This window comes from Blautia sp. XA-2221, from assembly GCF_028767025.1.
Lineage (GTDB): Bacteria > Bacillota > Clostridia > Lachnospirales > Lachnospiraceae > Blautia_A.
In genome coordinates this window covers 230,686-274,787 of record NZ_JAJQXX010000003.1, presented here as the reverse complement: position 1 = coordinate 274,787, position 44,102 = coordinate 230,686, and the positions used below count along the sequence as shown (strand labels likewise).

Annotated in this window: 37 protein-coding genes and 2 tRNA genes (1 of these 39 running past the window's edge); 6 read left to right on the top strand and 33 right to left on the bottom strand. The window is 44.2% G+C overall.

Annotated elements, in window-relative coordinates; all coding sequences use genetic code 11:
- Window positions 1-173 precede the first annotated feature (173 nt).
- From LU279_RS04525 to LU279_RS04495, 7 genes are all read right to left on the bottom strand, one after another.
- Window positions 174-263 (bottom strand) — tRNA-Ser (locus tag LU279_RS04525).
- Window positions 264-382: 119 nt separating this feature from the next.
- A tRNA-Ser gene (locus tag LU279_RS04520) sits at window positions 383-468 on the bottom strand.
- A gap of 85 nt (window positions 469-553) precedes the next feature.
- Window positions 554-1,252, bottom strand: coding sequence for a 2-C-methyl-D-erythritol 4-phosphate cytidylyltransferase (gene ispD, locus LU279_RS04515; protein ID WP_274421374.1), 699 nt, complete (start codon window positions 1,250-1,252; stop codon window positions 554-556).
- Window positions 1,253-1,274: 22 nt separating this feature from the next.
- Window positions 1,275-2,294: a tRNA (adenosine(37)-N6)-threonylcarbamoyltransferase complex transferase subunit TsaD gene (gene tsaD / locus LU279_RS04510; protein ID WP_274421373.1), complete on the bottom strand. Its 1,020-nt coding sequence runs from the start codon at window positions 2,292-2,294 to the stop codon at window positions 1,275-1,277.
- 2 nt (window positions 2,295-2,296) lie between these two features.
- Entirely contained in the window at window positions 2,297-3,208 is a 912-nt protein-coding gene (locus LU279_RS04505) for a ribonuclease Z (RefSeq protein ID WP_274421372.1), read from the bottom strand.
- Window positions 3,209-3,331: 123 nt separating this feature from the next.
- Entirely contained in the window at window positions 3,332-4,663 is a 1,332-nt protein-coding gene (locus tag LU279_RS04500; protein WP_274421371.1) for a HAMP domain-containing sensor histidine kinase, read from the bottom strand.
- On the bottom strand, window positions 4,656-5,354 hold the full coding sequence (locus LU279_RS04495; protein ID WP_274421370.1) for a response regulator transcription factor: 699 nt from the start codon (window positions 5,352-5,354) through the stop codon (window positions 4,656-4,658). Before LU279_RS04495 ends, LU279_RS04500 begins: the two co-directional genes overlap by 8 nt.
- Before the next feature lie 274 nt (window positions 5,355-5,628).
- Between LU279_RS04495 and LU279_RS04490 the strand changes: the two genes are divergently transcribed.
- Window positions 5,629-8,271 (top strand): YfhO family protein, encoded by a 2,643-nt coding sequence (locus LU279_RS04490; protein WP_274421369.1) that lies wholly within the window; start codon window positions 5,629-5,631, stop codon window positions 8,269-8,271.
- On the opposite strand, the gene rimI is transcribed toward LU279_RS04490, so the two are convergent.
- Genes rimI through tsaE form a run of 3 tightly spaced genes read right to left on the bottom strand, consistent with a single transcriptional unit; the run spans window position 8,195 to window position 9,783 of the window.
- Window positions 8,195-8,629, bottom strand: coding sequence for a ribosomal protein S18-alanine N-acetyltransferase (gene rimI, locus LU279_RS04485; protein ID WP_274421368.1), 435 nt, complete (start codon window positions 8,627-8,629; stop codon window positions 8,195-8,197). The two genes, LU279_RS04490 and rimI, sit on opposite strands and share 77 nt — an antisense overlap.
- The gene (gene tsaB, locus LU279_RS04480) at window positions 8,626-9,351 is read right to left on the bottom strand and encodes a tRNA (adenosine(37)-N6)-threonylcarbamoyltransferase complex dimerization subunit type 1 TsaB (protein WP_274421367.1); all 726 of its coding nucleotides are present in this window, start codon (window positions 9,349-9,351) and stop codon (window positions 8,626-8,628) included. Before tsaB ends, rimI begins: the two co-directional genes overlap by 4 nt.
- Before the next feature lie 3 nt (window positions 9,352-9,354).
- Window positions 9,355-9,783, bottom strand: a complete 429-nt coding sequence (gene tsaE, locus LU279_RS04475) for a tRNA (adenosine(37)-N6)-threonylcarbamoyltransferase complex ATPase subunit type 1 TsaE (RefSeq protein WP_274421366.1) — start codon at window positions 9,781-9,783, stop codon at window positions 9,355-9,357.
- Between the two features lie 140 nt (window positions 9,784-9,923).
- Between tsaE and LU279_RS04470 the strand changes: the two genes are divergently transcribed.
- Window positions 9,924-10,442 carry a peptidylprolyl isomerase gene (locus tag LU279_RS04470; RefSeq protein ID WP_274421365.1) on the top strand — a complete coding sequence of 173 codons (519 nt, stop codon included), beginning with the start codon at window positions 9,924-9,926 and terminating at the stop codon, window positions 10,440-10,442.
- Window positions 10,443-10,623: 181 nt separating this feature from the next.
- Here the strand turns inward: LU279_RS04470 and LU279_RS04465 are convergent, their stop codons facing one another.
- Together LU279_RS04465 and LU279_RS04460 are read right to left on the bottom strand one after the other, a co-directional pair.
- Window positions 10,624-11,280, bottom strand: a complete 657-nt coding sequence (locus LU279_RS04465) for a YigZ family protein (protein WP_274421364.1) — start codon at window positions 11,278-11,280, stop codon at window positions 10,624-10,626.
- Window positions 11,281-11,396: 116 nt separating this feature from the next.
- Window positions 11,397-12,302: a C39 family peptidase gene (locus LU279_RS04460; protein WP_274421363.1), complete on the bottom strand. Its 906-nt coding sequence runs from the start codon at window positions 12,300-12,302 to the stop codon at window positions 11,397-11,399.
- 374 nt (window positions 12,303-12,676) lie between these two features.
- On the opposite strand from LU279_RS04460, the gene LU279_RS04455 reads away from it, so the two are divergent.
- Window positions 12,677-15,343 (top strand): transglycosylase domain-containing protein, encoded by a 2,667-nt coding sequence (locus LU279_RS04455; RefSeq protein WP_274421362.1) that lies wholly within the window; start codon window positions 12,677-12,679, stop codon window positions 15,341-15,343.
- 195 nt (window positions 15,344-15,538) lie between these two features.
- On the opposite strand, the gene LU279_RS04450 is transcribed toward LU279_RS04455, so the two are convergent.
- Genes LU279_RS04450 through ftsH form a run of 4 tightly spaced genes read right to left on the bottom strand, consistent with a single transcriptional unit; the run spans window position 15,539 to window position 21,448 of the window.
- Window positions 15,539-16,468, bottom strand: a complete 930-nt coding sequence (locus LU279_RS04450) for an ROK family glucokinase (protein ID WP_274421361.1) — start codon at window positions 16,466-16,468, stop codon at window positions 15,539-15,541.
- Between the two features lie 24 nt (window positions 16,469-16,492).
- The gene (gene hprK, locus LU279_RS04445) at window positions 16,493-17,425 is read right to left on the bottom strand and encodes an HPr(Ser) kinase/phosphatase (protein WP_274421360.1); all 933 of its coding nucleotides are present in this window, start codon (window positions 17,423-17,425) and stop codon (window positions 16,493-16,495) included.
- Window positions 17,426-17,442: 17 nt separating this feature from the next.
- Window positions 17,443-19,335 (bottom strand): excinuclease ABC subunit UvrC, encoded by a 1,893-nt coding sequence (gene uvrC / locus LU279_RS04440; RefSeq protein WP_274421359.1) that lies wholly within the window; start codon window positions 19,333-19,335, stop codon window positions 17,443-17,445.
- Window positions 19,322-21,448 carry an ATP-dependent zinc metalloprotease FtsH gene (gene ftsH, locus LU279_RS04435; protein ID WP_274421358.1) on the bottom strand — a complete coding sequence of 709 codons (2,127 nt, stop codon included), beginning with the start codon at window positions 21,446-21,448 and terminating at the stop codon, window positions 19,322-19,324. The genes uvrC and ftsH overlap by 14 nt, the downstream gene beginning before the upstream one ends.
- A gap of 350 nt (window positions 21,449-21,798) precedes the next feature.
- On the opposite strand from ftsH, the gene LU279_RS04430 reads away from it, so the two are divergent.
- Window positions 21,799-23,286, top strand: coding sequence for a DUF1846 domain-containing protein (locus LU279_RS04430; protein ID WP_274421357.1), 1,488 nt, complete (start codon window positions 21,799-21,801; stop codon window positions 23,284-23,286).
- A gap of 72 nt (window positions 23,287-23,358) precedes the next feature.
- Here LU279_RS04430 and galE read toward each other — a convergent pair whose 3' ends face one another.
- From galE to LU279_RS04375, 11 genes are all read right to left on the bottom strand, one after another.
- Window positions 23,359-24,375 (bottom strand): UDP-glucose 4-epimerase GalE, encoded by a 1,017-nt coding sequence (galE, locus tag LU279_RS04425; protein ID WP_274421356.1) that lies wholly within the window; start codon window positions 24,373-24,375, stop codon window positions 23,359-23,361.
- 97 nt (window positions 24,376-24,472) lie between these two features.
- Window positions 24,473-25,594, bottom strand: a complete 1,122-nt coding sequence (locus LU279_RS04420) for a phosphotransferase enzyme family protein (RefSeq protein ID WP_274421355.1) — start codon at window positions 25,592-25,594, stop codon at window positions 24,473-24,475.
- Window positions 25,576-26,508, bottom strand: a complete 933-nt coding sequence (locus LU279_RS04415; protein WP_274421354.1) for a sugar phosphate nucleotidyltransferase — start codon at window positions 26,506-26,508, stop codon at window positions 25,576-25,578. The genes LU279_RS04420 and LU279_RS04415 overlap by 19 nt, the downstream gene beginning before the upstream one ends.
- Before the next feature lie 23 nt (window positions 26,509-26,531).
- The gene (locus tag LU279_RS04410; protein ID WP_274421353.1) at window positions 26,532-27,416 is read right to left on the bottom strand and encodes a carbohydrate ABC transporter permease; all 885 of its coding nucleotides are present in this window, start codon (window positions 27,414-27,416) and stop codon (window positions 26,532-26,534) included.
- A gap of 12 nt (window positions 27,417-27,428) precedes the next feature.
- The gene (locus LU279_RS04405) at window positions 27,429-28,334 is read right to left on the bottom strand and encodes a carbohydrate ABC transporter permease (RefSeq protein ID WP_274421352.1); all 906 of its coding nucleotides are present in this window, start codon (window positions 28,332-28,334) and stop codon (window positions 27,429-27,431) included.
- A gap of 87 nt (window positions 28,335-28,421) precedes the next feature.
- A complete protein-coding gene (locus LU279_RS04400) occupies window positions 28,422-29,669 on the bottom strand; it encodes an ABC transporter substrate-binding protein (RefSeq protein WP_274421351.1) in 1,248 nt (415 codons plus the stop codon).
- 192 nt (window positions 29,670-29,861) lie between these two features.
- A complete protein-coding gene (locus LU279_RS04395) occupies window positions 29,862-32,048 on the bottom strand; it encodes a glycosyl hydrolase family 95 catalytic domain-containing protein (RefSeq protein ID WP_274421350.1) in 2,187 nt (728 codons plus the stop codon).
- An 11-nt stretch (window positions 32,049-32,059) separates the two neighbouring features.
- On the bottom strand, window positions 32,060-32,239 hold the full coding sequence (locus LU279_RS04390) for a DUF6903 family protein (RefSeq protein WP_274421349.1): 180 nt from the start codon (window positions 32,237-32,239) through the stop codon (window positions 32,060-32,062).
- 28 nt (window positions 32,240-32,267) lie between these two features.
- Window positions 32,268-33,158, bottom strand: coding sequence for a carbohydrate ABC transporter permease (locus LU279_RS04385; protein ID WP_330684558.1), 891 nt, complete (start codon window positions 33,156-33,158; stop codon window positions 32,268-32,270).
- Window positions 33,159-33,170: 12 nt separating this feature from the next.
- Complete coding sequence (locus LU279_RS04380; RefSeq protein WP_274421348.1) at window positions 33,171-34,070, bottom strand: carbohydrate ABC transporter permease; 900 nt, start codon at window positions 34,068-34,070, stop codon at window positions 33,171-33,173.
- 96 nt (window positions 34,071-34,166) lie between these two features.
- Window positions 34,167-35,489 (bottom strand): carbohydrate ABC transporter substrate-binding protein, encoded by a 1,323-nt coding sequence (locus LU279_RS04375; protein ID WP_274421347.1) that lies wholly within the window; start codon window positions 35,487-35,489, stop codon window positions 34,167-34,169.
- A 293-nt stretch (window positions 35,490-35,782) separates the two neighbouring features.
- On the opposite strand from LU279_RS04375, the gene LU279_RS04370 reads away from it, so the two are divergent.
- On the top strand, window positions 35,783-36,712 hold the full coding sequence (locus LU279_RS04370) for an AraC family transcriptional regulator (RefSeq protein WP_274421346.1): 930 nt from the start codon (window positions 35,783-35,785) through the stop codon (window positions 36,710-36,712).
- On the opposite strand, the gene LU279_RS04365 is transcribed toward LU279_RS04370, so the two are convergent.
- From LU279_RS04365 to LU279_RS04340, 6 genes are all read right to left on the bottom strand, one after another.
- Entirely contained in the window at window positions 36,709-38,040 is a 1,332-nt protein-coding gene (locus LU279_RS04365) for a sensor histidine kinase (protein ID WP_274421345.1), read from the bottom strand. The genes LU279_RS04370 and LU279_RS04365 overlap by 4 nt on opposite strands.
- A 1-nt stretch (window position 38,041) precedes the next feature.
- Window positions 38,042-38,710 (bottom strand): winged helix-turn-helix domain-containing protein, encoded by a 669-nt coding sequence (locus LU279_RS04360; RefSeq protein ID WP_274421344.1) that lies wholly within the window; start codon window positions 38,708-38,710, stop codon window positions 38,042-38,044.
- Window positions 38,711-38,821: 111 nt separating this feature from the next.
- Entirely contained in the window at window positions 38,822-40,591 is a 1,770-nt protein-coding gene (locus tag LU279_RS04355; protein ID WP_274421343.1) for a Na/Pi cotransporter family protein, read from the bottom strand.
- 93 nt (window positions 40,592-40,684) lie between these two features.
- Window positions 40,685-41,185, bottom strand: coding sequence for a transcription elongation factor GreA (gene greA / locus LU279_RS04350; RefSeq protein WP_274421342.1), 501 nt, complete (start codon window positions 41,183-41,185; stop codon window positions 40,685-40,687).
- A gap of 74 nt (window positions 41,186-41,259) precedes the next feature.
- A complete protein-coding gene (locus LU279_RS04345) occupies window positions 41,260-42,552 on the bottom strand; it encodes a sensor histidine kinase (protein ID WP_274421341.1) in 1,293 nt (430 codons plus the stop codon).
- Window positions 42,549-43,265 (bottom strand): LytR/AlgR family response regulator transcription factor, encoded by a 717-nt coding sequence (locus tag LU279_RS04340; RefSeq protein ID WP_274421340.1) that lies wholly within the window; start codon window positions 43,263-43,265, stop codon window positions 42,549-42,551. Before LU279_RS04340 ends, LU279_RS04345 begins: the two co-directional genes overlap by 4 nt.
- A 274-nt stretch (window positions 43,266-43,539) precedes the next feature.
- Between LU279_RS04340 and LU279_RS04335 the strand changes: the two genes are divergently transcribed.
- Window positions 43,540-44,102, top strand: partial view of an ABC transporter ATP-binding protein gene (locus tag LU279_RS04335; protein WP_274421339.1) — the 5' portion only. 184 nt of this gene lie beyond the right edge of the window; the window shows 563 of its 747 coding nt (coding positions 1-563); the start codon lies at window positions 43,540-43,542; its stop codon lies off the right edge, out of view.

Here is a 44,102-nt window from a genome sequence, read left to right as displayed (position 1 = left end):
TCTTAAAAATAAAATGTAAAGAATTTTCGAGAATCGTATGTGTCTCACTGTTTAGTTATCAAGGTTCTTTGTTTTCTATCTCTCAGACAGCTCGTTCATTTTATCACATTCGCCCGAGCTTGTCAAGAACTTTTTTCAAGTTTTTTCGACTTTCTCAAATCTCAAAACCCAAACGGAGAAGGAGGGATTTGAACCCTCGCGCCGCTGTTAACGACCTACTCCCTTTCCAGGGGAGCCCCTTCGGCCAGCTTGGGTACTTCTCCAAATCGTCCTAGATGCTTGCTTCTGTTTTCCAGAAGCGTTTTACATTATATAACATCTTTTTCCATTTTGTCAAGCACTTTTTTATCTTTTTATCAAAAAGTTTTTTTTGCTCAACAAACGGAGAGAGTGGGATTCGAACCCACGCGCCCTTGCGGACAAACGGTTTTCAAGACCGCCTCGTTATGACCACTTCGATATCTCTCCATATGCAACTCTGTGTTTTTGTGACACTCTGTGTCAGCACGAATTGCATTTTATCATTAAACATCCCTGCTGTCAAGACATAAATTCAAATATTTTTTAAAAATATTTCTGCAATGTCCAGATCCTCAGGCGTCGTTATTTTTAGATTCTTATAAGAACCCTCTACCAGCCTGATTTTTGTTCCGGACGCCCGTTCCACCACCATAGCGTCATCTGTAATTCCAGTCATGTTTTCACAGCGGATTTTTTCATGGGCATTCCGAATCAGAGAGTATTCAAAAATCTGAGGGGTCTGGACAGACCATACCAGATTTCGCTCCGGTGTTTCCTGCACAAATCCATTCTCATCTGATACTTTAACAGTATCTTTCGAGGGCATTCCTATCACACAGGCTCCCGTTTCCCTGACTCCGGTCATTCCCCGTTCCAGTATCTCCTGTGTAATAAATGGCCTTGCCCCATCATGGATCAGGACAAAATCACTGTTCTCACAGGAAAGAAGTCCCTCATAAACAGAATCATACCGTTCTTTTCCACCGGGAATCACCTTTTTTACCTTAGTAAACCCATACTTTTCCACAATTTCTTCTTTGCAGAAAGCGACAGACTCCGCCCCTGTTACCAAAATAATATCTGTAACCAACGGACTCTGCTGAAAACAGTTCAGCGAATAATAGAGAACCGGTTTTCCACCAAGTTCCAGAAACTGTTTCTGTACTTTGCTGTTCATTCTCTTTCCCCGACCTGCTGCCAGAACAATGGCTGTAATTTTTTCCCTTTTCATTAAAACCTCCAGCAATCCGGCTTTATCTCTCACCCAGTTTCAGGTTCGGCACCGCATTCAGATTCCATCCATGACGGGTTCCTTTTTTGTATTCATAATAAGCGGCTACTCCGATCATAGCTGCATTATCTGTACAGAAAATAGGTGACGGACGGCAAAAACTATATCCGTTCTCCTTACATGCCTGCTCCATTGCCTCCCGAAGCGTTCCGTTGGAAGCCACTCCGCCGGCAATAGCCACCTTTTTCATACCAAAATCTTTTGCAGCCATCATAGTATGCTCTACCAGAACATCCACAACTGCTTTCTGGAAAGAAGCTGCCAGATCTGCTCTGTTGACCTCCTCACCTTTCATCTGTGCCTGATTCAGATAATTCAGAACCGCAGACTTCACTCCACTGAAGCTGAAATCATAAGGGCAGTCTCCCACTTTGGCTCTGGGGAACTGAATAGCATCAGGATTTCCCTCTTTTGACAATTTATCAATTTTCGGGCCTCCCGGATAGCCCAGACCAATAGCCCTGGCAACTTTATCAAAGGCTTCTCCTGCCGCATCATCTCTGGTTCTTCCCAGAATCTCAAATTCTCCATAGTCTTTAACAATCACAAGATGTGTATGGCCGCCCGAAACGATCAGACACAGGAACGGCGGTTCCAGATCCGGATGTTCAATATAGTTAGCGGAAACATGTCCTTCTATATGGTGAACACCTACAAGAGGAAGTTTTTTTGCATAGGCAATGGCCTTGGCTTCTGCCACTCCTACCAGAAGCGCGCCAACAAGCCCCGGACCATAGGTAACGCCAATAGCGTCCAGGTCATCCAGAGTTACTCCTGCTTCCTCTAACGCCTCCTCGATCACCTGATTGATTTTTTCAATGTGTTTCCGTGATGCAATTTCCGGCACAACTCCACCATACAGTTTATGGAGCTCAATCTGAGAGGAAATCACATTAGATAAAATTGTTCTTCCGTTTTTTACAACAGATGCCGCTGTTTCGTCACAGGAGCTTTCTATTGCCAGAATCAGTGTATCTTCCACCTTTACTCCTCCTCAAAATTCAATTCCGTGCTTTTTCCGTCTCTGCCTGGATAAGCCTGCGGAAAAATTCCTCTTACCGTTTCCATGTACTCTTCCGGACGGATCAGGGACGGGCTGTAGTGCGTCAGCCACATTTCTTTTACCTGCGCATCCCGCGCCAGCTCCGCCGCTTCGCGGAAAGTCATATGCTTATATCCCTTTGCCTTATCCGCCTTGTCATCTTCTCCATACATTCCCTCGCAGATAAAAAGATCTGACTCTCTGGCGTTGCGAAGAATGGATTCTGTCGGTCTGGTATCGGTAGTATACGTCAGCTTGATCCCTTTTCGATCCGGCCCGAGAACCATATCCGGAGTATATACCACTCCATCTGCCTCTATGGTCTGACCTTTTTGCAGCGGATTCCAGAACTTCAACGGAATCTCCTGCTCTCTGGCACGTTCGGGAGAAAATTTCCCCTGTCTTAAAATCTCCAGCGTATATCCATAGCAGATCACATTATGATTTACTCTGAAAGCAGTAATTCGATACCCGTTCAGTTCAATAACCTCTTCCGGTTTCGTGATCTCTATAAATTTGATCTCAAAGGGCAGCTCCGGAGCAATCACCCGCAGAGCGTTCACCACCCTTTCCAGTCCTCTGGGACCGATCAGCGTCAGAGGCTCTGTACGGTCTGCATTTCCCATGGTCAGAAGCAGTCCGGGCAGCCCGCTGATGTGATCTCCATGATAATGAGTAAAGCATATCACATCAATCGGCTTAAAACTCCATCCCTTTTCTTTTACAGCAACCTGAGTTCCTTCTCCACAGTCGATCAGCAGGCTGCTTCCGTTATATCTGGTCATCAGAGCAGTCAGCCATCTTCTTGGAAGAGGCATCATACCTCCGGTTCCTACTAAACAAACATCTAACATAGCTTACCTCTTTTATTCTGAAAAGACTTATGCAGAATACATTCTGCTGTTATCTTCACGTTTTCTCTACTGGCAAAGTGTAACACAATCAGAACTTCAAAACAAGGCAAAAATCCCCTTCCGTCACAGTGGAAGGCTGAGCTTTGTAGCAAATTCCTCTCCTGCTTTCCCGTATGAAAGGCTTCCTCCGTGAAGTTCTGCAATCTTTGCCGCACTTTTCAGTCCTACGCCGCTGCCTGCCGCCCGGCCCTTGTTTTCTATGTAATTACGCACAGTTAATTTCAAAACGTTATTGTCTGCAGATACCTCCATATCTGCAGTTCTGGTCCTATCTCCATAACGCTGAATATTAGAACCCAGATTCCAGATCAGACGTCTGATAAGAAACGGATTAGCTTCCCATACCGTTTCCGGCAGCTCTCCCTGCCGAAAAGAAATCAGAATCCCCTGAACAGACAGTTCTTCTGCCATTTCCTTTACCGCTTCTGCAAACTGTGCCGGAGTCCAGGCCTGCATGGCAATTTCTCCGGTGTTCCCAAATACAAGAGCATACTCAAACATTTTATCTGACAAGCTCCTGATTTCTTCTGTTTTTTCCAGGCATTTCCGAATATAACCAGGATAATCTTCTTCTCTTCCTTTTTTTCTGTGAAGAATCTCCAGATATCCGTTAAGAGCAGTAAGAGGAGTTCTGAGATCATGAGAAACTGCCCTGATCAGTTCCTGCTTATCTCTGTAAACCTTCTGTTCATTTTCCATACTGTTCTTCAGCGTCATTCTCATATCGTCCAGCTCTGCAGCCAGGGCGGAAATTTCATCGTGTCCTTTTACTGTTACCCTGTGCTCCATGTCTCCCTGCCCGATCACTGTTATCTCAGCACGCACATTCCCCAGATATTTCATTCTCCTGTGAGCAAAAATAAGCACAGGTAAAAAAACTGCCGCTCCGTTTAAAACTGCAACCATCAGATAATACAGTGAAAAAAATTTAAGAGACTGATAACTCATAAGACGTATCCGGGCAATTCCATCCTGAAATTCGATTTCTGTTTTTACAGGCGTCTCCATTCCCTGAGCTGCTATATCACTATCCGACCAGATCCAGCTGCCCCAGAAAGGACTGTCTAAAATCTCCGGGAAAAAGCCTGCCTGATATTGTCCGCTCTCATCATAAATCCCAAGCCACGTATAAGCATCTGCTTTCTCTTTAAACACCGGCATATACTCTTCCGGCTGAGCCATTCTGTAGAAAGGCGCTGTTTTTTTCAGCCAGTCCGCATATTCTTCCCGGGTATCATCCAGTATTTCATGCTCCAGAGCCCAGGAATAAATTGTAAACCTTCTGTTTACAAAAAAAATCGTACACAAAACAGCAATGATAAAGCTTGCAAAAAAAAGCACCATAAGTTCCTGCGTCAGTTTCCATTCCCTTTCTGCTCTTTTTTTCTTAATCACACCTGTACCCCCTTCCCCATACAGTGCGGATGATTTTGGGATTTCCGGGCTCGTCCTCTATTTTTGACCGAAGATTTCGGATATGTACCATAACAATATTTGCCGCACCGTAATAATAAGTTTCTTCCCACACTGTTTCATACAGATGTTCCACAGAAAAAATCTGCTTTCTATGCTTCATAAGAGTACATAGAATGGAAAACTCCGTGTCTGTAAGAGAAATCTCTTTTCCGTTTTTCCATACGGTTCCTGCTTCCAGATACACTTCCAACGCTCCGCTGCACATTTTTTCTTCCCGGGTTCTCCGGCTGCTTCCCTGATACACATGATAGCGCCGCACAAGCGCCTTTACTCTGCTGATCAGCTCCTGATAGGAAAAAGGCTTTGGGAGATAGTCATCTCCGCCGCTGGAAAAGCCCATGATCTTATCTTCCACCTGAGTTCTTGCGCTTAGAAACAGAATTGGGACGTTTGATTTTTTTCTGATCTCCATACAGGTCTGGTATCCGTTCAATCCCGGCATCATTACATCCAGCAGGATCAGATCATAAGTTCCATGTTCTATTTTATCCAGAGCTTCTTTTCCGTCTCCGGCTTCATCCACAGTAAATCCTTCGCCCTGCAGAAGCACCATCGTCACCTCCCGGATCTCAGGGTTATCATCAACGATCAAAATTCCCGGTTCTTCCATGATTTCTCTCCTTTTTCCGCACATTCAGAACCGACAGCATCCCCTTTGCATAAATTGGAGGTATTTATCTTGTACCCTGGCAACTGCATATCAAACTGCTGTTTTTACCTGTTCTGAATTTGGTATTTTATTGATGAATTATACCATATTTTTTCAGCTTCCATATAATTCTTAATAAATCTTCAGATTTATCAAACAGGTTTCTTAAGATAAAAATTGTATATTTTTACTATTATTTCACATACTCTACTTCATTTGAAAGGAGAACCCCTTTATGGAGCATCTTATTGGCCGGGAATCCGTTTCCGTATCTCACACCCGTGAACAGGCTACCGTTCATTTTCCTGTTACTGCACTGCATTTTGTTTTGCTTACCGCTGCAGTGCTTATATTTGTGTATGTTTCTGTACCTCAGGGAAAACTTTTTGGCTCAGAAACAGACTGGTACTGTCAGCATATAACAATTGTGGATACTATGCGCAAACAGTTTTATGCAACAGGAAATCTGTTTCCTGACTGGACCGCTCTTGGAAGCGGAGCAAATTTTTATACCCTTTCCTATTACGGATTTTTGCGCCCGGATGTGCTGATCTGCTATCTTCTTCCTTCTGTCCCTGTAGAAACCATAATTCAGTTTTACGCAGTAACAGAAATGGCTGCAGGCGCCTGTCTTCTTTACTGGTGGCTCCTTCGTCATGGTATGGACAGGTCTTACTGTCTTACAGGAGGATTTCTTTATCTTACTGCCAACTGTATGTTCCAGGCTCACAGACAGATTATGTTTGTAAACTATCTTCCGTTTCTGATCCTTGCACTTTTATGCACAGACAGCATAAAAACACGCCCTTTCAGAACTGCGAAAAAATATTTTCCCCTTCATCCCGGACTTGCCGTCTGCTTTTTTATGATATCCGTTCACAGCTTTTATTTTCTGCCTTCCTGCCTGGTTTGCTGTACCCTGTATTTTCTCTGCACAGGAAAAAAAGAGCCTCATATGTGGAAAATTTATATAATTTCCACTTTTACCGGACTTTGTCTTGCCATGGTTCATCTTCTGCCTACCGCACTTGTGATTCTGGAAAACAAAAAAGATGCAAAGCCAGCTGCTCTGTGGCAGATTTTTACAGTAAATCCCTCCATGAACACTTTGCTTTACAGTCCCTACGGCTGTGGACTCACCCTTCTTGTGCTTTACTGTATGGTTCTGTCCCTGGGCTGCCGCAAAACAAAAAAGCTGGCTTTTGCGCTTCTTATCCTGTGTTCCAGTCAGCTCTGCTGCTGGATTCTGAACGGAACCCTTTATCTCCGCCCCAAAGCCCTGATTCCATTTCTGCCTCTGTTCCTGCTGCTTACAGCTCATACACTCAGCCTCCTGCAGAGTAAAAAGCTGAGGCACAGCTTTCCGCTGGCAGTTCTATGTACTCTGCCTGCACTGGTCCAGGTGTTTTTCTTTCATTCTTCACAGAAAAACCTGATCCTGGCAGATGTTCTGGTGCTACTTTTTTATTCTCTTTCACCGAAGGCTGTCATACTTTCAGAGAAAAATTTATTTTTCAGCCGGAAGATCAATACTCTGAAAACAGCTGTCCCTTTCCGTACTTTACAAAGCTTTTTTACAAAAAACAGTACATCCTATGTCCTGCTCTGCGTTATACCGGCTCTTTTGTTTCTCAGCACTGCAAAAACAGAAAATTTCGCTGATTCCTTCAGAAAATCCAGAGAAACCTTCACTTCGCAGGAACTGAATGACATCTGTACTGAACCGGGAAGCGCAATAGATATTTTTACCGCTCCTATGACCAACAGCAACTATATGCTTCCGGAAAACCACCGCCGCACAACTATGTATTCCTCTGTTTCCAATACCACCTACAATCATCTGTTTTATGACATTCTGAAAATGCCGGTCAGCGCCAGAAACCGCGTTTCCATGAATGCTGCGCCCAATCCGTTTCAGGAGTATCTGACAGGTGTCCGGTATATACAGACCTCTGAGGACCGGATTCCTGCAGGATATATCACCCGTCTTAAAAAGGAAAATCTTGTTCTGGCAGAAAATCCCGGTGTACTTCCTGTTGCTTACGGAACCTCAGCTCTTATGAGCGAAGCAGACTATGACCGGCTTGTCTATCCTTATAATCTGGACAGCCTGACCAATCGGACCATTGTACCGGAAACTGTTGTTTCCAGGAAATCAGCCTATACTTCTCAGATGAAAGAATATCCTCTTCCACAAGATTTTATGAGTCGTTCCTCTGGCAGCCAGGCAGAAACCGTATCCCGCAGTCTCCCATCTGTACTGAAAGATCAGGTTCTGCTTCTGTCTTTCGATGTGGACTATAACGGAAGCAGGGATGTTGACATAACTATCAACGGCATCCGCAACAGGCTTTCTGGCTCCTCTGCCCCGTATCCGAACCATAACCATACCTTCACCTATATGCTTTCCGCCAATACGCCTTTAAAAACCCTTGAGATTGCTTTTTCTAAGGGAAATTACAAAATAAAGAATCTCCGCGGATTCACTTTGCCGGTTTCTGCGATCAATCATCCGGATATTATACCTTTTACCTCCTGCCCGGAAAACAGAAAAGCTCTTCTCCAGGGAAATATTACCATGAAGGAGGATGGGTACTTTGTAACTTCTTTTGCCTATTCCAGAGGATATCAGATTCGGGTAGACGGACATCGTGCAGAACCGGTTATGGTGAACAAAGGATTTGTAGGTTTTCCCATAAAAAAAGGGACGCATGAAGTTCTTGTTACTTTTCATGCGCCCGGTAAACGGATCGGTATTCTGTTCAGCTGTGCTGCCGCAGTGCTTCTTCTGGCAAAGTTATCTACATCTCTTTTGTCATCAGCACTGCGTTTTCCACAGGATTCTCATAATAATCCCTGCGGAGTCCGTCCTCTTTGAATCCAAGTCTCTGATAAAGCCGTCTGGCGGTTCCGTTTCCCTGGCGAACCTCCAGATGGACAAGCTTTATCCCCTGCATTTCCGCCATGCGGAGCATACTGTCCACAAGAAACTGTCCGATTCCCTCTTTCTGACGGTCTGAACGTACTGCCACATTCAGGATATCTCCTTCATCCAGCACAGTCATCATACTGCAGTAGCCCAGAATACGCTCTTTTTCTTCCACCACAAAAAACATGGTATCTTTTTTCATCAGATAGGTAAGAAAGCCTTCTTTTGTCCACGGTACAGAAAACAGTTTCTGTTCGATATCCACAACCTGCTCCAGATCTTCCACAAGCATTTCACGAAATGTCATTGTGCAGCCTCCTGGTCTTTCGCTTTTTCCCGTTCTGCCCGCTCTCTTTCCGCCTGAGAAACACGAAGGTAATCCGGCACATGCTCCTCTGCGGTTCCGTATCGTCCTTCTTCGTAATATACAAGCCCCAGTGAAGCCACTGCTGCCGCTCTCTGTCTGTTTACATGAGCCGGAGCAAAACTAAAGGATACCTGAAGTTTTTCCCGGATCAGATCTCTGAATACAGGGACACCGTCCCCCAGGAAAGTCACTGTTTCCCCATACTGTTCAAGCTTTGTCAGAAGTTCCTCAATGGGAACTGCCATCTGATCCTCCACTGTCTGGAGTTTATGATCTTTAAAGCGATAAATTCCTGTATATACCTGGTTTCTTCTGGCATCCATAATCGGACAGATCAGACCCTGGGTATCATAAAGGTTATAAGCCAACGCTTCTACTGTAGGCACACTGATAAGCGGCTTTTTCAGCGCAAGTCCAAGCCCTTTGGCCGTAGCAGAGCCAATACGGAGCCCTGTAAACGATCCCGGGCCTCCGGCAACAGCAATAGCGTCAACCGTATCCAGATCAAGTTCTGTCATCTTTGCCACCTCATCCAGCATCGGAAGCAGAGTCTGAGAATGTGTTTTTTTATAATTCACTGTATATTCTGCGATCAGAACTTCATCTTCAACAACAGCTACGGAAGCTACGATCCCGGAACTGTCCAAGCCTAAAATTTTCATATTTTATTCAACCTCCTGTACAGTGATCCTGCGATAATCAAATCCCTGTGTCAGATCCTTTTCTATAGTAACCTCAATGCGTTTTTCCGGAAGGATATCCCCGATCAGCTCTGCCCACTCAATAAGACAGATCCCCTCTCCGAAAAAATAATCGTCATAGCCAATTTCTTCCATTTCTTCAATATCACCGATACGGTACACATCAAAATGATAAAAAGGCAGACGGCCTTCCTCATAGACCTGCACAATCGTAAAGGTAGGGCTGCTGACAGGTTCTGTGATGCCCAGCCCCGCTGCTACTCCCTGGGTAAAAACTGTTTTTCCTACACCAAGATCTCCGTTAAGAGTATATACCTGTCCCGGCTTTGCTGATTCACCGATTTTTTTTCCTAATTCAAATGTTTCCTCTGGACTTCTTGTTTCTATTACCATGTCTACGCCTTCCCAAACAAATTCCGGTACTGTTCACAGCAGCTCCGGTCTTTTACTTATTTCTTGCAGAATTGTTCTTTGCATATTATAATAGAGCAAACAGAGAAAAACAATACTTTTCGCAAAAGGAGAATAAAACTATGGCAAATCCAGTTGTAACGATCACCATGGAAAACGGTGATGTAATGAAAGCAGAGCTTTATCCGGAGGTTGCTCCCAATACGGTAAACAACTTTATCAGTCTTGTGAAAAAGGGCTTTTACGATGGTCTGATCTTCCATCGTGTCATTAACGGCTTCATGATCCAGGGCGGCTGCCCGGACGGAACCGGTATGGGCGGCCCGGGATACAGCATTAAAGGCGAGTTCGCTCAGAACGGTGTTGCAAATGACCTTGCACACACTCCCGGTGTTCTTTCCATGGCAAGAGCCATGCATCCAAACTCCGGCGGAAGCCAGTTCTTTATCATGCATAAAGCCGCTCCTCATCTTGACGGAAGCTATGCTGCCTTCGGCAAGGTCACAGAGGGTATGGATGTTGTAAACCGCATTGCGGAAGAAGATACAGACTACAGCGACAGACCACTTGATGATCAGGTAATGAAAACTGTAACTGTGGAAACCTTTGGTGTGGATTATCCGGAACCGGAGAAATGCTGATTTCCGTTTACGAATATAACTGAATAGCAGACATATAAATAAAGCGTGCAGTCTTCAGATGCAGGGGCGCTTTCCAGAATTTGGATTAAAAATCCCCTCTCATACAGACTGCACTCTTTTCATATCAGAGCTTCCATAAAGCCCGGTTAATCTCTGTTTTTATTATAGCAAATTACAGAAATCAGTCCTCAAAGGTCAGGACTTCCCCATCCAGGACTGCAAAATACAGTTCTCTGTCTTTTTCCATTTTTGCCCTTCCATTGGTACTTTCTGTAATGGCTTTCTGTACTTCCTCCACATTCTGAAACGGAATCAGAAGATCCAGGATCACCCGGTCTGTATATTCGCTGTTCAGAATGGGCAGATTCCTCTCTCCTGCAATATACTGAAGTTTTCCTACTCCCGTATAATCTGTGGTCACTCTGAGGCAGATTCCTTTTTTCTTTTCAATAATGCGGCTGGATGCAAGCCCTTCCTGTACTGCTTTGGAATAGGCGCGGACAAGTCCTCCGGTTCCCAGCAGAACTCCCCCGAAATATCTTGTTACAACCACGGCAACATTATAAATATCCTCTCCCAGAATCACATCCAGCATGGGACGTCCTGCAGTTCCGGACGGTTCCCCGTCATCGCTGCATCTGGTATATTCTCTGTTTAATCCCACAGAATACACAAAGCAGTTATGCCTTGCATCCCAATATTTTTTCTTCATTTCTTCCAGAAATGCCAACGCTTCCTCTTCCGTTTTTACCGGACGCACAGTTGCTATAAATCTGGACTTTTTCTCTGTGATCTCCCCACAGCCGCCCTCTAATATGGTTTTGTAGGTTTCCAGCATAAATCTTTTTCTCCTGTTTTATATTTACTTTTTGATATCTGATTTTCTCTGTATGAAATTTTTACTGCTCTCCCTGAAATCATTCAACATTTTCATCCCTGTTCCAGTAAGTGTTCCTACTGCGCTACATAAGTCCATACCTGCTGCACCTGAGGCGCCACCCTACTGTAATCCCACTTCTTTCTGCTGTTGGCTTTACTGAAAGGATCATTGATCGTCAACATTCCGTCAGAAAGCCCCCGGATCACAATAAAATGGCCTTCATCGGTAAAATCCCCCGGCCCCATAGCGCAGATCAGCAATCCTCCCTGTGCCAGAACCTCTTCTATCTTCTGAAGCTCCACAGAAGGAAACTGAGAAACTGTGATTCCGTATTCCACGGCGATATCGGTCATAAAAAGCCATGAAGTTCCCACTCCTTCCACATAATACCCGTTTTCCATAGCACGGGCTGCCAGCATATCAGGGGACAGATTTTTATCTCCTGTCAGACTGTAAAGTACCATGGAAAGACAGGTTGGCCCGCATCCGGAAATTCCCACATTGGACTGTCCGTAAGGCACATATCCCCAGCGTTTGTCCCACTGAATAAAAAGCGGGACTTTTTCCGGCCGCTCTGATTCCCTGATTCCTCCAAAGGCCTTCTGGGGCGTATCCGGATATGCGGCTACAAAATCCGCAATCTCAGGATTTCGCTTTAAAGCATCCAGAAAGCTTGCCGGATACTTTGACGGTTGAGCAAAAATCTTTTCCTCTACGCTAACAGAAGTCGTACTTCCCTGTTTTTTGGTTTTATCTTTATCCGGGGCTTTCCCCTCTACAATTACTGCTGTAGGAATAACGGTTGTTTCCCGAAGCTTCCATTTATCATTTTCTTTCATCAGTAAGTTTCCGGCCGCCAGAAACGCAAACAGAGAAACCGTCATGATCACTCTGCGGTTTTTCTCTTTTATTCTGGCCTCTGTAGCCGGACTTCTGGGACGGTCAGATGTGGGGTGACCTGCTGTTTTCTTTTGTTCCACAGTTTATCCTCCCTTATCCGGTTCCTCTCTTATTGTTCAGACCCAAAAACGGTATTTTTAATTTCTCTATGAGATTATATCATAAAAAAACTCTTACGGACAGAGGGCTTTGTTCTTATAAATTTTCCCTCTGTTTCCTCTTATTTTCACTTCCCCTGCTCCATTGCGGTACTTTCTCTTTCTCCCTGTCATCAGTCAGGACAGCTTTATGACAGAGTGCCATAAAATTTCCCGGGACTTTTTCTTTCTGTATGCATATGAATATTACAATATTTTTTCATTTTTCTGCTATACTAAATATGAAGTTTTGATTTTAGGGTTTATTTACTATTTTTTATTTGATATAATAGAACGGATTATAAAGGAGGAAAATCATGAATTACGGTAAAAAATCAGTCTCAAAAAAGCGAAATTCTCTGATTTCCCGTACAGCCATGATGGGAAAACGTGCACACGTTTCGTTTATCAGAGTTCTGTTCATATCTCTGATCGCACTTTGTGTGATTGTGGGCTGTTTAGGCATCGGAGCCTTTCGGGGAATTATAGATAATGCCCCTGACGTGGATGACGTGGATATTTCGCCTCTGGGATATGCAACCTTTTTGTATGACGGAGACGGAAACCAGCTGCGTAAGCTGACTGCGCCAAGCTCCAACCGTCTGCCTGTTTCCATCGAACAGATTCCGGTGGATCTGCAGCATGCGGTAGTTGCCATTGAGGATGAACGTTTTTACGAGCACAACGGAATCGACGTAAGAGGTATCCTCCGTGCTTTCGTAAAAAATATCACTTCCGGCGGTCTTTCCGAAGGTGCCAGTACCATTACCCAGCAGCTTCTGAAAAATAACGTATTTACCAACTGGACCAATGAATCCACCTGGCTGGAACGGTTCACGCGTAAATTCCAGGAACAGTATCTGGCTATTCAGATTGAAGAAAAGATCAATGACAAAAATGTGATCCTGGAAAACTATCTGAACACCATCAACCTGGGCGCAGGAGCCTACGGCGTTCAGGCAGCGGCAAGACAGTATTTTAATAAGGATGTATGGGATCTGAACCTTTCAGAATGTGCCACACTTGCAGGAATCACTCAGAATCCGACTCAGTTCAACCCTATCGAGCATCCTGAAGCCAATGCCAAAAGGCGTAAAGAGGTTCTGGATCATATGCTGGATCAGCAGTATATTACCCAGGAGCAATATGATCAGGTGATCAATGATGATATCTATACACAGATCCAGGCTGCACAGGCTCAGAATTCCCAGTCAGCTGACACGATCTACAGTTATTTTGAAGACGAGCTTATTGACCAGGTGATCAATGACCTTATGAACATCAAGGGCTATACAAGAACTCAGGCTCAGAACCTTGTTTACAGTGGCGGTCTTAAAATCTATACCACCCAGGACCAGCACATCCAGACAATTCTTGATGAAGAGTATTCCAATCCGGAAAACTATCCGGAAAACGTTCAGTATGCTCTTGATTATGCTCTGACAGTAACCAATCCTCAGGGCGAGGAAGTCAATTACAGTAAGGAAATGCTTTCCCTGTATTTCCAGAATGAGGATCCGGAATTTGACCTTCTGTTTGATTCTCAGGAAGAAGCACAGAGCTATGTTGACCGATACAAGCAGTCTGTTCTTGCAGACGGAAGCAAGGTTGTAGCAGAGCGTGTGAACTTTGCTCCGCAGCCTCAGTCATCCATGAGTATCATTGACCAGCATACAGGTTATGTAAAAGCGATCGTAGGAGGACGTGGTGAAAAAACCGCCAGCCTTACTCTGAACCGTGCAACCGACACTACAAGACAGCCCGGTTCTACATTTAAAATTGTTTCTACCTATGCTCCTGCTCTCAATGAAAAAGGCCTGACACTGGCCACCACTTTTGAGGACGAGCCCTATAACTATCCGGATGGCTCCCCTGTAGAAAACGCTACCAGAACCTACGGCGGAACAACTACCATCCGAAAAGCTATCCAGAACTCTGTAAACGTAGTTGCAGTGAAATGTCTGGAGGAAGTTACTCCCGAACTCGGTCTTCAGTATCTGGATAACTTTGGTTTCACAACACTTGCTCATGGAACAGAGGCAGACACAGATGCCAACGGGACTGTATGGACAGATGCCAATCTGCCGCTCGCACTTGGCGGTCTGACTCACGGTGTAACAAACGTAGAGCTTTGCGCAGCCTATGCTGCCATTGCCAACCAGGGAAATTACATCGAACCTCTTTATTACACAAAAATCCTTGATCACAACGGCAATGTACTGATTGAAAAAACTTCAGCAGAACGTTCTGTCATTAAGGAAAGCACTGCATGGCTTCTCACAAGCGCCATGGAGGACGTTGTAAAGAGCGGTACAGGAACTGCCTGCCAGCTGGACAATATGACTGTGGCCGGAAAAACAGGTACCACAGATGATTACAATGACCTGTGGTTTGTAGGCTACACTCCATATTACACCTGCGCAGTATGGTCCGGATTTGACAATAACGAAAAGCTCCCTGACGACTATTCCCGTGACTTCCACAAGGATATGTGGCGCAAGGTCATGACAAGAATCCATGAGGGACTTGAGTATAAAGATTTTGAAATGCCATCCACTATAGAAAAAATAAGTGTGTGCGCTGATACAGGTCTTCTCCCAAGACCCGGCTGTTCTGTGATCACAGAATTCTTTGATATAGGCGATATTCCTACTGATCAATGTGATGAACATTTCTATGAACCGGAACCGGTAATTCCGGAATATACCTATGAGGAAACTATTATTCCTGAGCCATCTCTTCCCCCGGAGAATCCGGATAACAACGGTGATGAGGGTAATGGCAATAACGAAAACGGCGGCGAAAATGGAAATGGCGAGAATGGTAACGGTGAAAACGGCGGCGGCGAAAATGGCGGCGGTGAGAACGGTAACGGTGAAAATGGCGGCGACAGTGAAAACGGCGGTGGCGATACCGGCGGCGGCGATACCGGCGGCGGTGATGTCGAAGGCGGCGAAAACGGCGGCGACGATCTCTTAGATTAAATCAATAAAAAGAAAATGGGGCGTCCCAAAACGCCCCCATAAAAAAAGAAGGTTTCCATATTGGGACAATGTCATTAAGTTAAAACATTGCCATATTGGGAACCTTCTTTTTTATATCTATATCTTTATAGTTTGCTTGCCACTCCGACTCAACTCATACATCTGTGCTGACAAGCGCCGTATAAACCGCTGGGATCACAGAACCATTTTTGCCGCTCCGTAAATACCGGCATCATTTCCAAGACTGGCGATTACAATAGGAGTGTCTTTGCAAAGAGAAAATGCATATTTTTTATAATGCTTTTCGATCAGGTCGATCAGAGGCTGACCGGCTTTTGATACGCCGCCACCGATAACAATGGCATCCGGATCTACTACTGCTGCAAAAATACCAAGTGCTCCGCCAAGCTTTTCTCCTACTTCATCCATAACACGGACAGCAAGAGCATCTCCTGCCTTAAATGCATCCAGTACGTCTTTTGCCTCTATATTCTCTTTATTTCTGAGGGCGCTTTCCTCGTTGCTTTCTGCCAGAGCTTTTTTTGCCAGACGTACAATTCCGGTTGCTGAAGCATACTGTTCCAGACAGCCGCTGTTTCCGCAGTTGCAGGCTTCTTCCTCATCATGGCAGATGTTTGCATGGCCGATCTCTCCGCCTGCTCCATGAGCTCCTGCTACGATTCTTCCATCGGAAATAATACCACCGCCTACTCCGGTTCCCAGAGTAACCATGATCACATTCTGAGAGCCTGCCGCAGCGCCTTTCCATGCCTCTCCAAGAGCAGCTACATTGGCATCATTTCCTGCTTTCGCAGGCAGTCCTGTAAGCTCGCTGAGCTCCCTGGCAACCGGCTTGAATCCCCAGTAAAGGTTTACTGCACAGGCAGCCTCTCCCTGAGCATTGATAGGTCCCGGAATACCAACTCCGACTCCGACTACCTGAGTCTTGTCAATTCCTTTTTCGCTGATCTTGTTCTGAATAGTTTCAGCTACATCCGGAAGGATATATTCGCCTTTATTTTCTTTTCTTGTAGGAATCTCCCATTTTTCTACCAGAGTTCCATCTGTCTGGAACAGGCCGCATTTTACAGTTGTTCCCCCTACGTCAATACCGAAACAATACATGTTGTTTCCCCTTTCCTGCTTTTTTTATTTATCGCGCTTACGGGCAATATTTGCCTGAACACGCTTATACAGCTCTTCAGCTGCATTATAACCCATTTTTTTCTGTCTGTGGTTGACTGCCGCTGTTTCTACGATCACCGCAAGGTTACGTCCCGGACGGATAGGCAGAGAGTGGCATACGATTTTGTTGCCAAGGTACTCAATATACTCCTCTGTAAGTCCCAGACGATCATATTCCTTGTCGCGGTCCCACTCCTCAAGCTTAATAACCAGATCCACAGACTGAGTATCTTTAACACTTTCCACACCAAACAGTGTTTTTACATCAATGATGCCGATACCGCGAAGCTCTATAAAATGCCTTGTAATATCCGGTGCAGAACCTACCAGGGTTACGTCGCTGACTTTGCGGAGTTCCACCACATCATCGCTGACAAGACGATGACCTCTTTTGATCAGCTCCAGAGCAGCCTCGCTTTTTCCGATCCCACTCTCTCCGGTGATCAGGATTCCCTCGCCAAAAACGTCTACCAGCACACCGTGAATGGAAATACAGGGCGCAAGCTGTACGCCCAGCCAGCGGATGATTTCTGCCATAAGGCTGGAAGTTGTCCTTTCTGTAACAAAAGTAGGAACATTATACTTAATTGCAAGATCCAGCATATCCTGTGACGGTTTTGTCATGGTACTGAAAATAACACACGGTATTTTGCTGGAAATAAACCTTTCGTATTTCATCAGGCGCTTGTCGTCCGGAAGCTGCATCAGATATGTATATTCCACATATCCGATGATCTGAACACGTTCGTTGGCAAAATGCTCCAGATACCCCGTAAGCTGCAGTGCAGGACGGTTGATTTCTGCAGTCATGATTCTTTTGTCAGAAAGATCAATTTCAGGAGTAAGATTTGTAAGATTCTGCTCTTGTACCATCTTGGTCATCAATACACCCTTCATATGTGTTCTCCTTTTCTTTATTTATGCTCAGGTAAATGATTCTGCTGAGTTTTGTCTGTTTTTGCCGGCGGATGAAAAAAATCATACACCTGTTTTGCGCTTGCGGCATTCATGGATTCTGTTTCCGCCAGTTCTTCCACAGATGCCTCACGGATCCCCTCAATCCCCCGGAACCTTCTCATAAGAGCTTTTCTCCTTCGTTCTCCGATTCCCGGAATATCGTCCAGAATCGAATGAACCTGTTCCTTGCTGCGAAGTGATCTGTGGTATTCAATCGCAAAGCGGTGAGCCTCGTCCTGGATCCTGGTGATCAGCCGAAAACCCTCGCTGTTTGTTTCTATGGGAATTTCATTGTTGTTAAAATAAAGGCCTCTGGTTCTGTGGTGATCGTCCTTCACCATTCCGCATACCGGAACCTGGATCCCCAGCTTTTCCAGAACCCCCAGAGCAATGTTTACCTGCCCTCTTCCTCCATCCATCAGAAGCAGATCCGGCATTCGGGCAAAGCTGTCAAATTCTCCGCTGGTCTCATGGGTAAAACGTCTGGTAAGGACTTCTTCCATACTTGCATAATCATTGGGACCCTGGACAGATTTGATGCGGAATTTGCGATAATCGCTTTTTTTGGGTCTGCCCTTTTCGTAAACCACCATGGAGCCAACTGATTCAAAACCGCTGATATTGGAAATATCAAAAGCTTCCATACGGACAATTCCCTGCAATCCCAGCCATTCTTCCACTTCATGAACAGCGCCTATGGTTCTGCCCTCTTCTCTCTTAATGCGCTCACGATCCTTATCAAGAACCATACAGGCATTCTCGCGGGCAAGCTCCACCAGCTTTTCCTTGGTACCTTTTTGGGGAACGAAGATATGAACCCGCTGTTTCCGTCTGGAACTGAGCCACTCCTCGATCACTTCCCGGTCTTCCACTTCTGTCTGAAGCACGATCTCTTTTGGAATAAAAGGAGTCCCTGCATAAAACTGCTTCAGAAAACTGGAAAGCACCTGGGACTTTGTATCGCCCCGCGCCACCCTAAGATAAAAGTGATCCCGTCCGATCAGTCTGCCGCTTCTCATAAAGAATACCTGGACAACTGCGTCCTGCTCCCGGAGATCCAGACTTTCATCCATGGCAACCGCAATGATATCCCTGTCTTCCTCGCCATAGGCTGTGATCTTCTGGCGCTCTCCGATCTTGCGGATACTCTGTATCAGATCGCGGCTCTCTGCCGCATCCTCAAATCTCATTTCTTCGGATGCCTTTTCCATTTTTGCAGTAAGGGCATCTATGGTTTCCTGAAAATCTCCATTGAGAAATTTCAGGACTTTACGGATATTTTCTCTGTACGCTTCCTGAGACACATTTCCCGTACAGGGACCTGTGCACTGCTTCATATGATAATACAGACAGGGTCTGTCCTTTCCGCAGTCTCTTGGAAGTGTTCTGCTGCAGGATCTCACCTGGTACAGCTTCCGCACCAGCTCGATCACATCTTTTACAGCGCCTGCGCTTGTGTAGGGACCAAAATACCGGTTTTTGTCTTTTTTCATCCTGCGGGCAAACAGTACCCGAGGATAAGCCTCCTGAACCGTTACCTTGATGAAAGGATAGCTTTTATCATCTTTCAGCATGGTATTATACTTTGGTCTGTGCTCTTTGATCAGGTTGCTTTCCAGTACAAGAGCCTCCAGCTCAGAGTCTGTGATGATATATTCAAATCTCGCAATATGGGTGACCATCTGCTCAATTTTTGCGCCTTTATTCCTGCTGCTCTGGAAATACTGACGCACACGGTTTTTAAGACTGACAGCCTTACCCACATAAATAATCTCATCCCGCTCATCATGCATCAGATATACGCCCGGTTTGGCGGGAAGTTTTTTTAATTCTTCCTCAATGTGAAACATTCTCAGGCTCCTGTGGCTTCTGATCGTCTCCGGAAGCCGGACTGCATTCTTTCTCTGCTGAATACCTGTCAGCTGAGTCAATGATTTTCTGTTCTGCGTTTTCTGCCTCGCTGTTATCTCCTGCTGAATGTGACTCGGAAATTTCTGTTTCCTGGCTTTCCGCTTTATCCTCAATCTCTTTTACATCCTCAGGAAATACCAGTTCATCCAGGTTTTCCGGAATATCCATTCCTCTTTCCACTGCCCGGAAGATCTTCATAAATTCTTTTCCGGTAATGGTTTCCCTGCGGATCAGATATTCTGCGATCTTGTCAAGGGCTGTCCTGTGTCCTCTCAGAAGTCGCTTGGACTCCTCATAGGAATCATGAAGAAGTTTCATAACTTCATGATCGATCTCTGTTGCTGTATTGTCTCCGCAGTTCAGCACCGCCCTTCCGGAAAGATACTGATTTTCCTGTGAAGCAAGCCCCATAAGACCAAATTTCTGCGACATACCATACTGAGTGATCATGGCTCTTGCCACTTTGGTTGCCTGTTCAATATCATTGGCAGCTCCTGTGGTTACTGTGTCAAACACAATCTCCTCTGCTGCCCGTCCTCCAAGGTAGCCAACCAGCATCGCTTCCAGTTCCTTCTGGGTATTAAGGAATTTTTCTTCTTCCGGAACATGCATCACATAGCCCAGAGCCCCCATGGTACGGGGAACGATGGTAATCTTCTGTACAGGCTCCGCATCCTTCTGAAGAGCGCTTACAAGAGCATGGCCCACTTCATGATAAGATACGATCCTGCGCTCCTGAGCGCTGAGTATACGGTCTTTTTTCTCTTTACCTACCAGAACCACTTCTACAGATTCCAGAAGATCTTTCTGAGAAACAGCCTTACGTCCGTTTTTCACTGCAAGGATTGCCGCCTCATTGATCATATTGGCAAGGTCAGAACCTACTGCTCCTGATGTTGCCAGGGCAATGGCATCCAAATCCACAGTTTCGTCAAGAAGAACATCTTTGGCATGAACCTTGAGAATTTCCACACGGCCTTTCAGATCCGGACGGTCTACGATCACTCTCCGGTCAAAGCGTCCCGGTCTGAGAAGCGCCGGATCAAGAACTTCCGGACGGTTGGTTGCCGCAAGGATCAGAAGTCCCTTGGATGTGTCAAATCCATCCATTTCTGCAAGAAGCTGATTCAACGTCTGCTCTCTCTCGTCATTTCCGCCTCCATAATGGGAATCACGGCTTTTTCCGATAGCATCGATCTCATCAATAAATACAATACAGGGGGCATTCTTTTTGGCCTCCTCAAAAAGGTCGCGGACACGGGATGCGCCCACACCTACAAACATTTCCACAAATTCTGAACCGGAAAGAGAAAAGAACGGAACCTTTGCCTCTCCTGCCACTGCCTTTGCAAGAAGAGTCTTTCCTGTTCCCGGAGGTCCTACCAGCAGAGCTCCCTTGGGAAGCTTGGCTCCCACAGCCGTATATTTGCCCGGATTATGCAGAAAATCCACAACTTCCTGAAGAGATTCCTTGGCTTCATCCTGACCAGCTACATTTTTAAAGGTAATACCTGTTTCCTTTTGTATATAAGCCTTGGCGCGGCTTTTTCCCACGCCCATAATGCCTCCGTTTCCTTTGTTCATACGTCTCATAAAGAACATCAGCATACCAAACATCACAACTGTTGGAAGAATAATGCTGAGCAGCATGGAGAGTGCCTCCATCAGGGCATCCGGCTGTTCATATTTGAATACGATATCCTTTCCTTCCAGACGTTTGGTAAGAGCATCTATATTCTCCATCTGATTGACACGATAAGTCATTTTTTTATAGGCTGAATTCTGAAGCTTCGGCTCCACAGTCAGAATACCGGACTGAAGAGTTACCTCCTTGATCTGATCCTTGTCTACCATTTCAATAAATTTGTCATAGGTGATCTCACCGGTACTTCCGTTTCTCATTTCTGTAATAAAACTCACACATACCAGCGTTACCAGAAGACAGATCAGAAATGCCAGAAGTGTCTGACGGTTTTTATTCGGTCCCGGATTCCCGGATCCATTCCGATCCGGTCTGTTTCCATCCGGACGATTGTCTTTATTCTCGTTCATTCTTTTCCTCCTCTACTGTCTTCTTTATTATAAAGAGATTTCTATGATAAATCAACCAGATTAGCCTTATAAAAAAAGTTTTGCATCCGACAGTTGTTCGTAGTATACTATCTGCATGAGTCCGGCAGAATATTCTGTATTACCAGTGCGGTAAACAGAAAATGGAACTGTTCACAGGTTGCTGTCCCCCAGGGTGTTCCGGCATACTTTTGCCGCGCTCCCGGGACATTCAGATCAAAATAACATTGCCGAAAGTAATCTGGAATACTTTCAGACCAGAGTACCGGGAACAAATGAACAGTAACAGAAATCACTCTGCCTATAACATAAATCGGGAAAGGAATGAACATATGAAGACAGGATTTGACAACGAAAAATACCTAACTATGCAGTCGGAACATATCCGTGAAAGAATCAGCCAGTTTGATAATAAACTTTACCTGGAATTCGGCGGTAAGCTTTTTGATGACTACCATGCATCCAGAGTCCTCCCTGGTTTTGAACCGGACAGTAAGCTCCGTATGCTGATGCAGCTCAGCGACCAGGCAGAGATCGTAATTGTGATCAGTGCAGCTGATATTGATAAAAACAAAGTCCGTGGGGATCTGGGAATCACTTATGACGAGGATGTACTCCGTCTTATCGAAGTTTTTACAGAAAGAGGCCTTTATGTTGGTAGTGTCTGCATCACCCGCTATGCAGGACAGGAAAGCGCGGATCTTTTCAAAAACAGACTGGAAAAGCTTGGCATCCGTGTATTTGTTCATTACAATATCCCAGGCTATCCAAGCAATACCTCTGTGATCGTCAGCGATGAAGGCTACGGAAAAAATCAGTACATTGAAACCACCAGACCTCTTGTTGTGGTAACTGCTCCGGGACCGGGAAGCGGCAAAATGGCTGTCTGCCTTTCCCAGCTTTATCACGAACATAAACGGGGAATCTGCGCCGGTTATGCCAAATTCGAGACTTTCCCGATCTGGAATATTCCTCTGAAGCATCCGGTCAATCTGGCATATGAAGCAGCTACCGCAGACCTGAACGATGTTAATATGATCGATCCTTTCCACCTGGAAGCTTATGGAGAAACAACAGTCAACTATAACCGTGACGTAGAAATCTTCCCTGTACTCCAGGCAATGTTTGAAAAAATCATGGGAGAATGCCCATACAAATCTCCTACCGATATGGGTGTGAACATGGCAGGAAACTGTATTGTGGATGATGAAATCTGTAAGGAAGCCTCCCGCCAGGAAATCATCCGTCGTTACTATAAGAGCTGTGATGCCCTTGTATCCGGCACAGGAAAAGAAGATGAGGTATGCAAGATCGAACTTCTTCTGAAGCAGGCACATGCATCCATTGAAGACCGTAAGGTTGTTCCTGCCGCGCTTTACATGGAAGAAAAAACATCTGCTCCTGCAGCTGCACTGGAACTTCCGGACGGAAGAATCATTTATGGAAAAACCTCTGATCTTCTTGGCGCATCCTCAGCACTTCTTCTGAACGCACTGAAAAAGCTTGCCGGAATTGACCATGAGCATCATGTGATCTCTCCGGATGCTCTCCGCCCTATTCAGGAGCTGAAGATCAAATATCTTGGCAGCAGGAATCCACGTCTGCACACAGATGAAACTCTGATCGCACTTTCTGTCAGCGTTGCAAGCAATCCAGAAGCCAGACTTGCTCTGGAGCAGCTTCCAAAATTAAAAGGATGCCAGGCACATACCTCTGTTATGCTGTCTTCTGTGGATATCTGGGAATTACGCAAACTGGGCATTGAGCTTACCTGCGAACCGAAATTTGAAAAAAAGAAAACAGACGATGACGATAAATAAACTTTTGTTTAAAAAAAGAAGTCCCCTGAATCTCAGGGAACTTCTTTTTATTTTACATTTAATGACTAACGATCAGTCTTCATATCCGTTTGGATTTTTGCTCTGCCAGTTCCAGGAATCTGCGCACATATCCTTAATGTCATATTCTGCTTTCCAGCCAAGCTCTCTTTCTGCCTTGGAAGCATCAGAATAGCAGGTTGCAATATCTCCGGGGCGGCGTTCTTTGATCACATACGGGATCTTCACACCATTGGCTTCCTCAAAGTTCTTTACAATATCAAGAACACTGTAGCCTTTTCCTGTTCCCAGATTATAAATGCTTAAACCGGATTTGTCCTCAATTTTTTTAAGAGCCTTCACATGTCCCTTTGCAAGGTCAACCACATGAATGTAATCTCTTACGCCTGTTCCGTCCGGAGTATCATAATCGTTTCCGAATACGCCCAGCTCTTTCAGCTTGCCCACAGCAACCTGTGTAATATACGGCATCAGGTTGTTCGGAATACCATTTGGATTTTCTCCGATAGTTCCGCTCTTATGAGCGCCAATCGGATTGAAGTAACGAAGAAGAACTACATTCCATTCCGGATCTGCTTTCTGAATATCAGAAAGGATCTGCTCCAGCATGGATTTTGTCCAGCCATAAGGGTTGGTACACTGTCCCTTCGGGCACTCCTCTGTGATCGGGATAATTGCCGGATCTCCATATACAGTTGCAGAGGAAGAGAAAATAATATTTTTAACACCATGTTTTCTCATTACATCTACGAGAGTCAGTGTTCCGGCAATATTGTTCTCATAATATTCCCATGGCTTTGAAACAGATTCTCCTACTGCTTTCAGTCCTGCAAAATGAATGCAGGAATCAATATCCTCTTTGTCAAAAATATCTGTCAGTGCTTCTCTGTCAAGAATATCTGCCTTGTAGAACTTCACTGGTTTGCCTGTGATCTTTTCCACTCTTTCCAGACTCTTTTCGCTGGAATTGCTCAAGTTATCCAGAACCACTACATCATATCCTGCGTTCTGAAGTTCAATAACTGTATGGCTTCCGATATAACCGGCGCCTCCTGTAACTAAAATTGCCATGTCTTTGTCCTCCTCTTCAGGTTTTCAGTCATTGACCGGACCTCAGGAAAAGGAACCGCCTGAGCGTTCTTTTCCCAAAGTCAGTTTCAGTATACCACTACTTATATTTTTCTACAATAGCTTTCATCTGAGGAAGCTTCTCTTCCATGTCCGCAACCAGCTTAAACTGTGTACGGCACCGATCAAGATTATGACCTTCTCTGTGGATCTTAAAGTAATGATCTCCCTCCAGATAATCCGTCAGGAAACGCATTCCGCACTCAAAAGTCATAAGGATCGCTCCCATGGGAAGCATATCCAGCTCAATCTCTGTAAGCGCACCTGCACAGCCCTCAATAAAGCCTTTTGCATATACTTCGTAAAGGTGAAGATCACAGGAAATCTTGCTGAGATCCTGCTCATCCTCTGCCCCCGTACTTGCTCCGAAACGAATGGAATCACCGAAATCATTTACAGAAAGTCCCGGCATAACTGTATCAAGATCAATGACGCAGATTGCCTTGCCTGTTTCATCATCAATCATAATATTATTCAGCTTTGTATCATTGTGAGTTACACGAAGAGGAATCTTTCCTGCATCCTGCAGATCACACAGAGTATGAGCCAGCTCTTCTCTGTCAAGAACAAATCTGATCTCCTCCTGTACGGATGCGGCGCGTCCTTCACTGTCCGCCTCAACTGCTGCCTTGAATTTTGCAAAACGGTCAACCGTATTATGGAAATCCACAATGGTTTCATGAAGAGTCTCAGCAGGATAATCTGCAAGAAGTCTCTGAAAATGTCCAAAGGCAACTGCACTCTGGTAAAAGTCATTGTCGTCCTTTACCATATCATAGCTGGTAGCTCCCTCAATAAAAAGATAAACTCTCCAGTATTCTCCCTCTGAGTCCACATAATAAGGATTTCCATCCGTATCATTTACCACATTCAGAGTTTCTCTTTCCACATCACCGCCGTTTTCCCGGATCTTTTTGCGGAGCCATGCGGTAACCCCCTGCACGTTCTCCATAAGCTCTACCGGCTTTGTAAAAATGCTTTTATTCATTCTCTGGAGAATAAAATGCTTTTCCTGTCCGCCCGGTGTTTTGACTGTAAGACGATATGTATCATTAATGTGTCCGCTTCCGTAGGTAACACATTCTACTACCTCTCCCGGAAAGTTAAACTTACTTATTACTTCTTTCTGAATCGCATTCACTATTACTTGTTCTCCTCCCATAAGTTCTGCGGATAGAGCCCCTGATCTTTCAGGCTCTGCACTGCTGCCATAACAACAGGCTTGTCCTCTTTGTAGGTAACTCCATACCATTTATCCTCGGATTTCAGCACCTTGACTGTGGCTTTTTTCTCCTGAAGAAGCTCATCCACTACAAACGGAAGAAAATACTCGCACTTCAGCGGATTCTTCTCCAGATTCTCATCAAGGAATGCCGCAAAACGTGCTTTCAGTTCTTTCAGGATACTTGCAGAAAATCCCCACATATTCATGGAAACTGTACTTCCCTCCGGAAGCATGGTCCAGGTAGCTCCGTCATCCTCTGTATAGGCAGTGCCCTCTCCATGCTTCTCAATATGAGTACGCTCATTGATCTTCAGAAGATGATCTTCCTCATCAGTAACACAAACGCCTCTTGCTACATGACCATTGTCTGTCAGCGTATTCTCCAGCTTGTAACCAACCATCATATATCTGTAAAGATTTTCATCATCCTGGTTTTCTGCCAGAAAATCATATGCCATTTTAAATGCATGGCTTCCATAATAATCGTCTGCGTTGATAACTGCAAAAGGACCGTCAACCTCGTCAATACAGCTCAGAACCGCATGACCGGTTCCCCAGGGTTTTACTCTTCCTTCCGGAACCTCGTAGCCTTCCGGAAGATTATGAAGATCCTGGAACACATAAGCAACCTGGATCTGTTTGCTGAGACGATCTCCGATAGCTTTACGGAAGTCTTCTTCATTTTCTTTTTTAATGATAAACACTACTTTTTCAAATCCTGCTTTTACAGCATCATAAATGGAAAAGTCCATAATGATATGGCCTTCTCTGTCAATGGGATCGATCTGTTTCAGACCACCGTAGCGGCTTCCCATTCCAGCTGCCATAACTACTAATACCGGTTTTTTCATAATAATTTCTGCTCCTTTCTTGATCAACCTTTAATTCCGCCTGTTACACCGCCGATGATCTTCTCTGACAGGAAAATGTAGAGAATAAAGGTCGGCAGGAACACAATAATAACTGCGGCGAACATACCTGCCCAGTCGCCCGTATATTTCATAGAATTGATCATTCCGTACAGACCGGGCGCTACCGGTTTCAGCTTGTCGGAACTTGCAAAAATCAGGGACAGGAAATATTCATTCCATATATTAATAAAATTAAAGATTGTCACTGTTACAATACCGGACTGTGCCATTGGGAACATGATCTTCCAGAAAGTTCTCATCGGAGGGCATCCGTCAATGGCTGCGGCTTCCTCATAAGTTTTGGAAATATTACAGAAAAACGTTAAGAGGAAAATCGTTGTATATGGCACATTGATTCCCACATATAAAAGGATCAGTGTTCCTTTTGCAAGAGGAATGTTGTTCAGAATTCCCATACCGGAAATAATACTGAACAATGGAAGAACTACCATGATAGCCGGAACGCCCATTGCGGATACAAAGCTTGTCTGGATAAATTTATTTGCGATAAATTCAAATCTTGACAATACATAGGCTGCCGGGGCGCAGATTACGATCAGTGCAAAACAGGAAACAACAGAATACAGAAGTGAGTTTCCGAAAAATCCTGCAACACCGGATCCATTCCATGCTTTTGCGTAATTTTCAAAATGAAGACCTGTTTCAAATTTCAGCGCCTTTCCCTGGAAAATTTCCGCAGTTGTGGAAAAGCTGGCACAGAACACCCAGCCCAGAAGTACAATTGTAAAAATAACCCAGAGAAGAATAATAATATATCCAGGTGCCAGCTTCAGCTCTTTTTTCCAGTTAAACGGGCGACGCGGCTCCCTTTCCTTTGTCTTTGCCATAGCATGCACCTCCTAAAATTCTAAATCATCATCTTTGATCGCTTTGTTACATACAGTAAATACAAGTACCACACATAAGCTCAGAAGAACACCAATGGCAGCTCCAAGACCTGAATTACGCTCGGTTACTGTATTTCCTCCGCCAAAGATCTGCATGTACATATATACATAAGGCGTAATGGTCTGAGTATCTGCCGTTACATTGGAGAACAGCTGAGACCATACGAAAAAGCCTACAGAGCTTACGGACCACATAGTGATATTTGTTTTAAACACACCCTTCAGAAGAGGAAGCGTCATATAACGGAACTGCGCCATTTTATTAGCGCCGTCAATTGTGGCTGCCTCGTAGTATTCCGGACTGATACGCTCAATACCGGAAAGCCAGATCAGCATATGATATCCAACCATACCAAAGCAGTATGCCAGCAGCAGAGCCATGAATTTATGTTCATTATCCAGCCACTGAGTGCTTGCCAGCCCATCCAGATGAAGGGCAGAGAAAAAGTTTTTAAGAAGACCAAACCGTGGGCTGTATACATACTGAAGCCACATGGTTGCAAGAGCAACTGCACTTACAATATTAGGCATGTAGATAATAGCACGGAAAAATTTCTTGCCTCGAATCCCGCTTGTAAGAATAACGGCAAAAAGAAGTGACAAGGACATAACAATCAGTCCGCCAAAGAACCAGATACGGAACAGGTTAAAACATGCTGTCTGGAAAAGACTGGTATTAATAAGCTTTGCATAGTTTTCAAATCCCACAAACTCCCACAGATTCATTGCATCTGTAACACCTTCAATCTTGAAAAAGCTCATGAGAATGGTTTTCAGTATCGGATACAGAAAAATTCCCAGAAACAGAAGCACTGCCGGTGTCAGAAATACAACAATCATTGTCTTGTTTTTCTTCAATATCGTTTCCTCCTCTTACGGATTTCCCCAAAAGAAAAGACGGTGGCAGCGTATGAACGATGCCACCATCTCTACATTACTTATTTATTATTTTGCAGCTTCCTGCATTGCTGCTACAAACTCATCTGCAGTCATGGAGCCTGCCATCAGTTTGATAAAGTTTTCTTTGATAACCGGAGTCATATCTACATTTGTTTCAACACCGGCTGCCCATGTGAAACGACCTGTGCTCTGCTCGATAACCGGTTTTGCACACTCAACCATTGCCGGCCATTCTGTGTTTGTTGTATCTGCCGGAATACCTACAGAAGCCTCTGCAAGTTTCTTATCATATTCGCCTGTTGTGATGAATTTGATCAGATCAAATGCTTCCTGAGGCATTTTGGTATCTTTGTTGATGCCGAATACCTGTGCGCCAAAGTTGTTTGTCTCGATTCCGTTTGCACCGTTTTCAAGCTCCGGATATGCGAAGCAGCCCCATTTAAAGTCTTCGCCTGCCATATCCTTAACCTCGTTTGGAAGCCAGGAGCCATTCAGATACATAGCAGCTGTTCCAAGAGCAAGTTCTGTGTTCTGACCTGCCGGCCATACGTTGGAACCAACCATCTCAGAATAGTATCCCTTGCTTGCAAGTTCTTCAATATCCTGTGCCATCTGAAGAACTGCCGGGTCATCCCATTTGCCTTCTGTAACGATCTCAACAACTTTGTCCTCGCCAACCAGTCTTGCAAGGTGATATCCGATTACGGATGTAGCATAGGCATCATCCATTGTCATTGGTGTGATTCCAGCATCTTTCAGTTTCTGGCATACATCCAGGAACTCTGCCCATGTAGTAGGCTCTTTTTCGATTCCTGCCTGCTCGAACAGATCTTTGTTGTAGAAGAATGCAAATACGTTCGGCTGATATGGGATTGTTTTCAGTGTGCCGCCGCCAGCGTCACGGCATGCTGCCATCAGACCTGGGATTGCAGTTTCTTCATATCCGGATTCTTTTACCATATCTTCCAGATCAAGAAGATATTTTGCATACATACCATTTACACGGTCAATATCCTCGTCAAAAATATCAATCTGAGTACCTCCGTCCAAAGCCGGCTGGAGAGCCTCACGGTTTCCGGTACGTCCCTTAAACTGAAGATCTACCTTTACACCGGTTTCTTCGGTATAAGCATCAACCGCTTCCTGGATTATTTTTCCCTGTGGCTCTGTAGACTCCCACATGGACCAGTATACCAGAGTATCATCTGCCGCCTGCACTGTTACCGCCGGAACAGCCATTGATCCTACCATTGCCGCACATAAAGCCACACCCAGAACTTTCTTTACTTTCATACCTGTATACCTCCTAGAAATAATGTAAAAACCCCCACGCATTGTGCATTTTATACAATTACGTGTTTTGTTGTAATTTATTTTATCACTTTTACACAATTAGTATTTGCACAATTATCTGTTTCTTTTGCACAAAAAGGTTGTTTCTGCATAAAGACTTTCATCAAATGCAAAAAACAACCTTTTTATATATCACTCCAGTATGACACAGCCCTTCCAGCTTTCTCCGCAGGAAAGCTCTTTCTCCTCAAAAAAGAGATCCTGATATTGTATCCGGACACAAAATGCCACATCTGTATCAATTTCCCAGTACAGCTTCTTCCCATTGACAATCCCTGCGCTGCACCGTATTCCTTTTTCTCCTCTGAAATCCTCAAAAGAAACGTTCTGTTTTCTCCATTCCCCGGGAATCGCCGGAAACAGCCGTATCTTCCCGTCTTTCATCTGAAACAGCATTTCCTGAAGCGCATCTGCGCTGAACATATTTCCTTCAAGTGTAAACGGTCTGTAAGTAAACTGAGAATATCCTTTTTTGCGAAAATCCCCATTCAGATGAAATCCGTTGCATCCGCAAAAGCTTTCCCAGAAAATCCGGAGATATTCTGCTGCTTTTTCTCCATTTCCCTGAACAGCATACAGATGAGCCATCCATGCAAAAGTATATCCAACCCACTGAGAAGTTCCCAGTTTTTCGTAATCAGCTATTACAGCATCAATAATTTCCTTTGACTCACCCTCATAAGGAAGGATTCCCAAAGGTGAAACGGCCATTGCATTTGAAAAATGACGATGTGATTCTTCCAGACTTTCATCCGGCGACAGCATCAGAACTTTATTTTCGTTTACCGACAATTCCGGAAGTTTCTGCTTTATATTACGCCACTGCGCTTCCTCCGGATTTCCCAGCTCACAGGCCATTTTTTCCAATGTTCCAAACAGATTGATCATCAATGCCAGATCATAATTGCTTACCGGCGTCAGCCATGCCTTTTCTGTATCATCATGAATTTCCGGAGAACTGGACACAGGAAGAACCAGACATCCGTCTTCACGTTCTGTCAGAAGCTCTCTGATAAAAATACCTGTTTCTCTCATATAAGGATAAGCTCTTTCTTCCAGAAACACCCTGTCTCCTGTATACCGGTAATATTCTCCAAACCCGTGAGCCAGCCACATCTGATTGGACGGGGAAAGAGAATACATGGGCCAGCCGCCCAGAGGCTTACCGTCAATTGTCATGGTTCCCGGAAGACAGCAGCCCTTTACCCCATAAAATTCTCCGGCAAACTTACGTCCTTCATCAAGAAGCCCCCATAGAAAATCTAAAAAACACCGTCCCTCTTCCAGATGATTGGCTTTTAGATAATGTGTATAGGACAGCTCTGTATTAAGATCATTATGGTAATCTCCCTTCCACGGCGGAAGTGTTCCCTCATCTGCTGTCCAGACTCCCTGAAGAGCCATGGGGACGCCGCCTGCGCGGGAAGTAGCGGCAAACAGATAATTTGTAAGATACCACTGTTTTTCCATAAATTTATCAGGAAGATCCATGGAGCTTTTTGCAAAAAATCTCTTCCACCAATTTTTATGAGATTCAAAAAACTCATTACCGGCTGAAAGAAACTGAACAACTTCCTTTTTTCCTGACTCCAGCCACTCTTTTCCGTCTTCGGAAGATACTATTTTCCATATGATTCTGGTTTTTCCGCCTGTTCTCCGGCTTCCCATAATCACACCATAAGAGAACGCTTCATTTACATTCTGACAAAACCATTGCAGTTCTCCCTCCTGTTTTTTTATCACAGGAAGATATTTCAGATCTTTCAGGTTTCCCTGGGAAATTTCTCTTTTCTCCTGACAGTAAACGTACTCTTTTTCCGTGCCTTTTTCTCCAAATTCCGGATTTTTCAGTTCAACAGAAAAAGCATCTTCCGGAGCTTCGATCTCTGCAATTCCAACCTGTTCCAACGCATGGACCCAGGCTGTGATCCGAAAGCAATTTTCTCCGTTTTCCATTATCATTTCTGCTTTTGCGGTTTCCAGGCAAAGTTCTGACTGTATTTCTCCTGTAACTCCCGTAAAATGAAGCAGGATCCTGCCTGCAGGCAGCTTTGTTGGAGAGGGATAATAATAGGGAGCATCAAAGATTTCCCGGATTTTTCTGGTATTTCCTTCTTTTGCAAGTTTCACCAGGTTTTTCCAGCTGAATTCTTCATTCTGCTCCCACAAAACGGTCCGATCCCATAAATCTGCACGGTCCAGACTGAACCTTATTTCTTCAGGGCTGCCCCAGCAGAGGCAGCCACATTTTCCATTTCCCAGCGGGACTGCTTCATCCCACCGGGAAATGTTTTTTTCCCAATTACACGTAATATCCATAGGTAATAATCTCACTTGAATTTCCTGTTATAAAGATATAAAAGAAGAATCAGTCCCACAAGGCCCAGCAGCATCACCAGCAATCCCTGAGGTCCTACATGTCTTTGTCCTACAACTACAAGCGCCACGCATACGATAAAAAATACAATCGCCAGAACTGTCTTTAAAATGCTTTTTGTTCTTTCATTCATTTTATTTACCTCCTGTTTCACAGACAGATCAGCCTTTCAGACCGCCCAGAGTCATTCCCTGTGTCAGTTTTTTCTGAACACAGATATACAGAATCAGTGTAGGAATCATAACAATTACAAGACCTGCATACATCTGTCCGTACTGAACTGCTGATTTTTGTGCTGCCATAAGATTCATAAGACCTACCGGAAGAGTTTTGATTTCAGGTCTGGTAAGCAGTGTCATAGAAATAATGTACTCATTCCAGAATGCCAGGAAGTTAAAGAGGATTACTGTAACAATACTCGGTTTTGCCATAGGCATGATAACCTGAATCATAGTTCTCCAGTATCCTGCGCCATCCACATAGGCAGCTTCCTCATAATCTTTTGCCAGAGATTTAAAATATCCTGACAGGAGATAAATGGTAAAAGGAAGAGCAGTTGACGCATAAACCAGCGCCAGCACAAAAAGATTGTTCAGGAAAAACGGCGCTCCAAACCACTGGCGGAGTTTGCCGTCCGCATTATTTAACATCAGGAAAATAGGTACAACTATGTAGTTTACATTAATAAAAAGTCCTGCCATAAACATTACGTTCCAGATCTTACTGCTTCTGAATTTAAAACGTGACAGTACATAAGCAGCCGGAAGCGCAATCACGATCAGCAGAAAAATACCCAGAACTGTTACCAGAACGGAATTCAGCATATAGGAACCCATATTTGCGGTTTCCCATGCGTCAATAAAGTTCTGGAAATGAAAGCCCTTAGGAAGCGCCCACGGGCTTCCGTAAAACTCTGAATTTTCTTTGATCGAAGCAACAAATACCCATGCTACCGGAACGATTATCGTAACTGCCAGAAGTCCCAGCACAAGATAAATCAGCACTTTGGAAATTTTGGAACTGGCAGTGCTTTTTTTCATCATGTCAGACATTTTTCACCCTCCTTAGAATTCAATTTCTTCACGTTTGGTTGCCGCATTCAGAACAGCTGCCAGCGCAAAGGAGAACAGAAATACCGCAACACCGATTGCCATACCATATCCATAAGAAGAGTTGGTATATGCCTCCTGATACATATAGCTCAGGAATACATTAGAAGCTCCGTCCGGTCCGCCGTTTGTCATTGCTTTTACCATCAGGAAGCTCATATTAATGGTACTGATAACAAAGAATGTCAGAGTTGTCCTGATATTTGTCCAGATGAGAGGAAGTGTAATGGAGAAAAACTGCTTGATCCTTCCTGCTCCTTCCAGACTTGCCGATTCATAAAGGCTGTCCGGAATATTTGCCATACTTGCCATGTACATAACCATATAATATCCGATGGCCTGCCATACCATGGCAATGATGATACTGTAAATAACGAGTTTCTGGCTTCCCAGCCATAAAATAGGATTATCTACTCCATTCTGTCCTCGGAACAGGTTCAAAAAGGAGTTCAGAAGTCCCTGGTTCGGATCATAAATGGCAGAAAAAATCGCGCTGATCACTACAACAGAAAGAATATTCGGGATGTAAAAAACAACACGGAAGAACGTCTGTCCTTTCAGCTTTTCTCTTGTAAGAATAGCGGCAAAAATAATCGCCATTGCAAAAGTAACAATCGTTACAATTACGATCAGAAGCACTGAATTCTGAAATGCCTGATAAAACTTGTCACTCTGTAAAAGTGTTTTGAAGTTATCAAGACCTACAAATGTTTTATCTGCTGTATAGCCTCCCCATTTATAAAGGGACATTCTGAAAACGTCAATGGTAGGGATCAGCATAAAAATAGTAAAAAGAATAACTGCCGGAGCCAGACAGCAAAATATAAACCGGCTTCTTCCCTTTTTTTTCGTCATGATTCTTCTCCTCTCTGTCTTTATCCTGAAAAACGGACGGTAGCATCCACCGTCCGTTTTCAAATATCATATGGAATTCTACCTGAAAATTATTACTTATTTCAGAGCGCCGCGAAGAGTATCGCTGTCTTTCTTGATCTGCTCTACCCATTCGTCTACTGTCTTATCTCCGCTGACAAGAGAGTTGATCGGATCAAAGAATGTAGTACGAACAGTTACGCCCTCTACCGGTTCAGTAGTTGCAAATGCATCCATAACTGCTACTGCGCCATCATCATAGATAGAGTAGTAAATCTTTGCATCGCCGTCAAGTTTGTCTGTCATACCCTGAATCGGCTGAACTGCTCCGCCGTCTTTTGCGAAGATCTCAGCAGCTTCATCGGAATACAGATATGCGATAAACTGTTTTCCAAGATCTTTATTTACAGCGCCCTTCGGCATCCAGATCTGCTCAAAGAAGGAATAGGAAGCTCTCTCTCCGCCTTCTTCAACTGCCGGAAGAGCTGTGAATCCCCACTCAAATCCATCTGCACGTGGAGCATCTGCCATCTCGCCGATAACCCAGTTTCCGTTTGGCATAAACAGAGCCTTGTTGTCAAGGATCATCTGCTGGTTTTTACGGAAATCATTGTCGTTTGCGTTTGCAGGTGTTGTTTTTTCTGTGTAGGAAGCAAGCTTCTCAATAATATCAAATGTTTTCTTTGCTCCGTCTGTCTCCCATACGCCCTCGCCGTATTTCAGAGCTTCCTGGAATGTTTCTGCGCCTGCTGCCTCATGAAGCAGTGCGTAGAAAAATGCATCAAAGTATCCTGCTGTCGGATATGTAAATAATGCAATGTCTTCTTCTTTTGCCTTTTCTCCAAGCTCCCACATTTCATCCCATGTTTCCGGAACTTCCCAGCCTTTTTCCTCGAACAGTCCTTTATTATAGAAAAGTCCGCATGGGCCGTAGAACATTGGCATCAGATATGTTTTTCCATCTCCGTAAGGATTTGTAATGGAGTTATCCACAAATCCCGGAAGGATTTTATCTTTTACTTTAACATCTTCGCCCGGAACTGTCATTTCCAGTACGTCTGTCATCTCTTCCACATTGTTATCTTTCACAAAAGTTTCTGTAAGAGCGGACTCAGAACCAACTGCTCTCATGATAACATCCGGATAATCGCCGGATTTCATAGCCGGTGTGATGATATCTTCAAGCTTCTTGTCGATTGTGAGCTCAATCTTCACTCCCGGATTTGCCTCTTCAAACTTTGTGCAGACATTTTTCCACATATCCTGTCCATATGCGGTTTCTACTACTGCCAGTTTCAGAGTCTGTTCTTCGTCTGCCATAACGGTTGTTGCCATTCCTGACATAGTTCCTACTGCCATAAGAGCAGAAAGAGCAACACTGGTAATTTTTTTCGCTTTCATTTCATATCCTCCTTTGATTTTTGTACATAAGATATAAAAACTTTCTCTTTTTTTAATAGTAACTCATTAAAATTGCTTTTTCAATGCGTATATTGCTATAAACTTTAGAAATATTGCTGTGAATTATAAAATCAATGACAATATTACTTTTAACCTTGATTTTTTTCTGTTTTTATTGTTTTTTATTGTGATATAACCCTTTATCTGCTAGACTGTATTTATGATTTATTTCCTGTTCTGATAAAATCAGGATAAAACAACAGCCATCACAAGATTTACGGAGCATCTGTCTTATGATATACGAAAGTATCCCCCTTACTTCTGATCTTTCTGTGGAAAAAATTTATACCGTTCATTATTTTGAATACAGAAGTGACTTTTTCTATCCCGGAGAGCAACATGATTTCTGGGAATTTCAGTGTGTGGATAAAGGGACTGCCCAGGTTCAGGCAGACGAAAAAGTCCATATTCTTACTCACGGCCAGGTGATCTTTCACCGTCCCAACGAATTTCACAACCTGTCAGCAACCGGCAGTCATGCCCCCAATATTGTAGTTGTTTCCTTTGCCTGTAATTCTCCCTGTATGCGTTTTTTCGAAAAGCAGATCCTTACCCTTTCTGATACGGAGAGAACCCTGATCGGAAAAATTATCGCTGAGGCACGACGGTGCATCGCCTCCCCTCTTGACGATCCCTATCTTCATAAAATGGAATTAAAAAAAGACAGCCCTGTGGGATCTCAGCAGCTTCTTGTTCTCTATCTGGAAGAGCTTCTGATCCATATGCTCCGAAGATACACCACTCAGGTACCTCACTGTGTCAGAAACATTGGCGATCCCTCCTTTGAATCTTCTGCATGCCGAAGGATCACCCGTTATCTGGAGGATCATATCTGCGAGCCGCTTTCTCTTGAAGCAATCTGCCACGATAATCTGATCGGCAGATCCCAGCTTCAGAAAATCTTCCGTGAAGAATATAACTGTGGAGTGATCGAATTTTTTTCTCATATGAAAATTAATTTTGCCAGACAGCTGATCCGGGAAAATGACATGAATTTTACCCAGATTTCTGAATTTCTGGGATATTCCTCCATCCATTATTTTTCCAGACAGTTCAAAAAACTCTGCGGCATGACACCCACAGAATACGCCCTTTCCATTAAAGCAATTTCTGAACGTCCTCAGAATTCAGACAAGGATAACACAAACGGAGCCGGTGCCTAAAACACCAGTTCCATTTTTGTACCCTTTCCGGGTTCACTGTCAAGATTGATCTTTGCTTTATGGAGAGCAGCTCCGTGCTTTACAATAGAAAGCCCCAGTCCCGTGCCACCGGTCTGACGGGAATGACTTTTATCTACCCGATAAAACCTCTCAAAAATACGTTTCTGTTCATTCCTTGGAATACCGATTCCATTATCTTCCACAATATAGCAGGGATGATATCCTTCCTGTCCTACAAACACCCGGACAGTTCCTCCGGTATCGGTATAGCGGATGGCATTGTCCGCAATATTATAAAACATCTCATACAGAACCTGCCGGATGCCTCTCACTGCCACATGTTCTCCTTCCAGAACCAGCCGGATCTGTTTTTTTTCTGCGGCCGGCTGCAGGTGATATACAATATCCTCTGCCAGTTCATAGATATCCACAGCCTCAAAAGGCATATCGCTGTTTTTTTCATCAAGCCTTGAAAGCTGGATGATATCTGATACAAGAGAGCTTAAACGGCTTGCCTCATGGTAGATTCTTCCGGAAAATTCAGGAACTTTATCCACTCCCACCATTCCGTTCATCATCAGCTCCGCATAGCCGGAAATAGACATCAGAGGAGTTTTCAGCTCATGGGAAACATTGGCTGAAAATTCTCTGCGCATAGCCTCAGCCTCCTTCAGTTCCTCCAGCTGAGATGCAATCTGTTTGTTCTGCTGATCCACCCTTACAAGAAGAGGCCGCAGTTCTTCATATCTTACATCTTTCAGAGGGTGCTCCAGATCCAGTTCATTAATAGGCGCGATCAGCTCTTTTGTCTGCCTCTGAACCAGAAAAAACTCCAGGGCAAGAATCCCCAAAACAAGAAGTCCCAGCAGCGTAAAGCCGGAGAACAAAGTAAGGAACACACTGTCTGTTGTCCTTGCCACCCGAAGGATATTTCCGTTATCCAGTTTTATGGCACAGTAAAAAGTCTGTTCGGAAAAAGTTTCTGAGAATCTTACGATCTCTCCATAGCCTTTTTCTTTTGCCTCCATAAACTCCGGGCGTTTCCCATGATTTTCCAGCTTATCTGCCTCTGTTTCCGAATCATACAGCACACTGCCTTCACTGTCTGTAACTGTGATCCTCGTGGCATTGATCTCTTTTACATTACTTTCCAGATAATCAAGACCGGCAGCTTCTATACCGGCCCGTATATACTCCACTTCATCCCGCACACTCTGTTTCATGAACACATCAAACTTGTCATACATGACAAAGCTTGCAGCCAGAAAAGTCAGAAGAACAGATAAAATTACAAGAAAGCTTCCATGATTTAAAATTCTCTGTCTCATTTTATTCTCCGATCCGGTATCCTACTCCCCGTATGGTTTCCACCATATTTCCCGCTTCTCCCAGCTTCTGGCGAAGGGTTCTCACATGTACGTCCACAGTTCTTGTTTCTCCGTCAAAATCATATCCCCACACATGGCAGAGAATCTGATTTCTGCTCATAACCAGACCTTTGTTCTCTATCAGATACTGCAAAAGCTCAAATTCTTTCCTGGTAAGCTCCACCTTCTGATCTCCAAGATGTACTTCATGGCGTCCCACCGATATTCTCAGCGCTCCGCAGTGAAGTTCTCTGTTTTCCTCTGTCCGGCTGCACCGGCGAAGCACTGCTTTTACTCTTGCCACAAACTCCATCATGCCGAAAGGCTTTGTAATATAATCGTCCGCTCCTGCTTCCAGCCCCCGTACCTTATCAAACTCCGCATCCTTGGCTGTAACCATGATCACTGGAATGTTTTTTGTATCAGGGGCGGATTTTAGTCTGGTCAGGATACTGTATCCGTCCTCACCCGGAAGCATGATATCCAGAAGGATCAGGGACGGAAGTTCTTTTTTTATAGCTGCGCAAAGCTCTTTCCCATCTGCCAGCCCTTTTGCCGTAAATCCGGTTGTTTCCAGGGTATATACAAGAAGTTCCCGGATATTTTTTTCATCTTCTACACAGTAGATCATGAACTTTCCTCCTATCTTCTCTTCATATATGCCATAAAAGCTGCTGAGGAATTTTACTCCGAAAATTCCCACAACAGCCTTATATGATCTGCGTTCAGTTTTTACTGGCGCTTACGGAAGCAGATATTCCTTGCGAACTTCTTCCAGACATTTATTAAATTCATCGTCCTGATCGTTTTTCATTGCATTCAGATGTCTGTGTGTATCGTAAAGGTTCTCACGTACCTGGGTTACGCAGACGCCAATATTGGAACAGTGGTCTGCAATTCTCTCCATACTGGTGATCAGGTCAGAAAGAATAAAGCCCATTTCAATGGTACACTCGCCGGAGCGGAGACGATTGATATGACGACGTTTCATTTCTTTTGTCAGCTCATCGATCAGCTCCTCAAGAGCCTCAATCTCTGAAGCCTTTGAAATATCCTGTTCATCAAATACAGAAAATGCTGTTTCTACAATTTTGGTGACTGCAGCGGTCAGCACTCTGAGTTCTGCCTTTGCGTAAACAGAAAAGCTTAAACCTTTTGCATGAAGCTCGTCTGCTGATTCCTTGATATTTACTGCATGGTCAGAAATACGCTCGAAATCACCGATGCAGTGAAGCATCATGGAAACGCTGTGGCTGTCTCTCTCGGAAAGGTCTTTGTTATTCAGCTGAACAAGATAGGTACCCAGCTCATCCTCGTACCGGTCTACCTTACCTTCCATCTTTATAATCTTCTGAGCCTTTTCCTCACTGTAATCATGAAGAACCTCAAAGGAAGCCTTCAACGCTTTCCAGGAATCTTCAGCCATACGTCTCGCTGCTGTTCTTCCCTGCTCTACTGCAAATGCAGGTTTTTCCAGAAAACGGGATTCCAGAATAAGGAACTCCTGGTCTTCTTTTGCCGCCTCAACATCCTCCGCAGAATCACGGATTGTCATGCATGCAAGTTTCACAAGAAGATTAGAGAACGGAAGAAGCAGTAAGGTTGCAGTTACATTAAATACACTGTGTGTTACTGCAATCGCTGCCGGTGTTGCCATAGAGTCCATGAACGGGAACTGGATAGCGGCATTCAGCGCATAAAATGCTCCAAGGAAAATCACGGTACCCACAACGTTGAAATACAAATGGATCATAGCTGCACGTTTTGCATTTTTATTTGCGCCGATAGCGGACAGAAGCGCAGTCACACAGGTACCGATATTCTGTCCCATGATAATCGGGAAAGCCGCACTGTAGGGAACAGCTCCGGTAACACAAAGTGCCTGAAGGATACCCACAGAGGCAGAGGAAGACTGGATGATCGCTGTAAGAACCGTACCTGCCAGCACACCTGCTATCGGATTGGAAAATGCAAGAAGAAGGTTGGTAAACTCAGGAACATCTGCAAGCGGCTTAACAGCAGCGCTCATAGTATCCATACCAAACATCAGCACTGCAAAACCAACCAGAATAGCACCGATGTCTTTTTTACGGGAATTTTTTGTAAACATCAGAAGCACAATTCCGATCAGCGCCAGAATCGGAGCAAAGGAACTTGGCTTCAGAAGGCTCATAAAGAAATTATTGCTCTCAATACCCGCAAGACTTAAAATCCAGGCAGTTACTGTAGTACCGATATTGGCACCCATGATAATGCCAACAGCCTGTGTCAGCTTCATAATACCAGAGTTTACAAAACCAACAACCATAACAGTTGTGGCAGAGGAAGACTGAATCACAGCTGTAACGCCCAGTCCCAGAAGCACTGCTCTTAATTTGCTGGATGTAAGATTTTCAAGAATTTTCTCCAGTTTTCCTCCTGAAATCTTTGCAAGACCATCGCCCATAACCTGCATACCATACAGGAACAGCGCAAGACCGCCCAGCATCGTCAGTATACTAAAAAAATCCATTGTATTTCTCCTTTACGAAATTTTAATATATTTTCATTTTAAGGAATAATTGTAAAGTTGTCCCCAGTGTAATGTTAAATTTATGTAAAATTCTCAGAAGCCTCTGATGTTTTCCTCCTCATTGCCTGTTTTGTCAATAGAACGTATTTTCAGATAATAACTCATATTTTCATTGACCTGCACCTGAACCCTGTCCCCGACCTTGTGACCCTTCAGAGCCCGTCCAATGGGTGATTCGATGCTCACTCTGTTTTCCATGGAGTTTCCTCTGATAGAAGTTACAAGCTTATATTTCTCAATTTCCCCATCTTCTTCAAATTCCACTTCTACAATATCGTCCATACCAACTTCATCTTCTCTGGAAGTATCTGTAACAATATCCGCTGTTTTCAGCATTCTCTCCAGATATCTGATACGGCTTTCATTCTGGTTTTTGTGGCGCTTTGCCGCATAATATTCAAAGTTTTCACTGAGATCCCCCTGAGCTCTGGCTTCCTTTACTGCTTCAATCGCCTCTTTGCGCACCACCAGCTTCCGGTGTTCGATCTCCTGCTCTATTTTTTCCACATCACGTTTTGTCAGCTTTTCACGCATATTTTTCTCTCCCTGATTCATTATATAGTGTGATTATAAAGTATACAGGATAACAACAGGAAACTCAATAACTCTTACTGACACTTCTTTTTATTTGCTGTATAACAGCAGAACAGAAGACATACTTCATCTTCTTCCTGCCTCAGTTCCAACATTCCATCATACTTTTCCAGAGTGGCCTGAATGCTTGGCAGGCCCAATCCGTGATTGTTTGTATCGTTTTTTGTTGTATTGGGCAGGGAAGATAAAATCCCCTTATTTTTCTTACGGTAATCTTTCCTGTCTGCGTTTCCTGCTCCGGGAAGGCTGCCCGGATTTCGTACACTGACTACCAGGATTCCCTTTCCCTGTTTTGCTTCCAGGGAAACTCTCCGTTGATCTTCCGGCAGATTTTTGACTGCCTCCAGAGCATTGTCCAGCGCATTTCCAAAAACAGCGCTGATATCTGTTTTCTCCATAGTCAGAGGTTCTGGAATATCTGCTGAAACATGAAATTTAATATGATTCTGTTCCATCAGAGCAGCCTTGGAGCTGAGAATAATATTTAAAGTGGTATCCCCGCAGTATTTCAGTGTATGGGAAGTCCTTGTGTGCTCCAGCAGTTCCCTGAGATATCCTTCTCTCTGATCGTTCGGAAGAGCCAGAGCTGTCTGGAGATGATTTGTCATATCATGCTTTAATCGCCTGATCTCAAAATGCTGATTCTCCATAGCTTCATAATACTGTCTGTTCTGCTCTGCCAGAAGAGCTTCCGCTTCCAGCTTCTGCTGTCTGGCCAGAACCACCATGGTCCACAAAAGTCCTGCAAAAGCCGAAAGAGATAAAAGCAGAAGGATCAGATACTGGGCAGAGATTCTTGTTGTATCATAATCGCTTAACAGAACCAGACTGAATACAATTCCCATAGGAGGAAGCGTCAGTATAAAAAGAAGTTTCCACATGGACGGCGACAGTTCAAACTCTCTGTCTGGTCCGAACTTCCAGACCAGAAGCCACAATCCTGTACAAAATAATATCTTTACCACAAGCTGGTACATCTGATAAAGCAATGACCAGTTATCTACCAGCGCATTAAAGGAAAATACCGTGCTGGCTATCATCAGCCCTACTGTCAGCCTTTTTATGATGCTTCCCTCGCAGCAGATCATAACAGCTGTCATAAAAAACGCAAACGTGGGAACAATATTTCCCCAGTCTGCCAGATAAATCACCATTCCTCCTAAAAATCCGCAGGCTGTTACAAGAATCAGTCTGTATATTCTTCCGGATTTCAACTTCAAAAGGCGTCCCACTGCCAGAAACAGACATATGCCCATAATCGAAAGCCAGACAATAGTCACAAGCAATAACTCCACATTTTCTCTCATAAACCTGCTCCCTTCAGCATAAGCTCCGCAAGTCTTTTCAAAGCCTCATCTTTCATTCCACGACTTACCGGAAGATTTTTTCCGCCTGTAAGAATTTCATCATGACCAATATACTCCACATGATCGCCATTTACCAGATATCGCTGGTGGATACGCACAAACCGGCTGTCCACCTGAGTCTGCACCTCAGAAAGTTTTCCGTAAAAAGCATATTCTCTGTTTTCCGTTACCAGGCACACCTGTCTTCTGTCACTGTAAAAATACAGAATCCGATCCAGAGCCATTCGAAAGGTTCCCTCCTGATTATGAAACACAAAATCCTTTTCCCGTCTGCTGTAAAGAGCTTCTCTGGCTCTTGAAAGAATCTGCCTGATCCGATCTTCCCCGGCAGGTTTCATCACATAATCCAATGCTCCTGTCCGATATCCGTCAAATACATACTCGGAATATCCTGTCACAAATACAAGAAGAATATTTCTGTCATACTCCCTTATCTTTTCCGCAGCTTCCATGCCTGTCATTTCTTTCATTTCCACATCCAAAAAAAGAAGATCAATCTCTCCCGGATGCTTTTTCAGCCATCTAACCGCCGTTTCTCCTGAACAAAACTCATATACGATTTCCTCATCTGTTTCATATATGGATTTTTCAACTTGAAACCGCAGCTGATCTCTGGCCTCCTGTTCATCATCACACACAGCGATCCTCAGCATAATATCTCCTCCTGATACACTTACAGCTTTTACTGATGTTCTCTGCTTCAGATTTCTTTTATCATACCACAATCACAGTTCCCGTCACACACCAAACTTTACAAAAATCCTTCCATTTTTTACATTTTCCGAAAAGGGCTGCAAAACTTTACCGGACAAGCGTCAAACTTTACAGCCTGGATTCTTTCTGCTTTTTTCTGTGATATGGTAAAAGCACAACAGAAGAACATCCATATATTTTTTTTGCATAAGACGCAGTAAAAGGAGGAATTTTATGTTATCTGTAAAAAATCTCGAAAAGTCCTATACTACCGGCAACCGTACCTACACCGTACTGAAAGGAATCAGCTTTTCTGTTGCCAAGGGCGAATTTATAGCTGTAATGGGACCTTCCGGTTCAGGAAAAAGCACTCTTCTCAACTGTATCTCCTGTTATGTTCCCTTTGAAAAAGGCCAAATCACCCTGGGTGGACAGGAATTAAGTTCTCTGACTCCGGAGCATCTTGCATCTGTCCGCAACGAAAAGCTTGGTTTTGTTTTTCAGGATTTTATGCTTCTTGACGGTCTTTCTGTCCGTGAAAACATTCTGGTACCCAGAATCATTCGACAGAATGTAGACAAAGAAGGGGAACGCTACGCAGATCAGCTTATGGAGCTTTTTGGAATCAGCCATATACGAAATAAATATCCGGCAGAAATTTCAGGCGGGGAGCGTCAGAGAACCGCAGTTGCAAGAAGTCTTATTAACCATCCTCTGATGCTTCTCGCTGACGAACCCACAGGAAATCTGGACAGCAGATCAAGCAGGATCGTTATTGAATCTTTTGAAAATGCAAG

What these genes read in the sequence shown, in the direction of transcription:
- LU279_RS04355 (WP_274421343.1), bottom strand. Translation starts at nt 40,591, where the DNA reads ATGGATTTTTTTAGTATACTGACGATGCTGGGCGGTCTTGCGCTGTTC.
- LU279_RS04505 (WP_274421372.1), bottom strand. Translation starts at nt 3,208, where the DNA reads ATGTTAGATGTTTGTTTAGTAGGAACCGGAGGTATGATGCCTCTTCCA.
- LU279_RS04495 (WP_274421370.1), bottom strand. Translation starts at nt 5,354, where the DNA reads ATGGAAGAACCGGGAATTTTGATCGTTGATGATAACCCTGAGATCCGG.
- LU279_RS04380 (WP_274421348.1), bottom strand. Translation starts at nt 34,070, where the DNA reads ATGACGAAAAAAAAGGGAAGAAGCCGGTTTATATTTTGCTGTCTGGCT.
- LU279_RS04490 (WP_274421369.1), top strand. Translation starts at nt 5,629, where the DNA reads ATGGAGCATCTTATTGGCCGGGAATCCGTTTCCGTATCTCACACCCGT.
- ftsH (WP_274421358.1), bottom strand. Translation starts at nt 21,448, where the DNA reads ATGAACGAGAATAAAGACAATCGTCCGGATGGAAACAGACCGGATCGG.
- tsaE (WP_274421366.1), bottom strand. Translation starts at nt 9,783, where the DNA reads ATGGTAATAGAAACAAGAAGTCCAGAGGAAACATTTGAATTAGGAAAA.
- hprK (WP_274421360.1), bottom strand. Translation starts at nt 17,425, where the DNA reads ATGAAGGGTGTATTGATGACCAAGATGGTACAAGAGCAGAATCTTACA.
- LU279_RS04340 (WP_274421340.1), bottom strand. Translation starts at nt 43,265, where the DNA reads ATGCTGAGGATCGCTGTGTGTGATGATGAACAGGAGGCCAGAGATCAG.
- LU279_RS04450 (WP_274421361.1), bottom strand. Translation starts at nt 16,468, where the DNA reads ATGTATTGTTTCGGTATTGACGTAGGGGGAACAACTGTAAAATGCGGC.
- LU279_RS04375 (WP_274421347.1), bottom strand. Translation starts at nt 35,489, where the DNA reads ATGAAAGCGAAAAAAATTACCAGTGTTGCTCTTTCTGCTCTTATGGCA.
- ispD (WP_274421374.1), bottom strand. Translation starts at nt 1,252, where the DNA reads ATGAAAAGGGAAAAAATTACAGCCATTGTTCTGGCAGCAGGTCGGGGA.
- LU279_RS04470 (WP_274421365.1), top strand. Translation starts at nt 9,924, where the DNA reads ATGGCAAATCCAGTTGTAACGATCACCATGGAAAACGGTGATGTAATG.
- LU279_RS04385 (WP_330684558.1), bottom strand. Translation starts at nt 33,158, where the DNA reads ATGTCTGACATGATGAAAAAAAGCACTGCCAGTTCCAAAATTTCCAAA.
- LU279_RS04455 (WP_274421362.1), top strand. Translation starts at nt 12,677, where the DNA reads ATGAATTACGGTAAAAAATCAGTCTCAAAAAAGCGAAATTCTCTGATT.
- LU279_RS04410 (WP_274421353.1), bottom strand. Translation starts at nt 27,416, where the DNA reads ATGGCAAAGACAAAGGAAAGGGAGCCGCGTCGCCCGTTTAACTGGAAA.
- LU279_RS04415 (WP_274421354.1), bottom strand. Translation starts at nt 26,508, where the DNA reads ATGAAAAAACCGGTATTAGTAGTTATGGCAGCTGGAATGGGAAGCCGC.
- LU279_RS04420 (WP_274421355.1), bottom strand. Translation starts at nt 25,594, where the DNA reads ATGGGAGGAGAACAAGTAATAGTGAATGCGATTCAGAAAGAAGTAATA.
- galE (WP_274421356.1), bottom strand. Translation starts at nt 24,375, where the DNA reads ATGGCAATTTTAGTTACAGGAGGCGCCGGTTATATCGGAAGCCATACA.
- LU279_RS04465 (WP_274421364.1), bottom strand. Translation starts at nt 11,280, where the DNA reads ATGCTGGAAACCTACAAAACCATATTAGAGGGCGGCTGTGGGGAGATC.
- LU279_RS04390 (WP_274421349.1), bottom strand. Translation starts at nt 32,239, where the DNA reads ATGAATGAAAGAACAAAAAGCATTTTAAAGACAGTTCTGGCGATTGTA.
- greA (WP_274421342.1), bottom strand. Translation starts at nt 41,185, where the DNA reads ATGCGTGAAAAGCTGACAAAACGTGATGTGGAAAAAATAGAGCAGGAG.
- LU279_RS04370 (WP_274421346.1), top strand. Translation starts at nt 35,783, where the DNA reads ATGATATACGAAAGTATCCCCCTTACTTCTGATCTTTCTGTGGAAAAA.
- rimI (WP_274421368.1), bottom strand. Translation starts at nt 8,629, where the DNA reads ATGACATTTCGTGAAATGCTTGTGGAAGATCTGGAGCAGGTTGTGGAT.
- LU279_RS04365 (WP_274421345.1), bottom strand. Translation starts at nt 38,040, where the DNA reads ATGAGACAGAGAATTTTAAATCATGGAAGCTTTCTTGTAATTTTATCT.
- tsaB (WP_274421367.1), bottom strand. Translation starts at nt 9,351, where the DNA reads ATGAAAATTTTAGGCTTGGACAGTTCCGGGATCGTAGCTTCCGTAGCT.
- LU279_RS04360 (WP_274421344.1), bottom strand. Translation starts at nt 38,710, where the DNA reads ATGATCTACTGTGTAGAAGATGAAAAAAATATCCGGGAACTTCTTGTA.
- LU279_RS04395 (WP_274421350.1), bottom strand. Translation starts at nt 32,048, where the DNA reads ATGGATATTACGTGTAATTGGGAAAAAAACATTTCCCGGTGGGATGAA.
- LU279_RS04400 (WP_274421351.1), bottom strand. Translation starts at nt 29,669, where the DNA reads ATGAAAGTAAAGAAAGTTCTGGGTGTGGCTTTATGTGCGGCAATGGTA.
- LU279_RS04345 (WP_274421341.1), bottom strand. Translation starts at nt 42,552, where the DNA reads ATGAGAGAAAATGTGGAGTTATTGCTTGTGACTATTGTCTGGCTTTCG.
- uvrC (WP_274421359.1), bottom strand. Translation starts at nt 19,335, where the DNA reads ATGTTTCACATTGAGGAAGAATTAAAAAAACTTCCCGCCAAACCGGGC.
- LU279_RS04430 (WP_274421357.1), top strand. Translation starts at nt 21,799, where the DNA reads ATGAAGACAGGATTTGACAACGAAAAATACCTAACTATGCAGTCGGAA.